This window comes from Pseudomonas sp. GM102, from assembly GCF_000282555.1.
Taxonomy (GTDB): Bacteria; Pseudomonadota; Gammaproteobacteria; order Pseudomonadales; family Pseudomonadaceae; genus Aquipseudomonas.
Genome location: NZ_AKJB01000048.1, coordinates 1 through 56,477, shown reverse-complemented (window position 1 = coordinate 56,477; position 56,477 = coordinate 1). Strand labels below are relative to the sequence as shown.

The 56,477-nt window shown below is 58.9% G+C and carries 55 protein-coding genes, 2 tRNA genes and 1 riboswitch (1 of these 58 running past the window's edge); of the genes, 29 read left to right on the top strand and 28 right to left on the bottom strand.

Annotated elements, in window-relative coordinates; all coding sequences use genetic code 11:
* Positions 1–793, bottom strand: the 5' portion of a protein-coding gene (locus PMI18_RS19475) for a glutamine synthetase family protein (protein ID WP_007898690.1). It extends 590 nt beyond the left edge of the window; only the first 793 of its 1,383 coding nucleotides appear in the window; the start codon lies at positions 791–793; its stop codon lies beyond the left edge, outside the window.
* Between the two features lie 477 nt (positions 794–1,270).
* On the opposite strand from PMI18_RS19475, the gene PMI18_RS19480 reads away from it, so the two are divergent.
* Together PMI18_RS19480 and PMI18_RS19485 are read left to right on the top strand one after the other, a co-directional pair.
* A complete protein-coding gene (locus PMI18_RS19480; RefSeq protein WP_033036223.1) occupies positions 1,271–2,458 on the top strand; it encodes a cyanate transporter in 1,188 nt (395 codons plus the stop codon).
* 56 nt (positions 2,459–2,514) lie between these two features.
* On the top strand, positions 2,515–3,426 hold the full coding sequence (locus PMI18_RS19485; protein WP_007898684.1) for a DMT family transporter: 912 nt from the start codon (positions 2,515–2,517) through the stop codon (positions 3,424–3,426).
* Between the two features lie 6 nt (positions 3,427–3,432).
* Here the strand turns inward: PMI18_RS19485 and PMI18_RS19490 are convergent, their stop codons facing one another.
* Genes PMI18_RS19490 through PMI18_RS19515 form a run of 6 tightly spaced genes read right to left on the bottom strand, consistent with a single transcriptional unit; the run spans position 3,433 to position 10,344 of the window.
* Positions 3,433–4,848, bottom strand: a complete 1,416-nt coding sequence (locus tag PMI18_RS19490) for an amidase (RefSeq protein WP_007898683.1) — start codon at positions 4,846–4,848, stop codon at positions 3,433–3,435.
* 2 nt (positions 4,849–4,850) lie between these two features.
* Positions 4,851–6,191, bottom strand: coding sequence for an aspartate aminotransferase family protein (locus tag PMI18_RS19495; protein WP_007898682.1), 1,341 nt, complete (start codon positions 6,189–6,191; stop codon positions 4,851–4,853).
* Entirely contained in the window at positions 6,169–7,296 is a 1,128-nt protein-coding gene (locus tag PMI18_RS19500; RefSeq protein WP_007898681.1) for an aminotransferase class III-fold pyridoxal phosphate-dependent enzyme, read from the bottom strand. The genes PMI18_RS19495 and PMI18_RS19500 overlap by 23 nt, the downstream gene beginning before the upstream one ends.
* A gap of 9 nt (positions 7,297–7,305) precedes the next feature.
* Positions 7,306–8,187 (bottom strand): TauD/TfdA family dioxygenase, encoded by an 882-nt coding sequence (locus PMI18_RS19505; RefSeq protein ID WP_007898680.1) that lies wholly within the window; start codon positions 8,185–8,187, stop codon positions 7,306–7,308.
* A complete protein-coding gene (locus tag PMI18_RS19510; RefSeq protein ID WP_007898679.1) occupies positions 8,162–9,730 on the bottom strand; it encodes an AMP-binding protein in 1,569 nt (522 codons plus the stop codon). The genes PMI18_RS19505 and PMI18_RS19510 overlap by 26 nt, the downstream gene beginning before the upstream one ends.
* Entirely contained in the window at positions 9,727–10,344 is a 618-nt protein-coding gene (locus PMI18_RS19515; RefSeq protein WP_007898678.1) for a thermostable hemolysin, read from the bottom strand. Before PMI18_RS19515 ends, PMI18_RS19510 begins: the two co-directional genes overlap by 4 nt.
* A 175-nt stretch (positions 10,345–10,519) precedes the next feature.
* Between PMI18_RS19515 and PMI18_RS19520 the strand changes: the two genes are divergently transcribed.
* A complete protein-coding gene (locus PMI18_RS19520) occupies positions 10,520–11,455 on the top strand; it encodes a LysR family transcriptional regulator (protein ID WP_007898677.1) in 936 nt (311 codons plus the stop codon).
* Positions 11,456–11,765: 310 nt separating this feature from the next.
* Positions 11,766–12,680 carry a LysR family transcriptional regulator gene (locus tag PMI18_RS19525; RefSeq protein WP_033036235.1) on the top strand — a complete coding sequence of 305 codons (915 nt, stop codon included), beginning with the start codon at positions 11,766–11,768 and terminating at the stop codon, positions 12,678–12,680.
* Between the two features lie 17 nt (positions 12,681–12,697).
* Here PMI18_RS19525 and PMI18_RS19530 read toward each other — a convergent pair whose 3' ends face one another.
* A complete protein-coding gene (locus PMI18_RS19530) occupies positions 12,698–13,063 on the bottom strand; it encodes a 5-carboxymethyl-2-hydroxymuconate Delta-isomerase (protein WP_007898675.1) in 366 nt (121 codons plus the stop codon).
* 57 nt (positions 13,064–13,120) lie between these two features.
* Positions 13,121–14,047 (bottom strand): LysR family transcriptional regulator, encoded by a 927-nt coding sequence (locus PMI18_RS19535; RefSeq protein ID WP_007898674.1) that lies wholly within the window; start codon positions 14,045–14,047, stop codon positions 13,121–13,123.
* A gap of 239 nt (positions 14,048–14,286) precedes the next feature.
* On the opposite strand from PMI18_RS19535, the gene PMI18_RS19540 reads away from it, so the two are divergent.
* Positions 14,287–14,493 carry a hypothetical protein gene (locus PMI18_RS19540; RefSeq protein WP_007898673.1) on the top strand — a complete coding sequence of 69 codons (207 nt, stop codon included), beginning with the start codon at positions 14,287–14,289 and terminating at the stop codon, positions 14,491–14,493.
* A gap of 55 nt (positions 14,494–14,548) precedes the next feature.
* Here PMI18_RS19540 and PMI18_RS19545 read toward each other — a convergent pair whose 3' ends face one another.
* The 6 genes from PMI18_RS19545 to dapA form a co-directional block, all read right to left on the bottom strand.
* Positions 14,549–14,740 (bottom strand): YegP family protein, encoded by a 192-nt coding sequence (locus PMI18_RS19545; RefSeq protein ID WP_007898672.1) that lies wholly within the window; start codon positions 14,738–14,740, stop codon positions 14,549–14,551.
* 342 nt (positions 14,741–15,082) lie between these two features.
* A tRNA-Ser gene (locus tag PMI18_RS19550) sits at positions 15,083–15,172 on the bottom strand.
* Positions 15,173–15,256: 84 nt separating this feature from the next.
* A complete protein-coding gene (gene purC, locus PMI18_RS19555) occupies positions 15,257–15,970 on the bottom strand; it encodes a phosphoribosylaminoimidazolesuccinocarboxamide synthase (protein WP_007898671.1) in 714 nt (237 codons plus the stop codon).
* 28 nt (positions 15,971–15,998) lie between these two features.
* A complete protein-coding gene (locus tag PMI18_RS19560; RefSeq protein WP_007898669.1) occupies positions 15,999–16,757 on the bottom strand; it encodes an MBL fold metallo-hydrolase in 759 nt (252 codons plus the stop codon).
* A gap of 4 nt (positions 16,758–16,761) precedes the next feature.
* Entirely contained in the window at positions 16,762–17,877 is a 1,116-nt protein-coding gene (bamC, locus tag PMI18_RS19565) for an outer membrane protein assembly factor BamC (protein ID WP_007898666.1), read from the bottom strand.
* A 17-nt stretch (positions 17,878–17,894) separates the two neighbouring features.
* Positions 17,895–18,773 (bottom strand): 4-hydroxy-tetrahydrodipicolinate synthase, encoded by an 879-nt coding sequence (dapA, locus tag PMI18_RS19570; RefSeq protein WP_007898664.1) that lies wholly within the window; start codon positions 18,771–18,773, stop codon positions 17,895–17,897.
* A 326-nt stretch (positions 18,774–19,099) separates the two neighbouring features.
* On the opposite strand from dapA, the gene PMI18_RS19575 reads away from it, so the two are divergent.
* A complete protein-coding gene (locus PMI18_RS19575; RefSeq protein ID WP_007898662.1) occupies positions 19,100–19,660 on the top strand; it encodes a glycine cleavage system protein R in 561 nt (186 codons plus the stop codon).
* 10 nt (positions 19,661–19,670) lie between these two features.
* Positions 19,671–20,144 (top strand): peroxiredoxin, encoded by a 474-nt coding sequence (locus PMI18_RS19580; RefSeq protein WP_007898660.1) that lies wholly within the window; start codon positions 19,671–19,673, stop codon positions 20,142–20,144.
* A gap of 112 nt (positions 20,145–20,256) precedes the next feature.
* Here PMI18_RS19580 and PMI18_RS19585 read toward each other — a convergent pair whose 3' ends face one another.
* Both PMI18_RS19585 and PMI18_RS19590 read right to left on the bottom strand, forming a co-directional pair.
* Complete coding sequence (locus PMI18_RS19585) at positions 20,257–21,327, bottom strand: AI-2E family transporter (protein WP_007898658.1); 1,071 nt, start codon at positions 21,325–21,327, stop codon at positions 20,257–20,259.
* 31 nt (positions 21,328–21,358) lie between these two features.
* Positions 21,359–21,598, bottom strand: coding sequence for a sulfurtransferase TusA family protein (locus tag PMI18_RS19590; protein WP_007898654.1), 240 nt, complete (start codon positions 21,596–21,598; stop codon positions 21,359–21,361).
* A gap of 98 nt (positions 21,599–21,696) precedes the next feature.
* Between PMI18_RS19590 and PMI18_RS19595 the strand changes: the two genes are divergently transcribed.
* A complete protein-coding gene (locus tag PMI18_RS19595; RefSeq protein ID WP_007898653.1) occupies positions 21,697–23,130 on the top strand; it encodes a M48 family metalloprotease in 1,434 nt (477 codons plus the stop codon).
* Positions 23,131–23,207: 77 nt separating this feature from the next.
* Here PMI18_RS19595 and PMI18_RS19600 read toward each other — a convergent pair whose 3' ends face one another.
* From PMI18_RS19600 to rpoE, 4 genes are all read right to left on the bottom strand, one after another.
* On the bottom strand, positions 23,208–24,638 hold the full coding sequence (locus PMI18_RS19600; RefSeq protein ID WP_007898652.1) for a DegQ family serine endoprotease: 1,431 nt from the start codon (positions 24,636–24,638) through the stop codon (positions 23,208–23,210).
* A 247-nt stretch (positions 24,639–24,885) separates the two neighbouring features.
* On the bottom strand, positions 24,886–25,848 hold the full coding sequence (locus PMI18_RS19605) for a MucB/RseB C-terminal domain-containing protein (RefSeq protein WP_007898650.1): 963 nt from the start codon (positions 25,846–25,848) through the stop codon (positions 24,886–24,888).
* A gap of 8 nt (positions 25,849–25,856) precedes the next feature.
* Complete coding sequence (locus tag PMI18_RS19610; RefSeq protein ID WP_007898648.1) at positions 25,857–26,444, bottom strand: sigma-E factor negative regulatory protein; 588 nt, start codon at positions 26,442–26,444, stop codon at positions 25,857–25,859.
* A gap of 30 nt (positions 26,445–26,474) precedes the next feature.
* Complete coding sequence (gene rpoE / locus PMI18_RS19615) at positions 26,475–27,056, bottom strand: RNA polymerase sigma factor RpoE (RefSeq protein ID WP_003172477.1); 582 nt, start codon at positions 27,054–27,056, stop codon at positions 26,475–26,477.
* 557 nt (positions 27,057–27,613) lie between these two features.
* On the opposite strand from rpoE, the gene nadB reads away from it, so the two are divergent.
* Positions 27,614–29,230, top strand: a complete 1,617-nt coding sequence (nadB, locus tag PMI18_RS19620) for an L-aspartate oxidase (RefSeq protein ID WP_007898626.1) — start codon at positions 27,614–27,616, stop codon at positions 29,228–29,230.
* On the opposite strand, the gene PMI18_RS0129460 is transcribed toward nadB, so the two are convergent.
* Both PMI18_RS0129460 and PMI18_RS19625 read right to left on the bottom strand, forming a co-directional pair.
* A complete protein-coding gene (locus PMI18_RS0129460; protein WP_033036219.1) occupies positions 29,199–29,651 on the bottom strand; it encodes a protein YgfX in 453 nt (150 codons plus the stop codon). The two genes, nadB and PMI18_RS0129460, sit on opposite strands and share 32 nt — an antisense overlap.
* Complete coding sequence (locus PMI18_RS19625; RefSeq protein WP_007898624.1) at positions 29,635–29,889, bottom strand: FAD assembly factor SdhE; 255 nt, start codon at positions 29,887–29,889, stop codon at positions 29,635–29,637. The genes PMI18_RS0129460 and PMI18_RS19625 overlap by 17 nt, the downstream gene beginning before the upstream one ends.
* A gap of 148 nt (positions 29,890–30,037) precedes the next feature.
* On the opposite strand from PMI18_RS19625, the gene ygfZ reads away from it, so the two are divergent.
* Together ygfZ and PMI18_RS19635 are read left to right on the top strand one after the other, a co-directional pair.
* Positions 30,038–30,979 (top strand): CAF17-like 4Fe-4S cluster assembly/insertion protein YgfZ, encoded by a 942-nt coding sequence (gene ygfZ, locus PMI18_RS19630; protein ID WP_007898618.1) that lies wholly within the window; start codon positions 30,038–30,040, stop codon positions 30,977–30,979.
* 35 nt (positions 30,980–31,014) lie between these two features.
* Positions 31,015–31,836, top strand: a complete 822-nt coding sequence (locus PMI18_RS19635; protein WP_007898617.1) for an HDOD domain-containing protein — start codon at positions 31,015–31,017, stop codon at positions 31,834–31,836.
* 91 nt (positions 31,837–31,927) lie between these two features.
* On the opposite strand, the gene PMI18_RS19640 is transcribed toward PMI18_RS19635, so the two are convergent.
* Positions 31,928–33,316, bottom strand: coding sequence for a sensor histidine kinase (locus PMI18_RS19640; protein ID WP_007898615.1), 1,389 nt, complete (start codon positions 33,314–33,316; stop codon positions 31,928–31,930).
* Positions 33,309–33,980 (bottom strand): response regulator, encoded by a 672-nt coding sequence (locus tag PMI18_RS19645; protein ID WP_007898613.1) that lies wholly within the window; start codon positions 33,978–33,980, stop codon positions 33,309–33,311. Before PMI18_RS19645 ends, PMI18_RS19640 begins: the two co-directional genes overlap by 8 nt.
* Before the next feature lie 234 nt (positions 33,981–34,214).
* Here PMI18_RS19645 and PMI18_RS19650 point away from each other — a divergent pair, with 234 nt between their 5' ends.
* Genes PMI18_RS19650 through PMI18_RS19670 form a run of 5 tightly spaced genes read left to right on the top strand, consistent with a single transcriptional unit; the run spans position 34,215 to position 39,589 of the window.
* Positions 34,215–35,507 carry an OprD family porin gene (locus PMI18_RS19650; protein WP_007898610.1) on the top strand — a complete coding sequence of 431 codons (1,293 nt, stop codon included), beginning with the start codon at positions 34,215–34,217 and terminating at the stop codon, positions 35,505–35,507.
* A gap of 38 nt (positions 35,508–35,545) precedes the next feature.
* Positions 35,546–36,523, top strand: coding sequence for a Bug family tripartite tricarboxylate transporter substrate binding protein (locus PMI18_RS19655; RefSeq protein WP_007898608.1), 978 nt, complete (start codon positions 35,546–35,548; stop codon positions 36,521–36,523).
* A 58-nt stretch (positions 36,524–36,581) separates the two neighbouring features.
* Positions 36,582–37,040 carry a tripartite tricarboxylate transporter TctB family protein gene (locus PMI18_RS19660; protein ID WP_007898606.1) on the top strand — a complete coding sequence of 153 codons (459 nt, stop codon included), beginning with the start codon at positions 36,582–36,584 and terminating at the stop codon, positions 37,038–37,040.
* A gap of 1 nt (position 37,041) precedes the next feature.
* Positions 37,042–38,556, top strand: coding sequence for a tripartite tricarboxylate transporter permease (locus tag PMI18_RS19665; protein WP_007898604.1), 1,515 nt, complete (start codon positions 37,042–37,044; stop codon positions 38,554–38,556).
* Complete coding sequence (locus PMI18_RS19670) at positions 38,549–39,589, top strand: AbrB family transcriptional regulator (protein ID WP_007898602.1); 1,041 nt, start codon at positions 38,549–38,551, stop codon at positions 39,587–39,589. The genes PMI18_RS19665 and PMI18_RS19670 overlap by 8 nt, the downstream gene beginning before the upstream one ends.
* A gap of 115 nt (positions 39,590–39,704) precedes the next feature.
* On the opposite strand, the gene ung is transcribed toward PMI18_RS19670, so the two are convergent.
* The gene (ung, locus tag PMI18_RS19675; RefSeq protein WP_007898600.1) at positions 39,705–40,397 is read right to left on the bottom strand and encodes a uracil-DNA glycosylase; all 693 of its coding nucleotides are present in this window, start codon (positions 40,395–40,397) and stop codon (positions 39,705–39,707) included.
* Positions 40,398–40,529: 132 nt separating this feature from the next.
* Between ung and PMI18_RS19680 the strand changes: the two genes are divergently transcribed.
* Entirely contained in the window at positions 40,530–41,642 is a 1,113-nt protein-coding gene (locus tag PMI18_RS19680; RefSeq protein WP_007898593.1) for an enoyl-CoA hydratase/isomerase family protein, read from the top strand.
* Between the two features lie 50 nt (positions 41,643–41,692).
* On the opposite strand, the gene PMI18_RS31500 is transcribed toward PMI18_RS19680, so the two are convergent.
* Together PMI18_RS31500 and PMI18_RS19690 are read right to left on the bottom strand one after the other, a co-directional pair.
* A complete protein-coding gene (locus tag PMI18_RS31500; RefSeq protein WP_081235283.1) occupies positions 41,693–42,184 on the bottom strand; it encodes a hypothetical protein in 492 nt (163 codons plus the stop codon).
* A gap of 214 nt (positions 42,185–42,398) precedes the next feature.
* Positions 42,399–42,638, bottom strand: coding sequence for a hypothetical protein (locus tag PMI18_RS19690; protein WP_007898589.1), 240 nt, complete (start codon positions 42,636–42,638; stop codon positions 42,399–42,401).
* 283 nt (positions 42,639–42,921) lie between these two features.
* A riboswitch (guanidine-I (ykkC/yxkD leader) is annotated at positions 42,922–43,022 on the top strand.
* 62 nt (positions 43,023–43,084) lie between these two features.
* Here PMI18_RS19690 and PMI18_RS19695 point away from each other — a divergent pair.
* From PMI18_RS19695 to PMI18_RS19745, 12 genes are all read left to right on the top strand, one after another.
* Positions 43,085–44,152: a putative urea ABC transporter substrate-binding protein gene (locus PMI18_RS19695; RefSeq protein ID WP_007898588.1), complete on the top strand. Its 1,068-nt coding sequence runs from the start codon at positions 43,085–43,087 to the stop codon at positions 44,150–44,152.
* Between the two features lie 17 nt (positions 44,153–44,169).
* Entirely contained in the window at positions 44,170–44,985 is an 816-nt protein-coding gene (locus tag PMI18_RS19700) for an ABC transporter permease (protein WP_007898585.1), read from the top strand.
* The gene (locus PMI18_RS19705) at positions 44,982–45,770 is read left to right on the top strand and encodes an ABC transporter ATP-binding protein (RefSeq protein WP_007898583.1); all 789 of its coding nucleotides are present in this window, start codon (positions 44,982–44,984) and stop codon (positions 45,768–45,770) included. Before PMI18_RS19700 ends, PMI18_RS19705 begins: the two co-directional genes overlap by 4 nt.
* Before the next feature lie 12 nt (positions 45,771–45,782).
* Positions 45,783–46,508: an urea amidolyase associated protein UAAP1 gene (locus PMI18_RS19710; protein WP_007898581.1), complete on the top strand. Its 726-nt coding sequence runs from the start codon at positions 45,783–45,785 to the stop codon at positions 46,506–46,508.
* 11 nt (positions 46,509–46,519) lie between these two features.
* Positions 46,520–47,161, top strand: a complete 642-nt coding sequence (locus PMI18_RS19715) for an urea amidolyase associated protein UAAP2 (protein WP_007898578.1) — start codon at positions 46,520–46,522, stop codon at positions 47,159–47,161.
* A 300-nt stretch (positions 47,162–47,461) separates the two neighbouring features.
* Positions 47,462–51,172, top strand: a complete 3,711-nt coding sequence (uca, locus tag PMI18_RS19720; protein ID WP_007898575.1) for an urea carboxylase — start codon at positions 47,462–47,464, stop codon at positions 51,170–51,172.
* A 15-nt stretch (positions 51,173–51,187) separates the two neighbouring features.
* Positions 51,188–52,966: an allophanate hydrolase gene (gene atzF / locus PMI18_RS19725; protein WP_007898574.1), complete on the top strand. Its 1,779-nt coding sequence runs from the start codon at positions 51,188–51,190 to the stop codon at positions 52,964–52,966.
* A 92-nt stretch (positions 52,967–53,058) separates the two neighbouring features.
* Positions 53,059–53,277, top strand: coding sequence for a cysteine-rich CWC family protein (locus PMI18_RS19730; RefSeq protein ID WP_032836298.1), 219 nt, complete (start codon positions 53,059–53,061; stop codon positions 53,275–53,277).
* 45 nt (positions 53,278–53,322) lie between these two features.
* Positions 53,323–54,015, top strand: coding sequence for a pseudouridine synthase (locus PMI18_RS19735; RefSeq protein WP_007898572.1), 693 nt, complete (start codon positions 53,323–53,325; stop codon positions 54,013–54,015).
* A 314-nt stretch (positions 54,016–54,329) separates the two neighbouring features.
* The gene (locus PMI18_RS19740) at positions 54,330–55,214 is read left to right on the top strand and encodes an alpha/beta fold hydrolase (protein WP_007898567.1); all 885 of its coding nucleotides are present in this window, start codon (positions 54,330–54,332) and stop codon (positions 55,212–55,214) included.
* Positions 55,215–55,375: 161 nt separating this feature from the next.
* Positions 55,376–55,449, top strand: a tRNA-Gly gene (locus PMI18_RS0129455).
* 510 nt (positions 55,450–55,959) lie between these two features.
* Positions 55,960–56,477, top strand: a 518-nt coding sequence (locus tag PMI18_RS19745) for a hypothetical protein (RefSeq protein WP_007898566.1), incomplete at its 3' end; no start/stop codon positions are given.

Below are 56,477 nucleotides of genomic sequence, written 5' to 3'. Positions count from 1 at the left end.
CCAGATCATCGAAAGGCTTGGCCATGAAACAGGCCGCCATCCCATGTTTGTGGGCCACGCCCTTGACCAGCCGTTTGTAGCGCACCGCTTCATCCATCGCCTGCAACGCATCGGTGCGGTGTTCGAGGGTGATTTCCACCTGCCCCGGCGCGTATTCGGAAATCGCCGTGCGCGCTGGAATACCCTGCAGTTTGCAGGCGCTATAGAGATCGGCCAGAAACGGCTCGATTTGCTCCAGTTCACGTAAGCCATAGACCTGCGTGGCGCGTGGTCGCCCGCCATCAACATCCCGCGCCGGCTGCGGCCGACCGTTGCTGTCGCGCTGCTGATCCAGCAAATAGAACTCCAGCTCCGCCGCCATCACCGGGTAATAACCGTCGGCCTGCAAGCCTTCGATGACCTTGGCCAGCAGGTGCCGTGGGTCGGCGATGGTCGCGGGCATGCCCTCTTTTGGATGCATGCTGACCTGCACCGCCGCCGTAGGAATCAATCGCCACGGCATACGCTGCAAACTGCCGCTGATCGGGTAGGCGCGGCAATCGATATCACCGACGTCCCAGACCAGCCCGGAATTTTCCACGTCATCGCCATTGATGGTCAGGCCCAGAATGGTACTCGGCAGCGGCCGCCCGCTTTCGTACACCGCCAGCAATTCATCGCGATGCAGCAACTTGCCCCGTGGCACACCGTTGTTGTCGAGGATGAACAGCTCGAACATCTCGATATCTGGATGATGTTCCAGGAAGGACAGGGCTTCTTCTTTCGTGGCGAAGGATGTCGTGGCACAGCTCATGGGAATTCTCGTCTATCCGCGTCAGGCAAACGCACAGGCGCCGCCGGTTTGATCCCGGCGCACAGCGCGGGACCTGTCAGAACAATCAACGGGACATGCAGGAATCCGGCGGGCGGGCGTGGCGACAGTGCCACAGTGCCCAGAAGGCCAGTTCAGAAGGGAGTGCAGACAGGCTTGGCGCGCTGGCAGGTCTGTATAGACGACGTGGTTGAAGGCTTGAAGCGGCACCAGACGCCCCCTCGTGTTTGATGCCGATCAGCCGGACGTCCATGGAAAAGACCGCAGTAAACAGATGCAAAGCAGCGTCACACGGGCGGATAAGCCGTTAAATCCAGACTTGATGAACCTTGGTTGTAGATTGGCTAAACATTCCTCCCGGCAACCAACCTAATTTCTCGATAGTGCCAGCGACTTTTCAGTTTGCCCCTGCAGGCTTGGAGCGGCCTAATCACAACCTTGTATATTTGGGGTTCCGTTATGGAAAACGTTCGTACTACAAGCTCCTATGCCGGATGGCTGATGGTCAGCGTGGTATTGGTGGCACTGAACCTGAGGCCTTCGATGGCCGCTGTCGGGCCGTTGTTGTCGGCCATTCGCGGGGATGTTCCATTAAGTTTCAGTACCGCATCGCTGCTGACCATGCTGCCTGTAATGGCGATGGGCCTGGCGATGTTCCTGGGAATGCGCATTGCGCAACGGGTTGGCGAACACCGCACCATCATCCTGTCCTTGTTGATCATCGGTGTGGCCACCGTCTCTCGGCTGTACCTGGACAGCACCCTTGAGTTGATCCTGAGCGCGGTATTGGCCGGGCTGGGGATCGCCCTCATTCAGGCGGTGATGCCGGCGCTGATCAAGTCACGCTTCAGCGACAACGTTTCGCTGTTCATGGGTTTGTATGTCACCTCGATCATGGGCGGAGCGGCGATTGCAGCATCGTTCTCGCCTTTCGTCCTGGCGCAAACCGGTAGTTGGCGGATGGGGCTGGCAATCTGGGCGCTACTGACGCTGGTTGCCCTGGCCTTCTGGCTTGCCCAGCGCTCGGCAATCGCGCCATTGCCGGCGGCGCCGATGGGGCGCCAGGAGTCCTTCGTCAGTAACTCACGGGCCTGGTTGCTGGCGATTTTCTTCGGTTTGGGCACGGCCTCCTACACCTGTGTACTGGCCTGGCTAGCCCCGTATTACGTGGAAAAAGGCTGGAGTGAACAGAATGCCGGCTTATTGCTGGGGTTTCTCACGGCCATGGAAGTTGTGTCCGGACTGATAACACCCGCGATTGCCAACCGCAGCCAGGACAAGCGTCTGGTATTGGTCGTTCTGCTGGCCTTGATCATGGCCGGCTTCTGCGGCCTGATCCTCAGCCCGGAACGCTTTAGCCTGCTATGGCCGTGCCTGTTGGGCCTGGGCATTGGCGGTCTGTTCCCGATGAGCCTGATCGTGTCCCTTGATCACCTGGATAACCCGCGTCGTGCCGGCGGCCTGACGGCCTTTGTGCAAGGCATCGGTTACCTGATCGCGGGCCTCTCGCCGCTGATTGCCGGGATGATTCGCGACCAATTGGGTAGCTTCGAATGGGCCTGGTGGTCACTCACAGCGGTGATGGCGATGATGATTGTAATGGTGCTGCGCTTCAACCCAAGGCAATACGCGCAGCATATCCAATAGTCTTCCAAGGTCCTGCTTTTCGTAGGAGGTCCGATCAAACGCAGGGAAAGGAACTCATGAAACAAGTCGGTTTTGCAGAAGCTCACTGGGGCATGCTGATCTGGGCGATGCTGATCGCATCGTCTTTCTTTGCGGCGGCAGAGGTCAGCCAATCGATAGATCCAATACTGTTGACCGGGCTGCGTTTGTTTTTTTCAGCCTTGATGTTCTTGCCACTGCTGTTATTGAAAAACACATCACCGATATCGGCCAGAGGCTTGCTGGCGCATGCAGTTCTTGGGCTGCTGCTGGCAACGTATTTTGGTTCGCTGTTTGAAGCGCTGCGCTATACCACTGCGGTCAATACCGCGACGCTGTACACGCTGGTGCCGCTGATGACGTTGTTCTTTGAGGTAGTCCTGCTGCCGAGTAGGAGTCTGAAGACCCGATTGTTGCCGATGTCGATTGCGGCAATCGGCGCCCTGCTGCTGACGCTCAAAGGGGCGGCTCCGGGCAAACTGCCCGCGTTGTACCCAGTACTGGTCTTCGGCGTCGGCTGCCTGGCGATGGCGCTTTACTCGCCTCTGAGCCAGCGATTCAAGGCCAAGAGTTTGAAGGGACGTGACCCGGTGGCGATGACCTTCTGGAACATGCTTTTCGGTTCGCTGTTTCTGTTTGTGTTCTGTCTGTTTAACGGCGGCTGGCGCAGCGGCGCGCAGTTGTCGTCGAGCGATATGTTCTGGCTTGTATACCTGGCGCTGTTTGGCACCCTCGGGACATTCTGGCTGCTGCATCGGGCAATCGGGGTGATTTCACCGTCAACGGTGGTTTCCTACGTCTACCTGAACACCTTGTTTGTCACATTGTTTCACTGGTTCTGGCTCAGACAGCAACCGGTGCTGATAGAAGTCACCGGTGCCGTGCTGGTGGGTATCGGCATGCTGGCATTGGTGATCACCAGCCGTAACGCCAAAACCGTTACGGCTTGAGATCCTTCAGAGAGTGACTGCGTCCAACGGGGCCACCGGACTCCAGCGCTCCAGTTCGCGTTCAAGGAAATTGGCCACGGCCAGCAGCCGCTCTTCCTGCCAGTGCGGGCCGACTATCTGGATGCCGATCGGCATCCCGCTGACAGGATCATGCCCGGCGCGAATGACCACCGCCGGTGAACCGGAGAGGCTGAACGGAAACACAAAGGAATAGCGATCACGATCCTGCAAAGACTCGCCATGGGCGAACGCCACGTCTGGGAATACCGGGCAAATGAACAGATCGTGCTGATTGAAAAACTTCGCCAGGTGATAGCGAAACGTATCGATCAGAATCCAGTCGCTCTTCATTTCATCCACGCTCAATTCGACCTCTTCGCTCAAGCGAATCAACTCTGTGGTGGCGGGCGTACAGGTCTGTTTGTCCATGGACTGGAACAGACGCTTCCAGCCACGCCCGGCATCCGCGCCCGTGATGAAAATGCGCCAGAGTACGTCGCAGGCCTCGTCGAGCATCTGCGGAGCCGTCGGTGTAACCTGCGCCACCACACTGCTCAGGCAACTCTCGACCCGTTGCAGAACCTGCTTCACCGCCGGGCTCACCCGGGTTCTGGTGGACTCCCAGGACAGTGCGACACGCAATTGGGCCAGCGGCTGGCTGTCGGCGAACGGCACATCGACGGTGTCCGGATCGTGACCGTCAGCGCCGCTGATCAGTTGTCCGAGTAACGCCAGATCGTCGACATAACGCCCCATCACGCCAAACGCCGACGTCAGATGAAACAGCCCGGAGCGATCATAGGGAAACTGGCCGGTCAACGGCACGCGCCCCTGAGTCAGTTTCATGCCGCAGATACCGTTGAAATGCGCAGGAATCCGCACACTGCCGCAAGCATCCGAAGCCAGCCCGGCCGGCGAGCAACCGGCCGCGATGGCCGCCGCTTCCCCGCCACTGCTGCCACCGGCCGAACGCTGCCCGTCATAGGGATTGAGCGTGCGGCCGTACAGCAGATTGTCGGTTTCAAACGCCATGCACAACTCGGGAACATTGGTGATCCCAAGGATGATCGCACCCGCCTGGCGAAGCCGGGCAACGACCGTGGCATCCTCCTGACTGGCCTCGCCCAGCAACTCCTTCAGGCCTCGCGACATTCGGAAGCCGCGCACATGGCAGACGTCCTTGATGGTCATGGGGATGCCGTGTAAAGGGCCACGGATCTTTCCGATGCGGGCCATATCATCGGCCTCCCGGGCCTGTCGACGCAGTTCGTCGACAGACTCCAGTTGAATCAGGGCGTTGATCTGCGGATTGCGTTCATCGATACGCTGCAGGTAGAACTCCAGCAAGTTGAGACTGGTCAGCACACCGCGGCGCAGCAGACCGGCCATTTCGCGCAGGGTCAGAGTATCGGGATTGAACATACTCAGCGCTTCCCTTTGCTGCGCAGTAGCTTGTTGGGGATGTGGTACATGTTTCTGACCACCAGCGAAAACGCCTTGACCGCCAGCTTCGGACGCTGGGCGATCGCCTCAAGGGCTTCCTCGGTCATCGTCAGGACATGCCGAAGCGCTTCGGGTGTGATGTTCAGCGGCGGGTAAAACCGCAGAACCGGGTGCGCGGCTTTTTCATTCATGGAATGCCCGGCATGCACGCCACGCTTGCCCAACTCCATGCTCATCAGCGCTTCGTAGACCGAACCGCGCAAGCGCAGGCCGGTCATCAGGCCGACACCGGGCACATCCTCGACAATCTGCGGATAACGCTGAGCCAGCCGTTGCAGGCCATGGCGCAGTAAACCGCCATTGATCCGTGATTGCTCGACCAGGTTGTGCTGCTCGATGTAATCGATAGCGGCCAGCGCCGAGGCGCACGCCACCGGATGCCCGCCATTGGTCCGCTGATCAGGCTCGATCTCGCTCAGCGGGTATTGCGTGGTCAGTCGCCAGCTGTACATGGCGCAGGCAAACGAGGTGTAACCGCCCGTCAGGCCTTTAGAGAGAATCATGATGTCCGGCACGATGTCGTCATACTGCACGGCGAACCACTTGCCACAGCGACCGAAACCGGTCTGGATTTCGTCGGCCACCAGCAAGGTCTCAGTGGCATCGCACAGGGCGCGGATGTTCGCCATGTAACCCACAGGCGGAACCTGTAAGTGGGCGCCCCCCAGAATCGGCTCGACGTACACCGCACGCACACCCTCGCCTACCGCTCTCTGCAAAGCGGCGAAGTCACCGTACGGCACATAAGTCACTTCCGAGGCCGCGGTGCCGTAGCTGCGATGGTGCTGTTTCTGCCCAAGAATGCTCATCGCCGCCAGCGTCTTACCGTGATAGGAATCACTCATTACCACGATTCCACGCCGGTGCGGCTTCACCTTGAGCACATAACGCATGCTCTGTTCGATGGCTTCGGCACCCGAGACCATAAACTGCACATCCCCCCAATTCCCCGGTACCAGATTCCGAAGGCGCTCGGACAATGCGCCTTGCAGCGGATGCACCCGCCCCTCCGGAATCCAGGCCATCTGGTTCAACTGGGTCTGCACCTGTTCACGCACCATCGGATTACGATGGCCGACGATGAACACCCCATAGCTGCATGCGCAATCGATAAAGCGCTTGCCGGCATGGTCGGTGACATAGATGCCATCGGCGTCCTTTTCGACGCTGGTTTTACCCAGACGATAGAGCTTGGCCGCCGAGGCACTCCAATGCTGCTGGCAATCATCCAGCAGTTGTTCATGCGATAGGGTTAAGGACATGGCTTAAAGTCTCCTTGAGGATCCGGGATGCGCGCTGGATGTGTTCGGCTCGTGCGGTGATCGGGCAACGCAGAATCAACTCGCGGCCACGGGGAGCACTGACATAAATGCCACGCTGATAAAGCTCCTCGCACAATTCGGCGGGTTTGAGGTCGGCTGGCAGCGGTAGGCTGACCCAGGCACCGCAGGCGACAGCGCCGAATGAGGCGAGCGCTTGCGCCAGTATCTGGCCGTTATTGAGGCATTCCCTGGGCAAGTCGTGTGCCTGCACGTAATTCAGTGCTGCCATTGCGGCCACGCAGGCCATCGGATTGCCGGCCGTGGTGCTGCCATGTTTCGCCGGGCTGCTGCGACCATAGACTTGATAGGCCATCTGCTCGCTGCAGGTATAGGTGCCGACAGGAATCGCACTGCCGCCCAGTGGGCCGCCCAACACCACAATGTCCGGGGTATTGCGATAACGCTGAAAACCAAACAGCGTGCCCAGGCTCCCCAGACAACTCTGCACGTCGACCGCGATGACCGGCACCGACGCATTGGCTGCCGCGACATACAAGTGATCGAGTAGCACCTGCTCTATCAGGCGCAAGCGACCGTCTCCATCAATCACGGTGCTGGTGTGGCAAACCGCGAAGCAATCGTTCCAGTCCACTTTATCCAGGTCGCGGACATGCCTGATCGCCACGAGCTCGAAGCCCAGGAAACGCTGCATCTGCAGATAGTTTTGCGGCGTGCTCAGGCAACGTCCGTAACTCAGCGAGCCATAGTCACCGCCCTGGACAACAACAATGGTGTTGCCCTTGGGCTTGAGGCCTTTGCACAGTTTCAAGGCGCCTTCGAATGCTTCATCGCCGGAGCTGCACACATAGGAGCTGACCAGCGGCTGCGGTAGCAGCTCGGCCAAGCGCCGGCACAAAGCGATCAGTGGGTCGGACATCAGCACTCGATTCGACAGCCCCATGCTTTGCGCCTGAAGGCTGACCGCGTCGATTACCGCCGGCACCTGAAAGCCAAACCCGCCGGCCAGATCGATTATCTGGCGACCGTCACCGTCGATATACGTCTCGTACTGGCCTGAAATGATCTGATTGTTATTGGTGTTCATGAATAGGTCTCAGCGGTAGCTCAGGGCGTTGAAGATACGGCGGCGCTCGTCAACGATGGCCTCACGACCATGCATTACCCGACGGTTGTCGATCATCACCAAGTCATGGTCACACCAGCCGACCGGGTAGGTGTATTGCGCGGAAACCTCGGCAATTTCGTGCAGGAATTCGCCGGGAATGGGCAGCCCGGACGATGTATCGATCACTGGCACTTCATAGTTGAAGGACGGCCCGAGAATACTGTTGGCAAACGCCGGACGCTGGCTGAATTCGGAGACCAGAATCGCCGGGGTACTGAAGGCGTAATGAATCGAATCATCAAACGGATCGAAGGAGATCTGTGTCTGCGGATCGTCGCCGATGATCTGCATCAGATCTTCGATCCTGACCGCCGCCGGGTCCGAGAGCGCCGGCGAATAATGGCAAACCAGCCGACGCCATTTGTCGCCGGCAACGGTGCGGCTGTAGCGAATCGGGTTGTCCTCGAAAAATGTGCGGCAGGCGGATGACAGCTTCGCCAGTACTTTCTCACCGTCGCACAAGGTGGTTTGCGAACCGGTGCGCGGCGCTTCCTGGCAATAGAACCAGGTGATGTCCGGCCAGAACGGTGAGTTACCATTTTCGCAATGCAGACCGATCGCCTGGCGGCCCGCATCCACCAACTGCGCGGCTCCACCGACCATGACGCGAGCCGGGTCGAGGCTCAGTCGCGAGCTGTTCTGCTTCACATAGGCGCTGAAATCCTCGGGGTTGTGGATGCAGTTACGTAACAGGACGACGCCGTAATGCCCCAGCAAGTCGTACAGCTCGGCCTTGCCCAGGCTTGCAAAATGGCGCGGCTCAATAATGGATACATCGGGGCTTTCACAATGATAGGCAGGCGTGTTCATCAGATGCATTCCCTTGCAGATTGGCGAAAACAGTAGCGATATCGGCGCGTTTTGGACGGCCGGTGACGGTGTAGAGTTGCTCGAGCAATGGATCGTCCTTGGTCAGCAACCACAGGCGGCTCGGTCGCTCGATATCGGAAAAGCGCCGGGCTGACCAGCTGGCCAGGTCATCGCGATCCGGTACCGACTCAACACACAACAGCGCCACCAACCCATGGGTTTCATCGAAAAACACAGCAGCATCGCGCACACCGGGATATTCGCGGTATTCCAGCTCGACCTGTTCCGGGCTGACGTTGCGGCCATTGGGCAGGCAGATCACATTTTTCTTGCGGCCGCGAACATAGAGAAAGCCATCAGCATCCAGCTCCCCCAGATCCCCGGTGTCCATCCAGCCATCGTCGGACATCGAACAAGCGCTCGGATCTTTGCCCGAGTAGCCGCTGAACAACGAACTGCTCTTGACCTCAATGGTCTGATCGACGCCGATGCGCACCTGAACATGCGGCAACGGCCTGCCCACACTGCCCAGACGTTGGTGCTGCAAGGTATTCATACTGACGACCGAGGCGTTCTCGGAGAGCCCGTAACCCTGGAACACCGCAATACCATCCTCGGCGAGGGCATGCAGGATATCGATGCTGACGGCCGCGCCGCCGCACGTGATATGCACCCCCGAATGCAGGTAACGTGACAGGCGCTCACCCTGCACGCCGCCTTCGGTCAATAGCTCGTGAAAGCGATTGAGCATCACCGGCGGTACCGTCAAGGCCGTCGGTTCGACCCGCAGGATCCACTCGATCAAACGCTGCGGTGACGTTCCCGGCTCACCTAGCAGCGCCTCGCCTTCAGGCAGGAAATGCACGATCCCACCGGCCAGCAGCGGTAAATACGCGGCGGTCACTTGTTCCAGCAGCAGGCTCAATGGCACCAGTGACAGATAGCTGCGATGGGCATCGACCGGCATCCACTGGCGCAGGGAAGTCAACACTGCCCCCACCGCCGCCGTGCTCAGGCGCACGCCTTTGGGCCGGCTGGTAGTCCCTGAGGTGTGAATGATTTTGCAGATCCATGCGCTATCGCCGTCCGGTTCTCGCAACAACGGCTGCTCCAGGGCAGGTTCGTCGATACGTCTGAGGCGGCTGTCGGGAAAATCCAGCCTCCACCGCTCAGCCAGTGTTCGCTCACCTGCGGCATCCACCAGAAACCCGTCACAACGCTCGGCAAGGTGCTCGGCCTGGGACTGACTGAACGCCAGCGGCAAAGGCAATGCGGTAATTCCGGCAAACAGGCAAGCCAGATCGGCAATCAACCAGTCACTGCTGTTACGCGTCGCAATCCCCAGCACAACGTGATCGCCATGAGCCGCCGTGTCGAAACGCCGCTGCAGTTCTGCCGCCAGATTCAGCGCCCGGGACTCCAGCTCGCCATAGGTCATGACAGCGGCGTGTTCCAGGCCGGTCGGAGCACAATCGATAGCGCAGACCTTCTGACGATTGATCTGTAATGCCAGCCGCAGGTCCGCAATGAAACGACCGCTCATGACTGCGCCCTCGTCGGCAAATTGTTCGGCAACTGGGTGAACAAAGTACCGAGGGTCATAGCGGCGAATCGCGAACGTTTCGGGTCCACGCGGATAAAACCGGTGACAGGTAATTTCGAGTAGTAGGTACCCCAGTTCTTGCCACCATCGTCGGCCAGACGCTGAGGGTCGGCCGTGAGTAGTGGTTCGAAATCGATCTGGCAGCTTTCCATCATTTTCCGGACCCGGGGCGTAACGGTGCAGAGCAAATATTGAGCCCCCATGCACCAGGCCAACAACGGAACCATGTTGACCATGATCATTCCGGCCGTCAGATGATGAGAAATCAAACTGCCTATTTCAGCAATAACTGACCGATCAATCATCTTTTCAAAACGCTGGGACAGAATCGTTTCTATCGGTTGCGACAGGTATTGCTCCGAGAAAAGTGTGCGGTCATCCGCAAAAGTTATACCGGCGCAAGAAAGAATCCGTTCCTCACTGTCCTGGGTGACCGCAAAATACTGCGGGCTCGGTTCTACGGATGCCTTATAAGAGCTGCGGAACTTTTCTTTCACAACTTCAGTCGCCTGCATCCATAACGGCGTTTGGCTTTCCGTGACTCGTACCAACACTTCGCCCTCCTATCCCTGCTCAGGGTTCTCTCTAAAGTGGAACGAGAATATATTGAGGAAATTTCCGACAGACTATTTAAAAAACCAATTGCTTCCACTAATATATAAATAAACAACCTTGTCACAAAACACGACGTAACGTGACACACATGGATTTTCACCGAGATGGACCTTTATGCTTAATAGCAATCTGCTAAGAAAACTGGATATGCAAGACCTTATGGTTTTCGTGGCTGTGTATGAACAAAGAAGCGTCACCGAGGTCTCCGAAACCCTTTGCGTCAGCCAGTCCACGGTGAGTTACTGCTTGAAAAAACTGCGTACGAGTTTCGACGACGAGCTCTTCATCAATACCCGCAATGGCATGTGGCCAACACACAAAGCCGCCACGATGTACAGCCATGTTCTCAAGATCCTGAAGAGCATAAACATATGCCACTCCGGACTACACTCATTCGACCCAGCGCAAAAAGAGATCACTTTTAATATTTGCGCACCTGAATACTTTGAACTTCTTATACTTCCAAACTTATTGAAACGCTTTATCGGCAGTAGTTTTCCGGTCATTGTAAATATCCAGAAATTCCACAGAGACATCCCTAACGATGAACTTATGGATGGCCGTTTCGATCTGGTAATTTGTTTCGGCCCCAATTTCCATTGCAGTGCTAAAAACTTGAAATCACAAGTACTGCTGGAAGATGACCTGGTCTGCGTCGTCGATAAAGACTTTGCGCCTCCAGAGGGCGAGTTCAGCCTGGACACCTTTGTCGCACGCCAGCATATCTTCCCGACTCCATGGACTTCAGACACCAACATGGTGGATGGCTGGCTCAGCAAATGGGACTACACCCGCCAAATTGTCGCACGAGCTAATAGTTACGTTGCTGCACTCAACATGATCCCCGGAACCGATTTTGTTCTCACTCTGCCTCGGCGCATCCAGATGCTGATCAGTAATGAAGCCAGGTTCAGCCATTGCAAACCACCGACGGGTTTACCAAACTTCACACTGGACATGTTGTGGAACGAGAAGCCAGGTCAAGACAGCGCCAATAACTGGTTTCGCGAACAAATTGTCAGTGTGTGCGCGCAAGACGGATTGCTGTAATAAGACTTCACTTTACTGACCGACCGCAGCCAAGTGTCTGGGCGTAACTTCAGCGCTTGGCCGGTGGGATATTCAGCGCCTGGCACTCGATACAGATCACCTTCAAGCAGTCCGCGCTGATCCAGAAAATCCCGGAAAGCCCCCCCTTCAGGCCAGCGATTGAATGTGTAGGTCGTGTTACCTACACGCTGTGTCCCACATCTGACAATGAAGCTTCCTACAAGGTATTCTCCTAGCACTATCGTTCCGTTATCCTTTTATCGATAGATCGCGTTCAAAACAGAACAGGGAGTTCATCGGGATGGGGCAGATGCTTAACAGCAATTTACTTAGAAAACTTGATATGCAGGACCTCATGGTGTTCGTCGCCGTGTATGAACAAAGCAGCGTCACCGCCGTCTCCGAAACCCTCGGGGTCAGCCAGTCCACCGTCAGCTATTCGCTGAAAAAACTGCGCACCGGCTTCGAAGATGATTTGTTCATCAACACCCGATCAGGAATGCGTCCAACCTACAAAGCCACCACCATGCACGAGCATGTGCTGAAGATTCTGGAAGGCATCAACTTCTGCCATTCCGGAGCTCAAGCCTTTGATCCGACTCTAAAAGCCGTCACCTTCAACATTGGCGCGTCGGAATACTTCGAACTGATGGTACTGCCGCGGCTGTTGAGGAACTTCGACTTCGCCAACCTGCCAGTGATCGTCAATGTGCAAAAACTCGATACCGCCCTGCCCGCCGATGAACTGCGCGATGGCAGTCTCGATCTGGTGATCTGCTTCGGTCACGACTTTCAACACAGCCATACTGGCTTAAAATCCCGGAGGCTGGTTGAAGACGAACTGGTTTACGTCTTCGATAAACGCGCAACCCCGCCGCAATTACGCCCAAGTTTGCGATCGTTCATTGAACATCGTCACGTGCTCTCTCCACACAAGACCTTCGACACCCACAGGGTCGATCACAAACGACAGCTTATCGCGCGATCCAATAGCTACAGGGCAGCCCTCAAGATGATCACCGGCACCGACCTCATCCTGACGCTACCGCGGCGCATTCAAACGCTGCTGACCAATGACGCGGTATTCAGTCATTGCGAAGCACCAAAGGGCTTGCCAGGATTTACCCTCGACATGCAATGGAGCGAAGCCAGCGACCAGGACTGCGCCAATACCTGGCTTCGCGAGCAAGTGGTCAAAGCCTGCGCAGAACAGGGTTTGCTCTGAACCCAAGACCTGGGCTGTCAGAGGCCGATGGCAGTCTTGGTGTAGGACTCGCGATCAATATCCAGAATTTCCGCACACAACTGCACTTCTACGTTGGCCGGCCATTCGCACAAGTCCTGCAACACTGCCAACAGGCTTTGCGACAACTGCTTCTTGATCTCCGCCGAACGCCCGCTCAACAGCGCCAGCTTCACATGCACGAACGCCCGCTCGCCCAGTGCCGTGCCCACCCTGAAAGTCTCGACCTTCACTGCACGAGACTTGATATCGAACTCAGCACCGAACTGGCCGGACGCGACCAACGCGTTGTTGAGCCGCATCAACGCCAGATCGGCATTCAACTCGGGCAAGTTGGCGGTGTATTCCATGTGCAGGTGGGGCATAACGGGGCTCCTGAAGATTGGCAGAAAGGTCGTACATATAACACAGAGCCGCCCTACTCACTGGGGCGGCGCAAGAGTCGCACGCTCACTCATGAACGCTTCCAGACGCGAGCGCAGCCAGCGCTCGGCCGGATCGCTGTCGACATGACTGAGCCAGACCATGGACAGGTCCAGGGTCGGCGTCTTGAACGGAAACGGCTCCTTGAACAGTTGGCCGGACGCGGCCATCGCTTCAGCCGTGTAATCCGGCAGGCTGGCGATCAGATCGGTGCCGGCGAGCAAGGCCGGCAACGAGCTGTACTGCGGAACGGACAGCACTACCTGGCGTGTACGACCGATCTCCGCCAGCCATTCATCGGCGTAGCCACTGACATTCGCGGTATGGGACACCAGCACGTGCGGCCGCGAGCAATATTCATCAAGGGTCAGCGGTGTGTCCGAGGCGTCTGCGCGCAAAATACTGGGCTGGATGTGTCGCAGCAATTTGCGCTTGGCGTTGGCTGGCAGGCCGCGGGTCTGGCTGATACCAACGGTGATATCACCAGACGCCAGTAGGTCGGGAATGCGCCAGTAGTCGACATGCTGAACCACGAACACCACCTTCGGTGCTTCCTGGCGCAAAGCACGCAGCAGCGGCGGTAACAGGCCGAACTCGACATCGTCCGACAGCCCGATGCGAAACGTCATAGTGCTGCTGAGCGGATCAAAATCATGGGTCAGGCTCAAGGCCACCGAGAGGGAATCCAGCGCCGGTGACAAGTGCAGAATAATTTCCTCGGCCCGCGCCGTCGGCTCCATGCGATGGCCGACCCGAATGAACAGCGGATCGTTGAACATCGTCCGCAAGCGGTTCAGCGCCGCACTGATGGTCGGCTGACCGAGGAACAGCTTCTCCGCCACCCGTGTGACGTTGCGTTCGAGCATCAATGTCTCGAACACCACCATCAGATTGATGTCGGCCTTGCGCAGTTCGTTGCGATTCATCCATTGCCCCCCGATCCCCAAGACTTGGATGACAGTTTAGGGAGGTGTCGTAATCGGCGTCTATGCGACTCAAGCAGTTTGCGTTTAATCCAAAAATGCAGACAGCGGCTTCGTCCTACAGCCCCTTCCTGATTTCGTCGTTCGTCTGGCAGGAAGCGATTGCGCCCCTAAGCTCAGCAACGTTTGGGGCAAAACGACCCTGACCACCGAAAACCATTTGAACTCAAAGGAGCCTCGCAATGGCTAGAGATAAAGCAAAAGACGACAAACACTTCAACTGCACCCAGGTTCATGAAGCCGACTACGTCGCAGGCCTTTACCCTCACGCAAAGGAAGAGGTTAAAACGTTCCTGGCCTTGGCTTGCAAGAACAACGCCCTGAACAACTCCACCCACAAGGAAGTCTACGACCTGATAAAAAGAAAACTGGGCCATTCACAGCCGTAAGACCGCCCGGTTAAAACGAAGCTGCTCCCATTGAGCAGCTTCGTCGCCCTCGAGCTTATATTTCCCTGACCGGGGTCTGATCGTGAGTCCCTTTGATCAGACTGATGGCATGCACGCAATCAGACTTGTTGACGTAAGCCTCCCCACTGGCAATCGTTTCATGATTTCCCGCCCGCAAACGCCAGCGCCATTGGCCCTTGCCGGTTTGTGCGATACCACGGGTTTGCCTGTAAATCTCAAAATACATTGATCGCTCCTTGCGACTGCTGATTACGACAGATCAGTGACCTGCGAAACCAGAGTAGATGAGGAATTTTTGAGGCAATGTCTTTCAATGTCAGGGGATGTTTCGAAGGTAGACCCTTGATTCACGAAGCGATCAACAAATACAGGGGGTGGTAATTAAAGCGACTCGCTGAAGTCAGTTTTCCCGTAAATATGCATATTTTTCTTACGTTGCTGTGCTGATTCATCCGACACCAAAAACCTGGGCAAAAGTAGGGACGAACCCGAAAGTGGCCGGTCGGAAAAATCTGCACAAACGAAAAAGCCCCGTAGCTTATTCAGCTACGGGGCTTTTTCTATGTAATGGCGGAGAGATAGGGATTCGAACCCTAGGTACCGGTGAAGGTACAACGGATTTCGAATCCGTCCCATTCGGCCACTCTGGCATCTCTCCAACGGCGCGCATCATAACAACACTTTTGCCGGAAGCGAACCCCCCTAAGCGAAATTTTTCCGTGCTATCAGATGCTTGCGTCGATTAAAGCGGTACGCCCAGACGATTGGCGACTTCTTCGTAAGCTTCGATGACGTCACCGAGGCCCTGACGGAAGCGGTCCTTGTCCATTTTCTTGCCGGTGGCCTTGTCCCACAGACGGCAGCCGTCCGGGCTGAACTCGTCGCCCAGGACGATGGAGCCGTCGGAGAAAACGCCGAACTCAAGCTTGAAGTCGACCAGCAGCAGGCCGGCGTCGTCGAACAGTTTGCTCAGGACTTCGTTGACCTTGAGCGACAGTTCTTTCATGCGAACCAGTTGCTCGGCGGTGCCCCAACCGAATGCCACGACGTGGGATTCGTTGATGAACGGGTCGCCCTTGGCGTCGTCCTTCAGGAACAGTTCGAAGGTGTAAGGGTTGAGCTTCATACCTTCTTCGACGCCCAGACGCTTGACCAGGCTGCCGGCGGCGTAGTTACGCACGACGCACTCGACCGGGATCATGTCGAGCTTCTTCACCAGGCATTCGTTGTCGCCCAGCAGTTTGTCGAATTGGGTCGGCACGCCGGCTGCTTCGAGTTTCTGCATGATGAAGGCGTTGAACTTGTTGTTCACCATGCCTTTGCGGTCGAGCTGCTCGATGCGCTTGCCGTCGAACGCCGAAGTGTCGTTGCGAAACAGCAGGATCAAGCGGTCAGCGTCATCGGTCTTGTAAACCGATTTGGCTTTGCCGCGGTAGAGTTCTTCACGTTTTTCCATGATGGGCTCCGCTTGCTAAGTAGGTGGGCTAGGCGATGTGTCGCCAGTCGAGCCCTGAATCTTGATCGGCCAGTTGCAGCCAGTCCGGGTCGCACCCGAGGGTGTCGACAAAACATTGCCGGGCCAGCTGCGGCAGGTTGTTCTTGCTGCTCAGATGGGCCAGGACCAGGTGTTGCAGGCCTTGCCAGCCCAACTCGGCCACCAGGAATGCCGCCTGATGGTTGTTCAAATGTCCCAATTCACCGCCCACCCGCTGCTTGAGAAAGTACGGGTAGTGACCGCGAGCCAGCATGTCACGGCAATGGTTGGACTCGATCATCAATGCATCGAGGTCCCGATAGCCGTCCAGCACCTTGTTGCAATACGAGCCCAGGTCGGTCAACAGGCCGAAACGCCGCTGACCGTCGCTGAAGACATACTGCGTCGGCTCCTGTGCATCATGGGCCACGGCAATGACGCCGATGCTCAGGTTACCGATTTGCAGTTGCTCGCCGCCAGCCAGAAAGCCTGCGGGTTCAATCGGTTTGCGCATCCCGCGCAGGGTCCCGCGACTGAGGTAGACAGGCAGATTGTAACGCCGAGACAGCAAACCCACGCCATGCACGTGGTCGGCATGTTCGTGGGTCACGAGTATCGCGCTCAGCTGCGAAGGGTTCACACCCAGTCGCAGCAGGCGTTTTTCGGTTTCTCGCAGGGAGAAACCACAATCCACCAGTACATACGTGTCATCGCTGGCTATCAGCGTGCCGTTCCCTTGGCTACCGCTGCCGAGAACGGCAAAACGCATGTGATCAGCCCAGGTTGTCCTGAATCACGGTCAACACTTTACGCGCCACGTCTGCTGGCGCCACGGTGTTGATGTTTTTCTCGACGGTGACTTGCACGTTCTCGCCAACCTTGCTCAGGCGAACCTGATAACGCTCGGCGCGGGCTTCAACTTCTTCCTTGTCCGGCTTGCTGCCGAACAGACTGCCGAAGAAACCTGGCTTCTCGTCCTTTTTCTCGGCTTTTTCGGCGAGGTTGATGTAGTACAGGCCCAGGCTGCGGTTGATGTCTTCAACACGCCATTCGCCCTGTTCCAGCGCACGACCGACACTCGACCAGGCACGATCCAGATCGGAACCGACGTTGAGCACCGGGTTGCCGCTGCCATCTTCGGTCAGGCTGACACGACTTGGCGTATCGAAATCACGAGAGGCCAGCATGGAGACCGAACCGCCCTTCTCCGAGGTGCGGCTCATGCTTGCCAGCATGTCGTCGACCAGTGCTGCGTCCAGGCCGGTGTTAACCGAACGATTGGTGAAATCCACATTGGCGGTGCTGCCGGCAGGACGCTCGGCGCTGACCACATAGACTTCACTGGTGTTGCGCTGAACGCCTGGTTCGATACGCACCCGCACACGGCTTTCACTGTCGGCGCCGACACCGGCTGCGCTCAGGCGCTTGGCCATTGCTGCGGACAGTTCATCGGAACGCTGCCAGGTGGTGGTGAATTCGCCAGTTTGTGGGCGTTGCTCGTCCAGACGGAAACCGTTGTCCTGGAAGAACTGCACGGCCACGGGCCAGACTTCGGCCGGTGGGTGCTGGGCCATGACCCAACGCGAATCGCCGCTCTTCTGCAGGGTGTAGTCGCTGGCATCAGCCGCTGCCGACAACGGCTGCGGACGAGGCACGATGTATTCGCCCTTGGCGGTGTCGTCGGCCACGTTGCGCGGGATCGGCAACAGCGGATCCAGACGCTTGGCGGTGCTGACGTCCGGTGGCAGTTGCATCGGTGCAGTCTGTTGCGCTTCCAGGTAGTCGCTACCACGGTCACGGAAATAACCTTCCGGGCCCCAGATCCATCCGCAGCCACTGGTGCTGGAGATAATCAAGGCAAGTGCGGAAAGTCCGGCCAATCGCTTCATGCGTAGTACTTCCTCAATTAAACCAGGACGCCGGACTGGCGCATGGCCTGCCGCAGCGGTTCGTGACAGGCAGCACTGAGCCAGGTGAGCGGCAGACGGATACCGTCCGGCATCAAGCCCATTTCATGCAGTGCCCATTTCACGGGGATAGGGTTGGATTCGATAAACAGGGTTTTATTGAGCGGCATCAGCTTTTCGTGGATAGCCCGGGCTTTGACGGCATCACCAGCCATGGCCGCGGCACACAACTCGCTCATGGCGCGCGGTGCGACGTTGGCGGTCACCGAAATATTGCCCTTGCCGCCGAGCAGCATCAGCTCGACCGCGGTCGCGTCGTCACCGGAATACACCAGGAAGTCGCTGCTCACGCCGGCCAGGATGTCCTTGGCGCGCTGCAGGTCGCCCGTGGCTTCCTTGATGCCGATGATGTTCTTCACGGTCGACAGGCGGATCACCGTCTCGGCCTGCATGTCGCATGCGGTACGGCCCGGCACGTTGTAAAGGATCTGCGGGATGTCGACGGCTTCGGCGATGGCCTTGAAGTGCTGGTACAGGCCTTCTTGCGTCGGCTTGTTGTAATAAGGAGTTACCAGCAGGCACGCGTCGGCGCCGGCGTTCTTCGCGTTGGTGGTCAGTTCGATCGCTTCGCGCGTCGAATTGGCGCCCGTACCGGCGATCACCGGAATACGCCCTGCAACCTGGGCAACCACGCGACGAATCACTTCGATGTGCTCGTTCACGTCAAGCGTGGCCGACTCACCTGTAGTGCCGACCGCCACGATGGCGTTGGTGCCCTCTTGCAGGTGGAAGTCCACCAGTTTGCTCAGGCTGTCCCAGTCGAGACGACCCTGTGCATCCATGGGTGTGACCAGTGCCACCATACTGCCCGCAATCATGCAACCGCTCCTGCCGGAAAAAGAGAGCGGTAATGGTACTGGCGCCAAGATGCTTGTACAAGCGAAGTACTGCGCTGCTGCCATTCCCCTTGGCGCTGCTTTTCGCTACCCTTCAGACTTTGATCGGTACTGATAAGCTCGTACGCCGCGTTCCAGCCTCCATTTTCGGCATCACAAGCCCCGATCCAGCGTTGCCACCCCTCGCTCTTGCCATACTGGAGCACGTTGCAACCTTCGGCCGGGTTTTCTGAATTCGCATCCGCAGGCTCGTCCCGGTAAAAAAAGCCTATAAAAGTATCGACCGCTCATCGCTTTAGGAATGCTGCATGTCCACCCCCACAGTTCGCGAACAATTCCTTGTCATCAGTGCCCTCGGCGCCAACCCCATGGAGCTGACTAACGTCCTGTGCCGCGCCAGCCATGAAAACCGCTGCGCCGTGGTCACCTCTCGCCTGACGCGTCATGGCGAATGCAGTGCGTTGATCCTTGAAATCTCAGGCAGCTGGGACGCCCTGGCGCGCCTCGAAGGCAGCCTGCCAGTGCTGGCCAAACGGCACGCCTTCACCGTTAACGTGGTCCGCAGCGCTGCCCTGGAGAACCGTCCCCAGGCACTGCCCTACGTTGCCTACGTCAGCTCGGCCTACCGTCCGGACATCATCAACGAGCTGTGCCAGTTCTTCATGGATCACAACGTCGAGCTGGAGAACTTGACCTGCGACACCTATCAGGCCCCGCAGACAGGCGGCACCATGCTTAACGCCACGTTTACCGTGACCTTGCCGGCCGGCACCCAGATCAGCTGGTTGCGTGACCAGTTCCTGGATTTCGCCGACGCCATGAACCTGGACGCACTGATTGAACCGTGGCGCCCACAAAACCCAATGTAAGGAAGCTTTCATGGCCGTAGCCATCGACCAACCGGTTGCCGACTTCGAAGCACCCGCCACCAGCGGGCAATCCGTCAGCCTCGCGGGCCTCAAAGGCAAGCAGGTGGTGATTTACTTCTATCCGAAGGACAGCACACCGGGCTGCACCACCCAGGGTCAGGGTTTTCGTGATCAGCTTGACGCCTTTAAAGCCGCCAATACCGAAGTTTTCGGCGTGTCTCGCGACAGCCTGAAATCCCATGAAAACTTCAAGGCCAAGCAGGCGTTCACTTTCGAGCTGATCAGTGACAAAGAAGAAGCGCTGTGCCAGCTGTTCGACGTGATCAAGCTGAAAAAGCTCTACGGCAAAGAATATATGGGCGTTGATCGCAGCACGTTCCTGATCGACAAGAACGGCGTACTGCGTCAGGAATGGCGCGGCGTGAAGGTGCCGGGGCATGTGGATGCGGTTTTGGCTGCTGCTCAGGCGCTGAACAAGGCCTGATTATTTGGGCGCCTGTCCGGACGCCTTCGCGGGCAAGCCTCGCTCCTACAAGATTTCAAACCCTGGATGTAGGAGCGAGGCTTGCCCGCGAAGAGGCCCTCGAGGCTGACAATTAAAGCAGCGGTGCCACCACCGGTTCTTTGCGCGGCCAGGCATCCAGCACGGCCTTGAACAGCGTCGCCAGGGGAATCGCAAAGAATACGCCCCAAAAGCCCCACAACCCGCCAAACAACAGCACCGCACAAATGATCGCCACCGGGTGCAGGTTGACCGCTTCCGAGAACAGCAGCGGCACCAGCACGTTGCCGTCCAGTGTCTGGATGATCCCGTAGACCGCCATCAAATAGATGAACTGGTCGCTCCAGCCCCACTGGAACAGTGCAATCAGCAGCACTGGCACGGTCACCACCACCGCCCCGACGTAAGGCACCACCACCGACACACCCACCAGCAACGCCAACAGCGCCGAATAGTTGAGCCCCAGCGCCACGAACGCGATGTAAGTCACGCCACCGCAAATGAAGATTTCGATGACCTTGCCGCGAATGTAATTGGCGATCTGCCGGTTCATTTCCTGGGCGACCCGGGTGATCAGCGCCCGCTCGCGCGGCAGATAACCGCGCACCCACTGGCCGATCATCTCCCGGTCCTTGAGAAAGAAGAACACCAGGATTGGCACCAGCACCAGGTAGATCATGATGTTCACCAGCAGCGGCAGACTCGACAGCGAGAATGTCAGCGCCCACTGGCCGAACTTGCCGATCTCGCCCCGTGCCACTTCGATCGCCTGCAGCACTTGCTCATCCGACACCAGGTGCGGGTAGCGCTCAGGCAGCAGCAACAGCAGCGACTGCCACTTGGCGAGCATCCCGGGCAATTCGTTGAACAGCGTGATCAATTGGTGCCAGAGCAGTGGTACCACGACGATGATAAAGACCAGCAACAACCCCATGAACAACGCGAAAACCAGCCCCACCGCCACGCCACCCGGCACGCGCAGGCGTTCGAGGGTCACCACCAGCCCCTGCATCAGATACGCCAGCACCATACCGGCCAATACGGGCGCGAGCATTCCACCCAAGGTAAGCACCGCGGTAAATGCCAGAAACAGCAGCACCGCCAGCACCACGGCTTCTTCATCCGAGAAATAGCGCTGAATCCAGTCGCGTAACACCTTGAACATCAATAATCCTTAAAAACGAACGCAGCAGGTTTCAGGCTTTTTTCAACCAATAGCGGTAAACGCCCGCCTCATCTTCTTCACGAAGCAGCGTATGACCGGCCAATCGGGCAAAGGTGCGAAAGTCGCGCTGGGAACCTGCATCGGTGGCGATCACCTTGAGTACCGCACCGCTGGCCAGTCGGTTGAGCTCCAGTTTGGCTTTGAGCAACGGCAACGGACAATTCAGACCGCTGGCGTCCAGTTCGGCGTCGTGGGTTACAGCGTCAGTCATCGAATCACTCCGGGGCAGGGGGTTAAGCAGCTTAGAATATCTGGTCCCAAGCGTAGTGTCCGGCTACAGTAAGGTCTTTGTCGACTAAGGCTTTGTGCATGACTTTTTTGCGCCCTACCCTGCTGACGCTCGCTTGCCTGCTCGCCTCACCGGGCTTCGCCGACGACTTGCCGTCACTTGGTGACGCCAGTTCTGCCATCGTCTCGCCGCAACAGGAACACCAATTGGGCCGTGCCTGGCTGGCGCTGTTGCGCAGTCAGGTGTCGCAGCTCAACGATCCGCAGCTCAAGGATTACGTCGAATCCAGCGTCTACCGTTTGGTAGAAACCAGCCAGGTCAATGACCGGCGCCTGGAGTTCATCCTGATCAACAGCCCGCAGCTCAACGCTTTTGCCGCGCCGGGCGGAATCGTCGGCGTCAACGGTGGCTTGTTCCTCAATGCCCAGACCGAGGGTGAATATGCTTCGGTAATGGCCCACGAACTGGCTCACTTGTCGCAGCGTCACTTCGCCCGCGGTGTCGAAGCGTCGCAACGCATGCAAGTGCCCATGATGGCTGCGCTGCTGGCTGGCATCGTGATTGCCGCGGCCGGTGCAGGCGATGCAGGGATCGCGGCCATTGCCGGTACTCAGGCAGCGGCGATTCAGGAACAACGACGCTTCTCGCGCCAGAATGAACAGGAAGCCGACCGTATCGGCATCATGAATCTGGAAAAGGCCGGTTACGATCCGCGCTCGATGCCGACCATGTTCGAACGGCTGATGCGCCAGTACCGCTTCGACGCCAAGCCACCAGAATTCCTGCTGACTCACCCGGTAACCGAATCGCGGATCGCCGACACCCGCAACCGCGCCGAACAGGCCAAACCGGGCGGTATCGAAGACAGCATGCGTTATCAGCTGATTCGGGCGCGCGTGCAACTGATCTATGAAGAAACCCCAGGCTTGGGCGCCAAGCGCTTTCGGGCCCAACTCGATGAAAACCCGAAAAACGATGTCGCGCGCTATGGCTTGGCAATCGCCCAGATCAAGGGTGGCCAGTTAAATGAGGCTCGGGAGAACCTCAAGCTGCTGCTGGCCAAATCGCCGAACGAGATCATCTACAACCTGGCGCAGGTCGATCTGGACATCACCAATAATCGTCTGCCCGATGCTCAATCTCGGGTCGACCGAATGCTCACTCAATACCCCGGCAACTACCCGCTGAATCAGGTGCGCGTCGACCTGTTGCTCAAGCAGAATCGAGCGGCCGAAGCGGAAAAAGCACTGGAGACCCTGCTCAAGAGCCGACCCGATGATCCGGACGTCTGGTACATGGTGGCCGAGACTCGTGGCCTGTCGGGCAACATCATCGGCCTGCATCAAGCTCGCGCAGAGTACTTTGCGCTGGTCGGCGACTATCGCCAGGCAATCCAGCAACTGGACTTCGCCAAGCGCAAGGCTGGCAGCAACTTCCCGCTGTCATCGCGGATCGACGCACGGCAACGTGAGTTGATGGAGCAGGAACGCATGGTCAAGGACATGATGGGCTGACCGCTTCAGAAACAAAAAATCCAGGTACAAAAAAACCGCCTCTTTCGAGGCGGTTTTTTATTCAGCCGACAACCGGTTTATTCAGCCAGTTTGAAGGTGATGAAGCTGGCGCGTCCTTGACGCAGAACCCGCATCGACACCGAGCGGTTTTTCGGCAGCGCCTTGGCAATGTCCGTGAACTCCTTGGAGGAGCCAATCGCCTGGTTGTTCAGGTGAGTGATCACGTCGCCCGGCTGCAAGCCGATCAGGGCAGCAGGGCCATCCTGAACTTCCTTGATAACCACACCACCCTTGAGGTCGAGGGTTTTCTTCTGCTCTTCGGTCAACTCAACCACGGAAACACCCAGGCGATTGCTGCTGCGCTCGACGCTGGATTTAGGCAGGGCTTCCAGCTCTTTGCCTTCCTCAGGGATAGCGCCGACGGTCAGCTCGACGTTCTTGCGTTTGCCTTCGCGGATCACTTCAAGATCGGCTTTCGAGCCAGCCTTCAGCGCGCCCACCAAGTGCGGCAGATCGGCGGACATGACGATCGGTTGACCGTTCATGCTGAGGATCACGTCGCCCACTTGCAGGCCGCCCTTGGCAGCCGGACCGTCATCCTGGATCTGAGCCACCAGCGCACCGGCCGGCTTCTCGAGACCGAACGACTCGGCCAGATCCTTGTTCACTTCCTGGATGACTACGCCCAACCAGCCACGGCTGACTTTACCGCCGCTTTTCAGCTGATTGGAAACGTCCATCGCCACATCGATAGGGATCGCGAACGACACGCCCATGAAGCCGCCGGAACGGGTGTAGATCTGCGAGTTGATGCCGACCACTTCACCGGCCAGGTTGAACAGCGGACCACCGGAGTTGCCCGGGTTGATCGGCACGTCGGTCTGGATGAACGGCACATAGTTTTCGTTCGGCAGGCTACGGCCGATGGCGCTGACGATACCTTGGGTCACCGTGTGATCAAAGCCGAACGGCGAACCGATGGCCACGACCCACTGACCGGCTTTCAGGTCCTGCGACTTGCCAAGCTTCAGAACCGGTAGGTCCTTGCCTTCGATTTTCAGCAAAGCGACGTCAGAGCGCGGATCGGTACCGATCAGCTTGGCCTTCAATTCACTGCGATCGGCGAGGCGCACGAGAATTTCGTCGGCATCGGCAATCACATGGTTGTTGGTCAGGATGTAACCGTCGGACGAAATGATAAAGCCCGAGCCCAGGGACTGGGCTTCACGCTGACGATCGCCACGGGGGGAACGCGGCTGCTGCGGCATGCCTCGTTCAAAGAACTCGCGCAGCATCGGCGGCAAGCCTTCAAGGTCAGGCATTTGCTCGCTGGACACCTTACGGTCCGGCAGCTTCTGGGTAGTACTGATGTTAACCACCGCGGGCGAGGCTTGCTCGACCAACTGCGTGAAGTCAGGCAACTCGACCGCTTGCGCAGCGACCGCCTGACCGAGCACTAGCACGGTGGCAAAAATGGAGAGATAAGACTTCAAGCGTGGTATCGACATACGGCTCCCGTTACGACGAGCATGGTTAAGCGATATGGAGCAAGGAACACCGGAAACGATACGCCGGTATTTTTGTTCCGGGAACAACAAACAAGGCCAGAGCCGAGGGGGCTCTGACCTATAAAAAATTTTCGGGATATTTGCAAATGAAAATGCTCGGCAAAACATTTCGAGACATTAATGGCGCGACAGCCATTACCGATCCCTGCTCCAACCAGCCCCTGATGGGCGAGCATGGCTGATCAGCTCACTGCTTGCTGGTAGCCGCGGCATCGTTGCGCATGGACAGCGCAATCCGTTCGGCGGTGCCAATCGGTATTTCACCGACCACGGTCACCATCATCTCGCCTTGCGGTGTAGTCAATCGCCGGGAGACAGCGACGGTTGGCCCCAGCTGGGTGCGCGTGTCAGTGACTGTTGCGCCATTCAACGGCTCAAGGAACACCGAGAATCGGGCCAGACCGTCGTCGAACATCAGACTGTTGACCTGGGCTTTGGTCTCCGGGTCCTTGTGAGAGGTACTGCTGGTCAGCTCGAAACCTGGCGGTAACCAGTCCGAATGCCAGACCTGCGCAGTTTTGACGGCGGAAGCCTTGTCACTGTCGAGGGTAATGGTTTTGCAATCAGAACCTGCCTGCAAATCGCTGTCGGAAGGCACCTCGGCAGTATCCAGTCGGGTGAACTGGAACCGCTCCAGCAGTTGCCCTTTGTCATTGAGCAACAATGACTTCAACGGCAAACCGGTTTCCTTGTCCAGATGCAGCTCAAAACCGTAGCGATGCTGATCGCGAGGCTTTAACGACACGATCACTGCCGAACGCCCGGCCACACGCGACTTGCCGATGACGGCAAGGTCATACCAATTCTTTAGCTTTTGTGGATCGAGTGCACGAGCGGTGGAGTTGGGTGAGTCCCCCAGCCCTGCTATCAGTGTGCCGCTAACGCATTGAGTATGCCCATCAATGCGCACGACTTCCTGTGCCGAGCCGTCGAGCTGGAGTAAACGCTCGCGGACCTTGCCATCCTGGACGCGATGCCAGATGTTATGGGTAGAGAAACTACCGTTACGCTCGTAGACGAAAGTACCGTGAAAGCTCTGCGTTTGCTCCGCCTGTCCCAGACGCTTCAGCCAGTCCTGGGCTTCATCGGCGTGGGCTGGAACAACAAACCAGCCACTGAGCAGAAGCGTAAGTAGAGGTATGGCGCGCATGATCCTCCTTAACGGTTTTCCAGGCTTGCTGCACGAGCGTAAGGCAGAGCGCTCTCAGTACCTTTCAATGCAGCCTGTTGAGCATGTTGGCGCAAGTAACCTGGCAGACGCTGATCGTGCCAGCCTGGTTGACCTTGCAATACGCCGTTGGCCATAGGGCCAGTGGCTTCCGAACTCTCATTGTAGCCTGCCAATACAGCGGGGCCCTTGACCTGAGGAGCGGTCAGACCCGGTTGACTGGATTGCTGGGCCAACTCGACACCGGCGATCTCGTCCTGGTTGTACAGACGAACACCCGCCAGCACGGCAACGGTCACCGAAGCAGCGACTGCCAGACGACCCAGGCTGCGCCATGGACCGCGAGAAGCTTTTGCCGGTACGGCTTCGTCAGCCAGCGCAGCAGAAACTGCCGCAGCGATGTCCAGACGAGGAAGCAACAAATCCTTGTGCATAACTGCCCGAGCGATCTGGTAACGAGCCCAGGTATCGCGGGTTTCAACATCGTCGAAGGCATTCAACACCCGACGCAATTCCAATTCGTCCGCTTCGTTATCCATCACTGCGGACAGCGATTCCTGCAGGGCTTCACGACTCATGGCGTTCCTCTCTTGGCTGTCGCCGCTGTCTCAGTTTTCCTGCAACAACGGCTGCAGGGCTTTATCGATGGCCTCCCGGGCGCGGAAAATCCGGGAGCGCACGGTACCCACCGGACACTGCATGACGCTGGCAATGTCCTCGTAACTCAGACCATCGAATTCACGTAAAGTTAAAGCCGTACGCAAATCTTCTGGCAGTTGCTGAATGGTTCGATGGACGGTGCCTTCGATCTCATCCCGCAGCAATGCACGTTCTGGCGACTCGAGATCCTTGAGGCCATGATCGCCATCGTAGAACTCTGCATCCTCGGAACTGACATCGCTATCCGGCGGCCGACGGCCGCGTGAAACCAGATAGTTTTTCGCCGTGTTGATGGCGATGCGGTAAAGCCACGTATAAAACGCGCTGTCTCCGCGAAAATTACCAAGTGCACGGTATGCCTTGATAAAGGCTTCCTGTGCGACATCCTGGGCTTCATGGGTGTCGTGCACGAAACGCACGATCAACCCGAGAATTTTGTGCTGGTATTTCAGCACTAGCAGATCGAAAGCTCGCTTGTCGCCGCGTTGAACGCGCTCGACCAGCTGCTGATCCTCTTCCTGGGTTAGCATGAACACTCCTCGATAAGCTCGAAGGAGGCTTGCATTACTGAACGACCAGACTTGCAAACATAGACTCGGGCTTTTCGCAAAAGTTCTCCCCCTTCAAGCAAGTTTCCGGCGCGCTCTGATTTGGCACGCACGAAAAGCGCAGCGCGGGATAACCCGGCTGCGCGAATAATCTTGTCATCGGATTCGTCAGCAAGGACCCAACCGCAAGTCCCGCACCGAAGCCGACACTGTCCCTTGTTTCAGGCAACCGTCTATTGATCTTGGGCCTTTGGCAAAAGTTCCATATTTATAGCTGCCCGAAACCGGCATTGTGCAACTGTGAAGAGAAAAAGACTGTTAAATCCACGATACAGTTGCCTTGTCGCCGAAGCCGTCAAAAAAACTTCCGACGAAGCGTCCAGCCTTTTCCGTCACAGTAGTTTCACAATGCCATGTGAGCCCGGCTATTGTGCCGCTCCCCCCCTCTATATACTAGTGGGCTGTATGGCTGTCTTGACTCGCCGATCCAGCTGTCTTGCGCCAACCCCGTCCCGGGTCGCTTTGAGCGGAATCCTGAAATGAGCCAACAGTTTCAACACGATGTTCTGGTAATTGGCAGCGGTGCTGCCGGCTTGAGCCTTGCGCTGACCTTGCCCGGTCATTTGCGCATCGCCGTATTGAGCAAAGGCGACCTCGCCAATGGCTCAACTTTCTGGGCCCAGGGCGGTGTCGCTGCCGTTCTGGATGACACTGACACTGTCGAATCCCATGTCGATGACACCCTCAACGCCGGCGGTGGCCTGTGCCATGAAGACGCTGTGCGCTTTACTGTCGAGCACAGCAGAGAGGCGATTCAATGGCTGATCGACCAAGGCGTGCCTTTTACCCGCGATGAACAGTCCGGCACCGAAGACGGTGGTTTCGAGTTTCACCTGACCCGCGAAGGCGGTCACAGCCATCGGCGCATCATCCACGCTGCCGATGCGACGGGCGCGGCGATCTTCAGAACCCTGCTCGATCAGGCCAAGCAGCGCCCCAACATCGAACTGCTGGAGCAGCGGGTCGCGGTCGACCTGATCACCGAAAAGCGCCTGGGCCTTGAAGGCGATCGTTGCCTCGGCGCCTATGTGCTCAACCGCGGTACCGGTGAAGTCGATACCTACGGCGCACGCTTCGTGATCCTTGCCTCGGGCGGCGCGGCAAAGGTTTACCTCTATACCAGCAACCCCGACGGGGCTTGTGGTGATGGCATCGCCATGGCCTGGCGTTCGGGCTGCCGGGTGGCGAACCTGGAGTTCAACCAGTTCCATCCCACCTGCCTTTATCACCCACAAGCCAAGAGTTTCCTGATCACCGAAGCCCTGCGCGGCGAAGGTGGCCACCTGAAGCTGCCCAATGGTGAACGCTTCATGCAGCGTTTCGACCCACGGGCCGAGCTGGCACCACGGGACATCGTTGCCCGCGCCATCGACCATGAGATGAAGCGCCTGGGTATCGACTGCGTCTACCTGGACATCAGCCACAAGCCTGAAGACTTCATCAAGACGCACTTCCCGACGGTCTATGAGCGCTGCCTGGAATTCTCCATCGATATCACCAAGCAACCGATTCCGGTGGTACCCGCAGCGCACTACACCTGCGGCGGCGTGATGGTCGATCAGCGGGGACGCACCGATGTGCCGGGCCTGTATGCGATTGGCGAAACCAGCTTCACCGGCCTGCATGGCGCCAACCGCATGGCCAGCAACTCCTTGCTGGAATGTTTCGTTTACGCCCGTTCGGCTGCTGCGGACATTCTTGAACAGTTGCCAGAAGTGTCGATTCCGACCGCCCTGCCCGTTTGGGATGCGAGCCAGGTTACCGATTCGGACGAAGACGTAATCATTGCGCACAACTGGGACGAACTGCGGCGATTCATGTGGGACTATGTCGGCATCGTGCGGACCAACAAACGTCTGCAACGAGCTCAGCACCGAGTGCGTCTGTTGCTGGACGAAATCGACGAGTTCTACAGCAACTACAAGGTCAGCCGGGATTTGATCGAGTTGCGTAACCTTGCTCAGGTTGCCGAACTGATGATCCAGTCAGCCATGGAGCGCAAGGAAAGTCGCGGCCTGCATTACACCCTCGACTACCCGAACATGCTGCCGGTCGCCCTGGACACTATTCTGGTGCCGCCCACCTACGCCGACTGAACTTGAGCCGAACCCGCAGGCGTCGGTGCACATCCGCCGCCTGCGAATCCCGCGGCACACAGATCGCCCTGACCCGTCGCTCATCGCGCAGACGAAAACGCAGTACCACAATCAATGGCAACGCCAGACTGTCCGGCCGCAGCTGCACGGGCTGCCATCCCATCGCCTCATTCCACAATTGCCAGCCATCGGCATCGCGACGCAAGCCGCGAAACGCCTGCGGGTGTGTCAACAAAATCTGACGCGGCAATGCCCAAGCGCCATGAGTCAGGCAGCAAAACGCGCCGAGCAAACTGGCCCAGACCGGTAGGGAAAGAAGAAACAACGAACCCAGCGCGAAAAGCTGGGCCAGAAGATACGCCGCCAGCAAATGCCGTGAGGCATGCCAGCGGCATTCGAACGCGTTACTTGGGCTGGACACGATCCAGGATCATGCGAACCATGCGCTGAAGCTCCGGGTCTTCCGATTCGGCACGTTCCATGAACCAGCCGAACATGTCCTGATCTTCGCATTCGAGCAGCCTGACGTAGCATGCGCGATCGACCTCGTTGAGGTGCGGGTAAACCTCTTTCACAAACGGCACCAGCAACACGTCAAGCTCAAGCATGCCGCGGCGGCTGTGCCAGTAGAGGCGATTCAGTTCAACATCTTCGACCATGGAGCGCTCCTCAAATAGGCGGCAAGTATACAGCCCCGGGCCCGCTCGAACAGTCGGCTTTGGTCGCCCCCATCGATCCTTTGTGAACTACCCATTTCATGGGCGCCCCCTTATGATGTCCCTCGGACTCTTTACCCTGCGATGACCCATGGCCGATTCTGCTTTTTTCTGCACCCTGTCTCACGAAGGCGTTCTCGCGGTACGCGGCGCGGATGCCGGCAAATTCCTGCAAGGCCAATTGACTTGCAACCTTAATTACCTGAGTGACACCCAGGCCAGCCTTGGCGCGCGCTGCACGCAGAAAGGCCGGATGCAGTCGAGTTTCCGCATTCTGCTGGAAGGCGACGGTGTGCTCATGGCGATGGCCAGCGAGCTGATCGAGCCGCAACTGGCGGACCTGAAAAAGTACGCGGTGTTCTCCAAATCGAAACTGACCGATGAAAGTGCCTGCTGGGTTCGCTTTGGCCTTGAGCATGGCGATGCGGCACTGACCAGCCTGGGCCTGGAACTACCGGCAGAAACCGACAGCGTGGTGCGCAATGACGGCCTTATCGCCCTTCGCGTCTCGCCGGATCGCGCTGAACTCTGGGTTCGTGCCGATCAAGCCGACACCATCAAGGGCAAGCTGTCCGCTCTGTTGGCCGAAGGTGAATTGAATCAATGGCTGCTGGGCCAGATCCGCGCCGGAATCGGGCAGGTCATGCCGAGCACCCGCGAGCTGTTCATTCCGCAGATGCTCAATCTGCAAGCCGTCGGTGGCGTGAGTTTCAAGAAAGGTTGCTACACCGGCCAGGAAATCGTCGCGCGCATGCAATACCTGGGCAAGCTCAAGCGCCGTCTGTATCGCCTGCAGCTGGAAGCCAGCGAATTACCGGAGCCCGGTACCCAACTGTTCTCCCCGACCCACAGCAGTTCGATCGGTGAAGTGGTGCTGGCCGCCCGCGCCGGGCAAAACATTGAACTCCTGGCCGTGCTGCAAGCCGAAGCTGCAGAAGATGGCAACCTGCACCTTGGCGCACTCGAAGGTCCGGGCCTGCATCTGCTCGACCTGCCTTACCAACTGGATCGTGATCGCGAAATCCAGCGTTAACAGCAGCACTTGTCGCAATACCCTAGAGAAAAGAAATGAGCGAGCTGGCGGATAAGGTCCAACAGGATTTGGTTGAGGCCATCGATAACGATGACCTGGTTCTGCCAACGTTACCGGAAGTGGCCCTGCAGATTCGCAAGGCCGCCGAAGACCCGGAAATCAGTGTCAGCACACTGAGCAAAGTGATTGGCCGCGATACCGCGCTGTCGGCGCGCCTGATCAAAGTGGTCAACAGCCCGTTGCTGCGCGCGACCCAGGAAGTGACTGATCTGCACACGGCCATCACCCGGCTGGGCGTCAATTACAGCAGCAACCTGGCCATCGGCCTGGTGATGGAACAGATTTTCAACGCCCGTTCCGAAGTGGTGGAACAGAAAATGCGCGAAGTCTGGCGCAAGAGCCTGGAAATCGCCGGCGTCAGCTATTCGTTGTGCCGCAATTACACACAGCTCAAGCCTGATCAGGCCGCGCTCGGCGGGCTCGTGCATCAGATTGGTGTACTGCCGATCCTGACCTACGCCGAAGATCACTATGAATTGCTGTCTGACCCGGTCAGCCTCAACCATGTGATCGACCGGATTCACCCACTGCTCGGCGATAAATTGCTCAGGGTCTGGGAGTTTCCGGAGATGCTGGTGCAACTGCCGGGGCTGTATCTGGATTTCAAGCGGCAATCGGAACGGGTCGATTATGTCGATCTGGTGCAAGTGGCTAGCCTGTATTGCCACAAGGACACCGATCATCCACTGGCCCGTATTGATCCATTCAGCGTACCGGCCTTCAAGAAGCTGGGGATCGATCCGGAGAACAAGGCGATGTGCAAGGATCTGGAAGAATCGCGGTCGATGTTTTACTAAGAGCTTCGCGGGCAAGCCTCGCTCCTACAAAAGCATCGTATATATTTTGTAGGAGCGAGGCTTGCCCGCGAAGAGGCCATAACAAACACCATCACTCCCCCGCAATAAAACTCACCCGCACCTTCAACCCCGCCCGCTCGCCATCATGCAGGCTGATCTGCGCCAGGTGGGCGCGGCAGATCTCGCCGACGATGGCCAAGCCCAACCCCGATCCAGCCACCTGTTCGTTACGCCGATAAAAACGCTCGAACACCCGATCCCGTTCTTCAAGGGGAATTCCCGGACCATCGTCCTCGACCTCCAGCACCGCTGGCGCCATGACCCGCAAGATCACATTGCCGCCCGGCGGCGTGTGGGCCAGCGCGTTGTCCACCAGGTTGCTCAACAGTTCATTCAACAACGTCGGCTCGCCGCGCAGCCACACCGGCTCATCGGCTTCCAGCGCCAGCGCCACGCCACGTGCATGGGCCAACGGCGCCATGGCCATGCCCAGTTCACGGGCCAACTGACTGAGGTCGAGCAATTGCGCACCGCCCTCGGCAATGGCCCGGGCGCCATTCTCGACCCGTGCCAGCGAAAGCAATTGATTGGCCAGATGGGTCAGGCGATCCGTGCCTTGGGCGGCGGTTTCCAGGGTGCTGCGCCAGGTTTCGGGTTCGTTCGACCGCATACCCAGTTCGAGCCGTGCCTTGAGCGCCGCTAACGGAGTACGCAATTCGTGGGCGGCGTCGGCGATGAACTGCGCCTGGCGCTCGAACTGTCCGCGCAAACGCTCGGTAAAGTGATTGAGCGCACGCACCAGCGGCCCCAACTCGTGCTGCACTTCCACCAAGGGCAATGGCCGCAAGTCATCGGGCTGACGTTCTTCCACCGCCGTGCGCAAGCGCTCCAGCGGACGCAGTGCCGCACTGACCGCAAACCACACCAGCAGCAATGCACCGATCGCCAGCATGCCCAGACGCAACAACGTGTCGGCCATCAGGCTACGAGCCATGCGGACCCGTGCCTCATCGGTTTCCGCCACGCGGATTTCCGCCATGCCGTTCATGTTCGGCTCGCTGACCGCTTTGAGCAGGCTGACCACTCGCACGTTCTGCCCTTGATAAGTGGCGTTATAGAAACGCGCCAGCGCCGGATAATCATCGGTACGCGGCGTTCCCGGCGGCGGTGCCGGCAGGTTTTCATAGCCCGAGATCAGCTTCTGGTTGATGTCGTTGACCAGGTAAAAAATTCGCCCGGCGCTGTCGTAGGCGAATGTATCGAGGGCCACGTAAGGCACGTTGGCGCTGAGGCTGCCGTCGCGCTGGGACAGGCCGGCGGCGATGGTCCGCGCCGAGGCCAGCAAGGTCCGGTCATAAGCGGTGTCAGCGGCTTCGCGACCGTTCCAGTACGCGCTCAAACCACTGGCGAGCATCAACACCACCAACAACAGCGCGAGGTTCCACAGCAACCGCCAACGCAGGCTGCTGAGCTTATGCATCGCGACTTTCCAGCAGATAGCCAAGGCCGCGGAAGGTCACGATAGCTACCGGTTGGCCGTCGAGTTTCTTGCGCAAGCGGTGAACGTAGATTTCGATGGCATCGGGACTGGCCTCCTCGTCCAGACCGAAGACCTGGGCGGCCAGTTGCTCCTTGCTCATCACCCGACCGGGACGGGCGATCAGGGCCTCGAGCACCGCCTGTTCACGGGAGGTCAGAGTCAGCAATTCTTCGCCAAGGGTGAAGCGCCGGGTGTCCAGATCATAGGCCAGCACGCCACAACGCTGCTGGCGTTCACCGCCGAGCACGCTGCGGCGCAGCAAGGCTTTGACCCGGGCTTCGAGCTCTGTCAGTTCGAAGGGTTTGGCCAGGTAATCGTCGGCCCCAAGGTTCAGGCCATGGACCCGATCCTTGACGTCGCTGCGAGCGGTGAGCATCAGCACCGGCAGGTTCTTGCCCCGGGCCCGAAGGCGCGCCAGCACTTCGAAGCCATCCATGCGCGGCAGGCCGACATCGAGGATCGCCACCGCGTATTCCTCGCTGCTCAAGGCCAGGTCGGCTGCCACACCGTCGTGCAACACATCCACGGTCAGCCCGGTGCTCTTGAGCGCCTGAGCGACACTTTCGGCAAGCTGCAGATGGTCTTCAACGAGCAGAACACGCATGGATCTTTACCTCATTCAGGGATGGTCGACGCCATTCTTTGGCGCGGAGTTTACAGCCGCATCCGTCGCTGTGAAGCCCGAAAACCGTGAAAGTCAGCTGAAAGGTTAGCGAAAGGTTGGCCGGTTAGAGTCCAGCCACGGACAGTTTCGACTGCCGTTGCTAGTGCCCATAGCAGTACGAAAAACGCCTCGAAGCGTTTTCGCCAATAAGAACAATAAACGGAGTACGTCACCATGCTGTCCATGCAGCTCCAGGCTTGCCCGCCTGCTCGTTTTTCCCGCCTCAGCCACACCGCCCTTGCCAGTGCCGCCGCCCTCGCCGGCTTTTCGCCGTTGAGCCAGGCTGCCTTCTTCGAAGACAGTACGGCAACCTTCGAAACCCGCAACATGTATTTCAACCGCGACTTTCGCGACGGTACCAGCGCCCAGCAATCCAAGCGGGACGAATGGGCCCAGGGGTTCATGCTCAATCTGCAATCGGGTTACACCGACGGCACCGTGGGGTTCGGTGTCGATGCGCTGGGCATGCTGGGGGTAAAACTCGATTCAAGTCCGGACCGCACCGGCACCGGCCTGTTGCCGACCCATGACGACGGGCGCGCGGCGGATGAATATTCCAAGCTCGGCCTGACCGGCAAAATGAAAATCTCCGCCACGGAACTGAAAATCGGCAGCCTGATTCCGGAATTGCCGATTCTCAAAGCCAACGACGGGCGCATTCTGCCGCAGACCTTTGAAGGCGGCCTGCTGACCTCCAAAGAAATCAAGAACCTGACCTTCACCGGCGGGCGTCTGGAGAAAGCCAAGGACCGCGACAGCACCGACTTCGAGGACATCGCCCTCAACAACAAGAACAGCCGTTTCGCCGGCACCGTGGCCGGCAAGCACTTTGATTTTGGCGGCGTGGATTACAAGTTCACCGACAAGATCACCGGCAGCTACCACTTCGCCCAACTCGATGAAATCTACAACCAGCACTTCCTTGGCGTGGTCGCCTCGCAACCGTTCGGCCCCGGCACGTTCGGCACCGACCTGCGATTGGCCATCAGTGACGACGAGGGCGCAGCCCGGGGTGGCAAGATCGACAACCAATCCCTGAACGGGCTGGTGAGCTATGCCTTGAGCGGGCATAAATTCAGCGCCGGTTATCAGCACATGTCCGGTGACAGCGCCTTCCCTTACGTCGACGGCAGTGATCCGTACCTGGTCAACTTCGTGCAGATCAACGACTTTGCCGGCGCCGAAGAACGCTCCTGGCAAGCGCGTTACGACTATGACTTCTCCAAACTCGGTATTCCGGGCCTGAGCTTCATGAGCCGTTACCTGAGCGGTGACAACATCAAGCTCAAGAACGGTGATGAAGGCAAAGAGTGGGAACGCAACACCGAGATCAAATACGTCGTACAAAGTGGCGCCCTGAAAGATGTCGCCGTACGCCTGCGCAATGCCACCTACCGTTCCAACTACTCCGCTCGCGATGCCGATGAAGTGCGTCTGCTGGTGAGCTATAGCGTTGCACTTTGGTAATTCAGTACGTCCATAACAAAAATCCCAAGGAGACTTGAATGAACCTCTCACTGCGTAAAGTTGCTCTGGCCGCCGGCGTCATGCTGTTCGCCGGCCAATTGATGGCCGAACCGAAACGTCCGGAATGCATCGCCCCGGCCTCGCCAGGCGGCGGTTTCGACCTGACCTGCAAACTGGCGCAAAGCGCGCTGGTGAATGAAAAACTGCTGACCAAACCGATGCGCGTGACCTACATGCCCGGCGGTGTCGGCGCGGTGGCGTACAACGCGGTGGTCGCCCAGCGTCCAGCCGATGCCGGCACGCTGGTGGCGTGGTCCAGCGGTTCGCTGCTGAACCTGGCACAAGGCAAGTTCGGTCGTTTCGATGAAACCAACGTTCGTTGGCTGGCCGCCGTCGGCACCAGCTATGGCGCCATCGCGGTGAAAAGCGATTCGCCTTACAAGACCCTGGACGATCTGGTTCAGGCGCTGAAGAAAGATCCGAGCAAAGTGGTGATCGGTTCCGGCGGCACCGTCGGCAGCCAGGACTGGATGCAAACCGCACTGATCGCCAAGGCGGCCGGGATCAACCCGCGCGACCTGCGTTATGTCGCCCTCGAAGGCGGCGGTGAAATCGCCACCGCCTTGCTCGGTGGCCACATCCAGGTCGGCAGCACCGACATCTCCGACTCCATGCCACACATCCAGAGCGGCGACATGCGTCTGCTCGCGGTGTTCTCCGAGAAGCGTCTGGACGAGCCGGAAATGAAGAACATTCCGACGGCTAAAGAGCAAGGCTACGACATCGTCTGGCCCGTGGTTCGCGGCTTCTACCTCGGGCCAAAAGTCAGCGACGAAGACTACGCCTGGTGGAAAGACGCCTTCGACAAACTGCTGGCCTCCGAGGACTTCGCCAAGCTGCGCGATCAGCGTGAACTGTTCCCGTTCGCCATGACCGGCCCGGAGCTCGACACCTACGTGAAGAAGCAGGTCGCGGACTACAAAGTGCTGGCCAAAGAGTTCGGCCTGATCCAGTGATCGCCTCTGTCTAGCGGCTACGACCCTGGTTCTCGGGGTCGTGGCCCAGGAGTTCCTCATGCTCATACAACGCATTTTTGCTTCGGTGCTGTTGCTGGCCTGTCTGTGCCTGATACTGATGGCCTGGCCCTATCAGGCTCCGTTTTCCTATGAACCCATCGGTCCCCGCGCCTTCCCGTTATTGATGTTGGGCCTGATGGGGCTGGGGCTGGTTTACATGGTATTTCGCCCGTCGCCGATCATCCACACGACTGACGATCCACCGATGGATCGCGAGACCCTGCACAAGATTGGCCTTTGCGTGCTGTTGTTGCTGATCTTCGCCGGTCTGTTCGAACCCTTGGGCTTCATCCTCAGCAGCCTGTTGATCGGCATTCCAATGGCGCGCCTGTACGGCGGACGCTGGTTGCCGAGCGCGGTGATCATCAGCCTGATGAGTATCGGCCTGTACCTGCTGTTCGACAAAGTCATGGACGTCCCGCTGCCTTTGGGCCTGCTTGACGTTTTGGAGAACTGATATGGATACGCTTGGTTATTTGAGTCACGGCTTCGGTGTCGCATTAACGCCATACAACCTGGTGACCGCACTCAGTGGCACACTGATCGGCACCGTCGTCGGCCTGCTGCCGGGCCTGGGGCCGATCAACGGCGTGGCGCTATTGATCCCCATCGCGTTCGCCCTGGGCCTGCCACCGGAGTCGGCGTTGATCCTGCTGGCAGCGGTCTATCTGGGTTGTGAATACGGCGGCCGGATCAGCTCGATCCTGCTGAACATCCCGGGGGAAGCGTCTACCGTGATGACCACCCTCGACGGCTACCCGATGGCGCGTCAAGGCATGGCGGGGGTTGCACTGTCGCTGTCGGCCTGGAGCTCGTTCATCGGCGCCTTCATCGCGACCTGCGGGATGGTGGTGTTTGCACCGATTCTGGCGAAATGGGCGATTGCCTTCGGTCCGGCGGAATACTTCGTCCTGATGGTGTTCGCGATTGTCTGCCTCGGCGGCATGGCCGGCGACCGACCACTGAAGACCTTTATCGCCGCGCTGATCGGCCTGTTCCTGTCGACCGTCGGCATTGATGCCAACAGCGGTGTGTACCGATTCACCGGGGACAACATTCATCTCACCGATGGCATTCAGTTTGTGGTGCTGGTACTGGGCCTGTTCTCCATCAGTGAAATTCTCCTGCTGCTGGAAAAAACCCACCGCGGTCAGGAAGCGTTCAAAGCCACCGGTCGCATGATGTTCAACTTCAAGGAAGCCGCCTCGGTGTTCTGGGTGAACATGCGTTGCGGTGTGCTCGGTTTCATCATGGGCGTGCTGCCTGGTGCCGGCGCGACGCTGGCCAGCGCCGTGGCTTACATGACCGAAAAACGCATCGCGGGCCCAAGCGGCAAATTCGGGCAGGGCGACAAACGTGGTCTCGCCGCCCCGGAAACCGCTATCGGCGCTGAAGCTTGCGGCGCGCTGGTGCCGATGTTGACGCTGGGTGTGCCAGGTTCGGGCACGACTGCGGTGATGATCGGCGCACTGTCGCTGTACAACATCACGCCGGGCCCGCTGCTGTTCCAACAGCAACCGGACATCGTCTGGGGCCTGATTGCCTCGTTGTTTATTGCCAACATAATGCTGGTGATCCTCAACATTCCGATGATCCGTATCTTCACCCGCATCCTCGCCGTGCCGAACTGGGCGCTGGTACCGATGATCGCGATCATCACCGCCATCGGCGTCTTCGCGGTACATGCGACCACCTTCGACCTATTCCTGATGATCGGTATCGGCATCTTCGGTTACATCCTGCGCAAGCTAGACTTCCCGTTGTCGCCCGTGCTGCTGGGTTTCATTCTCGGTGGGTTGATGGAACAGAATCTGCGTCGCGCCTTGTCGATCTCCAACGGTTCACTGGAAATTCTCTGGTCCAGCGGGATCACCATGGGTGTCTGGGCGCTGATCGTCGTAATGCTGCTGGTGCCGATCCTGCGTATCTGGCGCAAACGTTCGGTCGCCCGGCGTGCTATCGCCGATGTCTGATCGCACCCCGTTCAAAAGCTGGTGGGGAACACCGCTGGTCGGTCTGCTGGGCGGTTACCTCGCCAGCCAGATCGGCTGGCCGCTACCGTGGATGGTCGGCTCGTTGCTGGCGATCATCCTGGTGCGCTGCCTGACTCCCTGGCAATTGGCGGAAATCCCTGGCGGGCGCAAGTGCGGCCAGTGGATCGTCGGTATCGGCATCGGCCTGCACTTCACCCCGGTGGTGATGGAGCAGGTGTTGAGCCACTTCGGTCTGATCTTCTTCGGTGCGTTGGTCACCAGCCTGTCCGCGGTGGTCGGGGTCTGGTTGATGCGGCGTACCGGGGAAGATCGCGCCACCGCATTCTTTTCCAGCATGCCCGGTGGCTCCGGGGAGATGGTCAACCTCGGCGCGCGCAACGGCGCGGTGCTCAGCCGTGTCGCGGCGGGGCAGAGTTTGCGGGTGCTGGTGGTGGTGCTGTGTGTGCCGGCGGCCTTCAAATATCTATTGGGCGACGGTGCACCGATCGCCCATGCCGGCAGCGTCGACTGGCGCTGGCTGGCGATTCTGTTCCCGGCGGGCGCTCTTGCCGCCTGGATCTGGCAACGTCTGCGCCAGCCCAATCCGTGGCTATTCGGACCGTTACTGGTGAGTGCGGCGGTGAGCATTGGTTGGGACCTGCACATCGGACTGCCCAACGGCGGCAGTCAGATCGGCCAGTGGCTGATCGGCAGTGGATTGGGTTGCCACTTCAATCGGCAGTTCTTCCGGCGGGCACCGTCCTTCATGGGCCGAACCCTGCTCGGCACGGTGTTGACCATGTTGATCGCAACCCTGGCGGCATTGGGTTTGAGTGCCCTGACTCAGCTGGATCTGCGTTCGCTGACCTTGGGCATGATGCCCGGCGGGATTGCCGAGATGAGTTTGACGGCAGAAACCCTGCAATTGTCGGTACCGTTGGTGACGGCGATGCAGGTGATGCGGTTGTTGTTTGTATTGTTTCTGGCGGAGCCGTTGTTTCGGTATTGGAACCGGGAGCCGGATTCTCCCTGATAGACCGAGTCGCCTTCTTCGCGGGCAAGCCTCGCTCCTACAGGATTTCGGCTAGTCGCGGGTTTGCGTCCGGCACAAAATCTGTAGGAGCGAGGCTTGCCCGCGAAGGCAATCTTCAGACCGACGGCAACCGCCACTCGATCGGCGTCTCGCCATTCTGCTCCAGAAACTTGTTCGCCCGGCTGAAGTGCCCGCAGCCGAGGAAGCCGCGATAAGCGGACAGCGGCGATGGATGGACTGAGGTCAACACCAGGTGTTTGGTGGCATCGATGAGTTTCTGCTTACTCTGCGCATGCGCGCCCCATAGCAGGAACACCAGATGTGGCTGGTGCTCGCTGACCACTTCGATAATCCGGTCGGTAAAATATTGCCAGCCCTTGCCCGCATGGGCGTTGGCATTCGCGCGCTCCACGGTCATGGTGGTGTTGAGCATCAACACGCCCTGCTCTGCCCAACTCTGCAGGTAGCCATGGTTGGGAATGTCGATGTTCAGGTCGCGCTTCAACTCTTTGTAAATGTTCACCAGCGATGGCGGCGCCGGTACGCCCGGTTGTACCGAGAAGCACAACCCATGGGCCTGACCCGGGCCGTGGTAAGGGTCTTGACCGAGAATGACCACTTTGACCTTGTCCAGCGGCGTGGAATTGAGCGCGTTGAAAATCATCGGTCCGGGTGGATAGATCTCTTTGCCCGCCGCGCGTTCCTGTTGCAGGAATGAGCGCAACTCTGCCATGTAAGGCTGGTCGAATTCAGCACGCAGTGCCTCCTTCCAGCTCGGTTCGAGTTTGATACGGTCGTCAGCAGTCATGGTTACATCCGGTAAAAACAATGGGGCGAACCCTAGGAAAGCCCATCACGCTTGTCAATTGATCTGACGCAGATCCGGCACTTTCCTATAGAGCGATCATACTAAACGCTCAATTTACCGATCGAGGTCACGATGAATCTGCACTTCGAAGAACTCACCGGCACCGACGGCGCACGCATCGGCATTGCCAGCCTGGATGCCGAAAAGTCCCTCAACGCCCTCTCCTTACCGATGATCAACGCCCTGCGCGATCAACTGGACGCCTGGGCCAAGGAGCCACAGATCGTTTGCGTGCTGCTGCGCGGCAATGGCGCCAAGGCTTTTTGCGCCGGCGGTGAAGTACGCAGCCTGGTGGAGGCGTGTCGTGCCCTTCCCGGCGAAGTGCCGCCCTTGGCTGCACACTTCTTTGCGGCAGAATATCGCCTCGACTTCAACCTGCACACCTACCCGAAACCGCTGATCTGTTGGGGGCATGGTTACGTGCTGGGCGGTGGCATGGGGCTGCTGCAAGGGGCGAGCATTCGGATCGTCACGCCAAGCAGCCGGCTGGCGATGCCGGAGATCGGCATCGGCTTGTACCCGGACGTCGGCGCCAGTTGGTTTCTGTCGCGGTTGCCCGGCAAGCTCGGATTGTTTCTCGGCCTAACCGGCGCTCAGATGAACGGTCGTGATGCAATCGATCTGGACCTCGCCGACCGCTTCCTGCGTGATGATCAACAACATGAGCTGCTCGAAGGTTTGCTGCAATTGAACTGGCAGGAACAGACAGCCATGCAGCTCAATAGCCTGCTCAAGGCCTTGCAGCAGGAAGCGCTCGCGCAGATGCCCGAAGCGCAGTGGTTGCCTCGACGCGAGCTGATCGACGAACTGTTGGATGTCAGCGACGTTCGTTGCGCCTGGAAGGCCATCAGTGCGCTGCGCGATCATTCCGACCCGCTGCTCGGTCGTGCCGCCAAAACCATGGCTGAAGGCTCGCCCCTGACCGCTCATCTGGTGTGGGAACAGATCGTTCGCGCCCGGCACCTGTCACTGGCTCAAGTCTTTCAGATGGAATACACCATAAGCCTCAACTGCTGCCGTCATCCTGAGTTCAGCGAGGGCGTTCGCGCGCGGTTGATCGACAAGGACCAGAAACCTCACTGGCACTGGCCGGACATCAACAATGTGCCGGAAGCTGCGGTGGAGGCGCATTTTCGCAAGGTATGGGAAGGTCGGCACCCTCTGGCCGATCTGTCTGAGTACTGAAATCCAGGCACAAAAAAACGGCGCTTCATGCGCCGTTTTTAATTGAATGGTTAACGGTGGCCGTCTCGGCCATCGTGATCGCCCCGACCGCGGTGATCGCCTCTTCCATCACGGTGATCCCTGTGGCCTCGATAGCCATCGCCCCGGCCGCCTCGGTTCCGGCCGTCCCAATCGCCCCGGTTACGACCGTCCCAACCGCCGCGGTCATGACGGTCCCATCCACGGTTCTGGTAGACGCGGTAGTCAGCTCGTGGCGCCGGCTGGTAATAGCGCGGTGCCGGTTGATAAACCCGCGGCTGGTAGTAATAACGCGGCGATGGCTGGTAATACCGTGCAGGCGGCGAGTAATACCTGCGCGGGGCCGAGTAGTAACGGCCATCAGAGTAGTAAGACCCGCCACCGGAGTAGTACGGCGCTGGGGATGTGTAGACCTCGGAACGGTAGTAGCTGGATCCTCCATCGGAATAGGGCACGCATGCACCAAGAGACAATCCCGATAAAACAATCAGCAGAATTTGGCGGAGCTTTTTTTGACAGAGCATAGCGGCCTCCTGGACCGCGAGTGAGCCATGCCAGCGACGCTGGCAGGCGACAGTCAATGGTTCGGCGACTGTCGAAATATCAGACAGTGAATTCGGAATCTGGTGCGTTCCTGCAACACGTTGAAACAAGTAGCCGATGAAAGGTTTTTCATCTTTCCCATAAGAAAAACGGCGCGTCGGGGAAGCCGGATGCGCCGTTGCATTCATGAGCTGATCAGCGGTGCCCGCGATAGTGTCCGCCGCGATGGTGATGACGGGGACCACTGAAATAATAGTAACGATAGCCGCCGTAAAAACGCGGGCCGCCGTAGTAGTAAGGTGAGTAGTAATAGCCAGGATAGTAATAGGGTGTCGGATAAATATCGGCGCCACCTGCATAGTAGTAACAGCCGGACAGGCCCAAACCAAAACACACGCTGAGGAATATTTGGCGGAGCTTTTTTTGACAGAACATGGAGGCCTCCTGAAAGACCTGCAACAGCAGTCGACTGACAACTGTTTTGACTTTCAAACCTGCACCGAGTGCCAGACGGTATCGGCCTTCAGATCAGCGGCCAGCCCGTCCATCTACGGTGCACGGTTGCGCGCCAACGCACCATGACAAGGCAAGGCGCACGCCCCCTTTATCCGCCCTCCTTCCTGCATGCCCCCACCCAGAGGGTTCAAGCCGACTTGGCACGGCTCTCGCTTAACCAAAGGCGTGCAGGAGTCATCACAGGTTCGCGGCACCACAATTTGCAATGGCTGACTAGGGTTCCGGCTCGCTATCGCGAGTGGCTGGTCCGAGAGTTGGCGACCTCCAGTTGAGGTTACACGGCGGGACAAAAGCCCGGGAGACAAGCCACCGTTCGCGGTGCCGCTGCCTTCCTGTCCGCCCTTGATCAACTGGAGAACCACACCATGTCCCGACTTCGTTTACCCACCCTGCTCGCCGCTGCTTTTGCAGCCCTCGTGAGCGTCTCGTCCCAGGCCGCACAAAAAGACCATTTCAGCGTCTGCTGGACTATTTATGCCGGCTGGATGCCCTGGGAATATGCCGGCAGCCAAGGCATCGTCGACAAATGGGCGAAAAAGTACGGCATCAAGATCGATGTGGTGCAGCTCAACGATTACGTCGAATCCATCAACCAATACACCGCCGGCCAGTTCGACGGTTGCACCATGACCAACATGGATGCGCTGACCATTCCGGCGGCCGGTGGCGTCGACAGCACAGCGCTGATCGTCAGCGACTTCTCCAACGGCAACGACGGCATCGTGCTCAAAGGCGAAGGCAAGAAAGTCGCCGACCTCAAGGGCATGGACGTCAACCTGGTTGAACTCTCGGTGTCCCACTATCTATTGGCCCGGGCACTCGATTCGGTGGACCTCACCGAGAAAGACCTGAAAGTGGTCAACACTTCCGACGCCGACATCTCGGCCGCCTTCAACACCGATCAAGTCAACGCCGTCACCACCTGGAACCCGATGCTTTCGGACATCAAGGCCAAGCCCGGCGTGACCGAAGTCTTCAACTCCAGCCAGGTTCCCGGCGAAATCATGGACATGATGGTGGTCAACAGCGCCACCCTCAAAGACAACCCGGCCCTGGGCAAAGCCCTGACCGGCGCCTGGTTCGAAGTGGTGGCATTGATGAACGCCAAAAACGCCGCCAGCAAAGCCGCCCTCGAACACATGGCCAAAGCCTCGGGCACCGACCTGGCCGGTTTCCAGGCGCAACTCGACACCACCAAATTGTTTGCCACACCAAAAGAAGCGTTGGAATTCGCCACCAGCAAGCAACTGCCCGACACCATGCGCAAGGTCGCCGAGTTCTCCTTTCAGCACGGCTTGCTGGGTGAAGGCGCCAAGGACACCAGCGCCATCGGCATGGCCTTCGCCAATGGCGTGACCAGCGGCGACAAGACCAACCTCAAGCTGCGCTTCGACCCGAGCTACGTGCAGATGGCTGCCGACTCCACGTTGTAACAACGGAGGACTAGGCCATGCGCCTGATCAATCGCCACCCGGATCGCCCGAGTCGCCTGCTGTTGGTGATCCTGCCGTTCGCCCTGGTGTTGTTCGCCTACTTCATGGGATCGGCCGATCGGCTGATGGACAACCCCAACGACAAACTGCTGCCCAGTGCCGTGCAGATGACCGACGCGGTGAAACGCCTGGCCTTCACCGCCGACACCCGCACCGGTGAATACCTGCTCTGGCAAGACAGCGCCGCCAGCCTGCGACGGCTGGCCATCGGCCTCGGCATCAGTGCATTGGCCGGGCTGTGCCTGGGCATCGCCGCCGGAACCCTGCCGCTGTTCGGCGCACCTTTGTCGCCGGTACTCACCGTGCTGTCGATGGTGCCGCCACTGGCGATCCTGCCGATTCTGTTCATCGTGTTCGGGCTGGGGGAGTTGTCGAAAGTGATGCTGATCGTGATCGGTATCACCCCGTGCCTGGCCCGGGATCTGGAACAGCGCGCCCGGGAAATTCCCGTCGAGTTGCTGATCAAGGCTCAGACACTTGGCGCTTCGACCTGGACCTTGATGCTGCGCGTGGTGCTGCCGCAATTGTTGCCGCGTCTGCTGATCTCGCTGCGACTGATGCTGGGTTCGGCGTGGTTGTTCCTGATCGCTGCCGAAGCCATCGCCTCCACCGATGGTCTCGGCTATCGGATTTTCCTGGTGCGCCGCTACCTGGCGATGGACGTGATTTTGCCCTACGTGGTCTGGATCACCCTGCTCGCCTGGTTGATGGACTGGGGCCTGAAACGCCTGACTCAGCGTGCTTTTCCTTGGTATGAAGGAGCGCGGGCATGAGCTTCATTACGGTAAAAAACGTCTGGCAGCAATATGCCGATCAGGTGGTACTCGAAGGGCTGAACCTGAGCGTCAACGAGGGTGAGTTCTGCACCTTGGTCGGCGCGTCGGGTTGCGGCAAGTCGACTTTCCTGCGGCTATTACTGGGTCAGGAACGCGCTAGTCGCGGCGAGATTCTGTTGGACGGCCAGGCACTGGCTGGCGAACCGGATTCGAGCCGCGGCGTGGTGTTCCAGCGCTACTCGGTGTTCCCGCACTTGACCGTGCTGGATAACGTCGCCCTGGGCCTGGAACTGCCACGCTCGCCACTACTTGGGCGGTTGTTCGGCAGCGCTAAAAAAGACGCACGCGAACAAGCCTCAGTGTTGCTGCACAAAGTCGGCCTCGGTCACTCGCTGGACAAGTACCCGGCGCAGCTCTCCGGCGGTATGCAACAGCGGCTGGCGATCGCCCAAGCGCTGATCATGAAGCCGCGCGTGCTGCTGCTCGACGAACCCTTCGGCGCGCTCGATCCGGGCATCCGCAAGGACATGCACGGCTTGCTGCTGGAACTGTGGCGCGAGACCCAGCTGACAGTGTTCATGGTCACCCATGACCTTTCCGAAGGTTTCAGCCTCGGCACCCGTTTGCTGGTGTTCGACAAGGTCCGCATCGACCCGCACGCCCCCGGCGCCTATGGCGCACGCATCACCTACGACATCCCTTTGAACAGCGACCGCCGCGCCAATCGCGCCGCCGTCGACGCCCTGCCGGCTCAGTTGGCAGGTTCGCTTCGCATCGCTTAGAGGAATTTACACATGACTGATTCGACCCAACTATTTCCGCCCTTCGCCGAAGAAATGCTCCCCGGCGGCGGCCATCGCTCCTTCGTCCTGAAACGCGGCCAATTGCTGCGCCTGACCGACCTGCGCGGCGGTGCCAACGTCAGCCTGACGCTACTCAACGCCAACGAAAAAACCGAACGCCTGAACCTGCCCGACAGCCTCAAATGCCAACACACCGCCAAGCTCACCACTGGCCATTGCCTGTACTCGGACATGGGCCGCGTGCTCGCCGCCATTACCGCCGACACCTGTGGCTGGAGCGACAGTCTCGGTGGTGTTCTCTGCGCTGAAGAAGTCGCGCAAAAATACGGCGCGGGCCGCTATCAGGAACTGCGCAACGGCTTCTTCCGCAACGGCACCGACAACCTGTTGGTGGAACTGGGCAAGTGGGGTTTGAGCCTGTCCGATCTGTTGATGACCCTGAACCTGTTCAGCCGCGTGAACGTCGATGAGGCCGGGCATTTCCACTTCGTCGAAGGCCATTCCAAGGCCGGTGATTACATCGAATTGTATGCGCCGATGGACACTCTGGTGGTGCTCACCGCGCTGCAACACCCGATGGATCCATCCCCCGAATACGCGCCGAAACCGCTGAAGCTCAGCTGGATGAACGCCGATGCGAGTGTCGCCGAACACTGCCGCACCTCGCGCCCGGAAAACGAGCGCGGCTTCATCAACACCGACCGTCTGTTCGCCTGAGGATCGCTGCCATGTCACTCGCTATCGCCACTGCTCAACAGCTACCTGAAACCGCGGTGTACCGCGCCACCATCCCCGCCGGCGAACCCTGGCTGATTGAGGTCAAGGCCGGCCAGACCTTGCGCATCCTCGACCTGGAAGGCAATCAGGCCGTCGACACGTTGTTCTACAGCCTCGCCAATCCCAAGGAGCGCTATGACGTACAGCGCACGTTGCGTCGGCAGAACAGCGTCTACCTGAACACCGGCAGCGTGCTCTATTCCAACCTCGGCAAACCGATGCTGACCATCGTCGCCGACACCTGCGGGCGTCACGACACCCTCGGCGGTGCCTGCGCCCAAGAGAGCAATACCGTGCGTTACGCACTGGAGAAACGCTACATGCACAGCTGCCGCGACAACTACCTGCGCGCCTGTGCCCACGATGGTCGGCTGGGCAAGGGAGACATCGGGCCGAACATCAACTTCTTCATGAACGTGCCGGTGACGGCCGACGGCGGGCTGACGTTCGAAGACGGGATTTCGGCGCCGGGCAAATACGTCGACCTGCGGGCCGAGATGGACGTGATCGTGCTGATCTCCAACTGCCCGCAACTGAACAATCCGTGCAACGCCTACAACCCGACGCCTGCGGAGCTGCTGGTATGGAACTGAAATTTTCGCGTTTGCGGCGGTGGTTGTTTGCCTTGTGTCAGGCCCGTTCCGGCCAGTGCCTGCAACAGCGGGAGCACCGCTAAACCTTGTGGCGAGGGAGCTTGCTCCCGCTCGGCTGCGTAGCAGTCGCTAGTGTTGGCGGGTTTGGGGCCGCTTCGCGACCCAGCGGGAGCAAGCTCCCTCGCCACAAAAAGCGCGAATTTTGTACATCCGGGACGGCCCGGGTGCATCTCGAAAAACTGCGGGACGGCCCGCATCCCAAGTCGAGGCTGATGCGTTATCGCCTCCGGGGGTTATGCCATGTTCGAAAAAATCCTCATTGCCAACCGCGGCGCCATTGCCTGTCGCATCTTGCGTACCTTGGGTGAATTACAGGTCAAGGGCGTTGCCGTTTACTCCGAAGCCGACGCCGCCAGCCTGCATATCCTGCAAGCCGATGAAGCTCACAGCCTGGGCGAAGGCGCGGCGGCTGGCACTTATCTGGCGGTCGACAAAATCCTCGCCATCGCCAAAGCCAGCGGCGCCACTGCGATTCATCCCGGCTACGGTTTTCTCTCGGAAAACGCCGCATTCGCCCAAGCCTGCGAAGCGGCCGACATCGCCTTCATCGGCCCCACACCGGAGCACCTGCGGGTGTTCGGCCTCAAGCACACCGCCCGTGCGCTGGCCAAGCAACACGGCGTGCCAATGCTCGAAGGTACCGAGCTGCTCGATAGCCTCGATGCAGCGTTGATAGCGGGCGAACAGGTCGGCTACCCGGTGATGCTCAAAAGCACCGCCGGCGGGGGCGGGATCGGTATGCGCGTGTGCCGCAGCGCTGCTGAACTGAGCGAGTCCTTCGAAGCCGTCAAACGCCTCGGTCAGAACAATTTCAGCGACGCCGGCGTGTTCATCGAGAAGTACATCCAGCGTGCCCGGCATCTGGAAGTGCAGGTCTTCGGCGACGGCCAGGGCGAGGTGCTTGCCCTCGGCGTACGCGACTGTTCGGTGCAGCGACGCAACCAGAAAGTCCTCGAAGAAACCCCGGCGCCGAACCTGCCCGAGGGCATGGCCGAGGAACTCTGTGCAGCGGCCATCAAACTGGCCAAAGCGGTGAATTACCGTAGCGCGGGCACTGTTGAGTTCGTCTTCGACAGCGATGCCCAGCGTTTCTATTTTCTTGAAGTGAATACCCGTTTGCAGGTGGAGCACGGCGTCACCGAACAAGTGTGGGGCGTGGATCTGGTGCGCTGGATGGTGGAACTGGCGGCCGGTGATTTGCCGCCGCTGCGCGAGTTGAGCCAGGGATTGAAAGCCGACGGTCATGCGATTCAGGCACGACTCTATGCCGAAGATCCCGGTCGGGATTTCCAGCCGAGTCCCGGTCTGCTCACTGCCGTCAATTTCCCGGTTACCGATGGCAAACACCTGCGCATCGACACTTGGGTCGAGGCCGGTTGCGAGATCCCGCCGTACTTCGATCCGATGATCGCCAAGGTCATCAGTTGGGCACCGACTCGCGAAGCAGCACGCGCCGATCTGCATCAGGCTCTGGGCGACAGCCTGCTGTACGGCGTGGAAACCAACCGCGATTACTTGCGGCAGATTCTGCTCGATATACCCTTTGCCAGCGGCCAGCCGTGGACCCGTTGCCTGGAAAGCCTGGTCTATCAAGCCAACACTTTTGAAGTGCTCAGCGCCGGGACGCAGACCAGCGTTCAGGACTATCCGGGACGCCTCGGTTACTGGGCGGTGGGCGTGCCTCCGTCGGGGCCGATGGACAGCCGCGCACTGCTTCTGGGCAATCGCTTGCTGGGTAACGATGAAGGTGCAGCAGCGCTGGAAATCACCATGACCGGGCCGCTGCTGCGCTTCAATTGTGAGGCAGTGGTGGCCGTTACGGGTGCGGTGATTGCGTTGATGCTGAACGGTGAAGCGGTGCCGATGAATACCGCACTGTTGATTCCCTCCGGTGCCACTTTGAGCCTCGGCACCATTGGCGGTGCAGGCGCGCGCAGCTATCTGTGCCTGCGCGGCGGCGTGCAAGTGCCGGATTATCTGGGTAGCAAAAGTACCTTCACCCTCGGCCAGTTTGGTGGCCATGCCGGTCGTGCATTGCGCACTGGGGACGTATTGCATATTCCGGCCTTGAGCGACCACAGCGCCGGGCAAAACCTGGCGATCCAGAACATTATCGAGTTGCCCGCCGTGCGGCAGATTCGGGTGATCTACGGCCCCCACGGCGCGCCGGAATACTTCACCGAAAACTACATCGGCACCTTCTTCGCCACGCAGTGGGAAGTGCACTTCAACTCCAGCCGCACCGGAGTGCGGCTGATTGGGCCGAAGCCTGAATGGGTGCGGGCCGACGGTGGCGAGGCAGGGCTGCATCCGTCGAACATTCACGACAATCCGTACGCGATTGGCGCGGTGGATTTCACCGGTGACATGCCGGTGATTCTGGGACCGGATGGCCCGAGCTTGGGCGGGTTTGTCTGCCCGGTGACGGTGATCGAGGCGGACCTTTGGCAACTGGGGCAGCTCAAGGCTGGGGACAAGGTGCAGTTTTTGCCGGTTGATCTGAAAACCGCTCGCTCTCTGGCAATACAGCCCCCTTGTGGCGAGGGGGCTTGCCCCCGTTCGGCTGCGGAGCAGTCGCCGATCGGTGAACTCGATACATCTGGTACTACGCGGTTGCAGGTATTGGGGCCGCTTCGCGACCCAACGGGGGCAAGCCCCCTCGCCACAGGTAATGTGCTCCCACAGGGGATTGTGTCGCCTGTTGTGCTGGATATCGGGCAGGACAATACCCGGCTGGTGGCGAGATTGTCGGGCGACACACATTTGTTATTGGAAATCGGTGCCCCCGAGCTGGACCTGGTCCTGCGCTTCCGAGCCCACGCGCTGATGCAGGCATTGGAAAGCAAACACCTGCACGGCGTGATCGACCTGACACCGGGCATCCGCTCGCTGCAAGTGCACTACCAACCGGAGCAACTGCCGCTGGCCGATCTGCTGGGGATTGTCGCCGGAGAATGGGACGCGGTGTGTGCCGCCAAGGACCTGCAGGTGCCCTCGCGCATCGTCCATCTGCCACTGTCCTGGGATGACCCGGCCTGCCAGTTGGCGATCGAGAAATACGTGACCACCGTACGCAAGGACGCACCCTGGTGCCCGAGCAATCTGGAGTTCATCCGCCGCATCAACGACCTGCCGAACCTCGACGAAGTGCAACGCACAGTGTTCGACGCCAGTTATCTGGTGATGGGCCTGGGCGATGTTTACCTTGGCGCACCGGTCGCCACCCCGCTCGATCCGCGGCATCGCCTAGTGACTACCAAGTACAACCCGGCCCGCACCTGGACCGCGGAAAACTCAGTAGGCATCGGCGGCGCCTACATGTGCGTGTACGGCATGGAAGGCCCCGGTGGTTATCAGTTCGTCGGCCGCACCTTGCAGATGTGGAACCGCTACCGTGAGGTTGCAGCGTTCGACGGCAAACCGTGGCTGCTGCGCTTCTTTGATCAGATCCGCTTCTACCCGGTGAGCGCCGATGAACTGCTGCGCATTCGTCGGGATTTCCCGCTTGGGCGTTTTGATCTGAACATCGAACACAGTCAGCTGAATCTGGCGGATTACCAGGCGTTTTTGGCGAAAGAAGCCCAGGGCATCGCGGCATTTCGGGATCAGCAAAAAAGCGCGTTCAACGCCGAGCGCGAACGCTGGATCGCCAGCGGCCAAGCGCATTTCGACAGCGAAGAGCTGGCCCCGGAAGTGACCGAAGATGCACCGCTGGCCGACGGTCAGCAGAGCATCGACAGCCACATCGCCGGCAACCTCTGGCAGGTTCAGGTGCAGGCTGGCAGCCGGGTCGCTGCGGGGGATGTGCTGGTGATTCTGGAGTCGATGAAGATGGAAATCCCGCTGCTCGCGCCCATGGCGGGCGTGGTGCGCGAGATTCGCGTGCAACCGGGTTCGCCGGTGCGCGCCGGGCAGCGTGTGGTGGTGCTGGAACTCGACTCAAGCCATTGAAAAAGGATTAACGCCATGAACATCAATCTGCAACTCGACGCCCTGCGCAACGCTTACCGTGACGGCAGCACTACGCCTCGGCAACTGCTGTTGAACCTGCGGGAAAAAGCCGCGGCACTGAACCCGGACTATCACCTGTTCATCCATTTGCTCAGTGCCCTGGAACTGGAACCGTACCTCGCCGCACTCGACGGTCGTGACCCCGGCAGCCTGCCGCTGTACGGCGTGCCGTTCGCGATCAAGGACAACATCGACCTGGCGGGCATTCCCACCACCGCAGCGTGCCCGGCGTTTGCCTATGTACCGGAACGCTCGGCAACCGTCGTCGAGCAACTGCTGGCGCTGGGTGCGATTCCGTTGGGCAAGACCAATCTCGATCAGTTCGCTACCGGCCTCAATGGCAGCCGATCGCCGTATGGCGCTTGCCCGAACAGCGTGTTGCCGGAGTATCCGTCGGGCGGTTCCAGCGCCGGATCTTCATTGGCGGTGGCACTCGGCGTGGCGAGTTTTTCCCTGGGCACAGACACGGCAGGTTCCGGTCGCGTGCCGGCGGCATTGAATAATCTGGTCGGTTTGAAAGCCAGCAAAGGGCTGATCTCCACGGCCGGTGTGATTCCAGCCTGTCGAACGCTCGATTGCGTCACGACCTTCACAGCTACCGCCCGGGAAGCCAGTCAGTTGCTCGCGCTCACCGCTCATCTCGATCCACGGGACGAATACAGCCGCAGTAATCCGCTGTGGAATGACGGTTCGGCCTTCGGGACTCTGTCACCCTTCCGTTTTGGCGTGCCCCGTGCGCAGGATCTGGCGTTCTTCGGCTGTCCTGAAGGCCCGTTGCTCTTCGGTGACGCCATCGACCAGCTCAAAGCCTTGGGCGGCGAAGCGGTCGAGCTGGATTTGTCGCCGTTTCTCGAAGCCGCTCGGTTGCTCTATGAAGGGCCGTGGGTGGCGGAGCGTTACAGCGTGGCCGGCGAGTTGATGGAGCAACATCCTCAAGCCGTGCTGCCGGTGATTCGCGCCGTATTGGCCAAGGCGCCAGCGGTGACCGGCGTGCAAACCTTCCGTGCCCAATACCGTCTGCAGGCTTTGAAAGCACTGTGCGACAAAGCTCTGGAAGGCCTTGATTGCGTGGTCACGCCAACCATCGGCCGCCCGGTGACACGGGCGGAGCTTGCGGCCGAACCGGTGCTGCGCAACTCGGAACTGGGCTACTACACCAACTTCATGAACCTGCTCGATTACGCCGCCGTCGCCGTGCCCAGCGGGTTCATGGGCAATGGTTTGCCATGGGGCGTGACGTTGTTCGGACGGGCGTTTACCGATCAGTATCTGTTGAGCGTGGCGGATGCCTTGCAACGTCAGCAAGGCTTGGCAGCGCCTGCGCCGACAAATATTGCGCGCAATGATCGCGCACGGCTGGTGGTCTGCGGAGCACATCTGGATGGGCTGGCGCTGAACTGGCAACTCCAGCTGCGTGGAGCCCGTTTGCTCGAAGCCACTCACAGTTCCCCCGACTATCAGCTGTATGCCCTGGCCGGTGGCCCACCCTATCGCCCTGGCATGGTCCGAGTGAAAGAAGGTGGCGCAGCGATTGCGGTGGAAGTATGGGAGTTGCCAAGCAGCGAGTTGGGTTCGTTCCTGACCGCCATTCCTGCGCCGCTGGGGTTGGGCAAGGTACAACTGGCGGATGGGCGGTGGGAGAGCGGGTTTATCTGTGAGCCCTATGGGCTGGAGGGGGCGGTGGATATCAGTCATTTGGGCGGTTGGCGTGCGTATCTGCAAGACCGGCGTTGATTTCCAGGATCGCCGGCTTGCGCAGGAGTGCTCGCCGGTCGATCATGCGCGGTCTCGGGCCAGGCAAACCGGCCGTAATCGAATGCTCCTTCATGAATAAACCTGACCTCTGCCCGGCTTGCGGCGCCTCCAATGACTGCAGCCTGGCTGACCCGCGAACCGTCGATCGTGCCTGCTGGTGCTACGGCGTCAGCATCGATCCAGCGGTGCTCCAGGCGTTGCCCGCCGAGCTGCGCGACAAGTCCTGCCTGTGCCCGGCCTGCGCCCAGGTCGAGATGCAGCTGCAAGCAGCCGCTGAGCCGATCACGTAAGATGCGCGGCGCTCTCCCACAGAATCCTCCCACCGAACCCTAGCCATGCGCGTTGACCGCTTCCTCAGCAACCTGCCCCGCTTCAACCGTAAGCAGGTACGCCTGTTGCTGGTGGAAAAACGCGTCAGGGTCGACGGAGAAGTCGTTAGCGATCCCCACGCCGAGGTACTCGAATTCAGCCGCGTGGAAGTCGACGACGAGGTGCTGCAAGTTGGCAAGCCGGCCCGCTACTTCATGCTGCACAAACCACCCGGCTGCGTCAGTGCCACCCGCGACCCGCAACACCCGACGGTGCTCGACCTGATCGACGAACCGGACAAGGAAGACCTGCACATCGCCGGTCGCCTGGACTTCAACACCACCGGCCTGATGCTGATCACCAACGATGGCAGCTGGTCGCGACGCCTGACCCAACCGCAGACCAAACTGCCCAAGGTCTACTACGTCGAGACCGAGCAGGACATCACTGCCGAATATGCGATCACCTTCGCCAAAGGGCTGTATTTCGCCTTCGAAGACCTCACCACACAACCGGCCGAACTGGTCGTACTCGGGCCAAAATCTGCGCGCCTGAGCATCGTCGAGGGCCGCTATCATCAGGTTAAAAGGATGTTCGGCCACTTCGACAACAAGGTGATACGCCTGCACCGCGAGCGCATGGGGCCACTGGCGCTCGACGCTGTGTTGAAGCCCGGCGAATACCGGCCGTTGAGCAGCGATGAGATCCGAATGATCTAAGCAGGCGACCGCTCAGCAGAAGCCGCTGAAAATTTTACGAAAGATACTTGCGCGATGACGTGACCCCTGCTTGAATCAGGACGTCGGCGCGAAACGTGACCGACGAGTCACAAAACTACTCTAAGAAACTTTTTGCCGGCAGAGAACCCTCAGGTTCCGCCTTCCCCCGGCAAACTGCCCGCTTATAACAATACCCGTCGACCAGCCAGCAATGGATCGACATGGGCCTTCAAAATTCCAGGCGTATGCCTACCTGTCACAAAGCTCGTGCAATCTGATTTGCGCGCATACCCGCTTGCCAGGAGTCTTATGACATGAGGCCAGAAATCGCTGTGCTGGATATACAGGGTCAGTACCGGGTTTACACGGAGTTCTATCGCGCAGACGCCGCAGAGAAGACCATTATTCTGGTCAACGGCTCGATGTCCACGACTGCGTCGTTTGCCCAAACCGTGAAGAACCTTTATCCGCAGTTCAATGTGGTGTGCTACGACCAGCCCTACGCGGGCAAGTCCAAGGCTCACAACCTGCATGAGAAAATGCTGACCAAGGAAATCGAAGGGCAGATCCTCCTTGAGCTGATCGACCACTTCGCCGCCGAACACGTGCTGTCGTTTTCCTTTGGTGGCGCCGCCACGCTCGTCGCCCTGGCCCAACGGCCACGGCGCATCGAAAAGGCCGTGATCAGCTCGTTCTCGCCGGTGGTCAACGAGCACATGCTCGACTACCTTGAGCGCGGTGTCGATTATCTCGGCAGCCGGGACGGTAACCGGGTCGGTGACTTGGTGAACAGCACCATCGGCAAACACCTGCCCTCGCTGTTCAAGCGTTTCAACTACCGTCACGTCAGTTCGTTGGCCGAACATGAATACGGGCAGATGCACTTTCACATCAGCGACGTGCTCAACAGTGATCGCAACTGCTATCTGAACGCGGCAAAGAAAATCAACGTGCCGGTGCTGTTCATGAACGGCGAATGGGACGAGTACACCGCCGCCGCCGATGCCAGGCTGTTCGCCGGCCACGTGCAGCACAGCACCTTCAGCACCCTTCAGGCCACCGGCCACTTTCTCGACATGGAGCACAAAGCCGCCTGCCGAGACAGCCGCAACGCACTGCTGGGCTTCCTGAAACCGGCGCAACACGAAAGCCGACCGCGTTACCACTACGTCCAGGACCAGCATGCATTGGCAATCTGAAACAGAGTCATCGCGAGCAAGCCCCATCCTGTAGGAGCGAGGCTTGCCCGCGAATGACCGCAATGCGGTCTCTGCTTTCGTTTCCCCCGTGCTAAAGCCATCGCGCGCAAAGAAAAACTTCATTTTCACGCCCACATCTGGTACAAAGTCAGCCGCTCTGAGCGGGTGTCGTATAATGGCATTACTCCAGCTTCCCAAGCTGATAACGAGGGTTCGATTCCCTTCACCCGCTCCAATCGAATTTTTGTCTCACGTCAGTTTTTTGGCGGGGGATGCAGGAACACAAAAAACCGGCCTTGATGGCCGGTTTTTTTGTGTCTGGGGTTTGGTGGAATCGGGCTCTGAAACATCCCGCAATTTTCGTCCATTATCCGCTGATCGATGAGCGCGGCTACCCAAGTCTGTTAGCGTTTTTTTCGAAAAGTACGGATTTATTATCAAATTTCATCAAACGTTAATGTTTTCATATCTACGGAAATAAGCGTTTTGGATTCCTCTACGAATGGCTGACAGGAGAACGCCTGGATGTGGCGCTGCAATGCAGAACTCGTCGGCGCATGCCAAGCCCCAATGCCGCCTTCCAGGTCTTGACGCTTCCTGCCCCGCAAACTAGCGAATGCTATACTTCCTACGAATTGCATCAAGTGTGCAGCGTTCCCCACGTGCACAGACATCGACTGCAAATCTCAGTTAACGGCTGCAGGACAAAGGAGGTCTACAGCCAACACGAGATGGGAGGTGTGGCATGAATCGGCACTATTACATCAGTGACAATCTCGACGATCTCGAGGCCGTTGAAAATGAACTGGAAGCCAACGGCATCAATACCGAACAAATTCATGTGCTCAGTGAACAAGTTGCTGATGTTGAAGAACATCACCTCCACGAGGTTAACTCGTTGATGAAACAGGATGTTGTTCACTCTGGCGAGATTGGTGCGTTGGTCGGCGTGCCCCTCGCGGCACTGGTCCTTGGCGGCGCCTATTGGATGGGCTGGACCGAATCCGCCGCAGGCTGGGTGCCTTTTATCTTCCTTGCCATCGTTATATTTGGCTTCTGCATCTGGGAAGGCGGCTTTTTTGGTATCCAGGTGCCGAATGCTCACTTCCGCAATTTCAAACAGATGGTAGAAGAGGGAAAACATATCTTCTTCGTGGATGTTGAACCGAATCAGGAACCGATTTTGGACCGGGTCATCGAACATCATCCAACGCTGACGATTGCCGGCACGGGAACGGCAGCCCCCCACTGGACAGTGGCCTG

Coding starts and splice junctions, on each gene's coding strand:
- PMI18_RS19705 (WP_007898583.1), top strand. CDS start 44,982: ATGAGCTTCATTACGGTAAAAAACGTCTGGCAGCAATATGCCGATCAG.
- PMI18_RS19490 (WP_007898683.1), bottom strand. CDS start 4,848: ATGTTCAATCCCGATACTCTGACCCTGCGCGAAATGGCCGGTCTGCTG.
- uca (WP_007898575.1), top strand. CDS start 47,462: ATGTTCGAAAAAATCCTCATTGCCAACCGCGGCGCCATTGCCTGTCGC.
- PMI18_RS19590 (WP_007898654.1), bottom strand. CDS start 21,598: ATGACTGACGCTGTAACCCACGACGCCGAACTGGACGCCAGCGGTCTG.
- PMI18_RS19480 (WP_033036223.1), top strand. CDS start 1,271: ATGGAAAACGTTCGTACTACAAGCTCCTATGCCGGATGGCTGATGGTC.
- ung (WP_007898600.1), bottom strand. CDS start 40,397: ATGACTGCTGACGACCGTATCAAACTCGAACCGAGCTGGAAGGAGGCA.
- PMI18_RS19660 (WP_007898606.1), top strand. CDS start 36,582: ATGCTCATACAACGCATTTTTGCTTCGGTGCTGTTGCTGGCCTGTCTG.
- PMI18_RS19645 (WP_007898613.1), bottom strand. CDS start 33,980: ATGCGTGTTCTGCTCGTTGAAGACCATCTGCAGCTTGCCGAAAGTGTC.
- PMI18_RS19560 (WP_007898669.1), bottom strand. CDS start 16,757: ATGCGTTTTGCCGTTCTCGGCAGCGGTAGCCAAGGGAACGGCACGCTG.
- PMI18_RS19535 (WP_007898674.1), bottom strand. CDS start 14,047: ATGAATCGCAACGAACTGCGCAAGGCCGACATCAATCTGATGGTGGTG.
- PMI18_RS31500 (WP_081235283.1), bottom strand. CDS start 42,184: ATGCTCTGTCAAAAAAAGCTCCGCCAAATTCTGCTGATTGTTTTATCG.
- PMI18_RS19505 (WP_007898680.1), bottom strand. CDS start 8,187: ATGAACACGCCTGCCTATCATTGTGAAAGCCCCGATGTATCCATTATT.
- PMI18_RS19500 (WP_007898681.1), bottom strand. CDS start 7,296: ATGAACACCAATAACAATCAGATCATTTCAGGCCAGTACGAGACGTAT.
- PMI18_RS19655 (WP_007898608.1), top strand. CDS start 35,546: ATGAACCTCTCACTGCGTAAAGTTGCTCTGGCCGCCGGCGTCATGCTG.
- PMI18_RS19510 (WP_007898679.1), bottom strand. CDS start 9,730: ATGAGCGGTCGTTTCATTGCGGACCTGCGGCTGGCATTACAGATCAAT.
- PMI18_RS19690 (WP_007898589.1), bottom strand. CDS start 42,638: ATGTTCTGTCAAAAAAAGCTCCGCCAAATATTCCTCAGCGTGTGTTTT.
- dapA (WP_007898664.1), bottom strand. CDS start 18,773: ATGATTGCGGGCAGTATGGTGGCACTGGTCACACCCATGGATGCACAG.
- PMI18_RS19600 (WP_007898652.1), bottom strand. CDS start 24,638: ATGTCGATACCACGCTTGAAGTCTTATCTCTCCATTTTTGCCACCGTG.
- PMI18_RS19700 (WP_007898585.1), top strand. CDS start 44,170: ATGCGCCTGATCAATCGCCACCCGGATCGCCCGAGTCGCCTGCTGTTG.
- PMI18_RS19525 (WP_033036235.1), top strand. CDS start 11,766: ATGCTTAACAGCAATTTACTTAGAAAACTTGATATGCAGGACCTCATG.
- ygfZ (WP_007898618.1), top strand. CDS start 30,038: ATGGCCGATTCTGCTTTTTTCTGCACCCTGTCTCACGAAGGCGTTCTC.
- PMI18_RS19625 (WP_007898624.1), bottom strand. CDS start 29,889: ATGGTCGAAGATGTTGAACTGAATCGCCTCTACTGGCACAGCCGCCGC.
- PMI18_RS19715 (WP_007898578.1), top strand. CDS start 46,520: ATGTCACTCGCTATCGCCACTGCTCAACAGCTACCTGAAACCGCGGTG.
- PMI18_RS19730 (WP_032836298.1), top strand. CDS start 53,059: ATGAATAAACCTGACCTCTGCCCGGCTTGCGGCGCCTCCAATGACTGC.
- nadB (WP_007898626.1), top strand. CDS start 27,614: ATGAGCCAACAGTTTCAACACGATGTTCTGGTAATTGGCAGCGGTGCT.
- PMI18_RS19540 (WP_007898673.1), top strand. CDS start 14,287: ATGGCTAGAGATAAAGCAAAAGACGACAAACACTTCAACTGCACCCAG.
- PMI18_RS19485 (WP_007898684.1), top strand. CDS start 2,515: ATGAAACAAGTCGGTTTTGCAGAAGCTCACTGGGGCATGCTGATCTGG.
- PMI18_RS19640 (WP_007898615.1), bottom strand. CDS start 33,316: ATGCATAAGCTCAGCAGCCTGCGTTGGCGGTTGCTGTGGAACCTCGCG.
- PMI18_RS19695 (WP_007898588.1), top strand. CDS start 43,085: ATGTCCCGACTTCGTTTACCCACCCTGCTCGCCGCTGCTTTTGCAGCC.
- PMI18_RS19680 (WP_007898593.1), top strand. CDS start 40,530: ATGAATCTGCACTTCGAAGAACTCACCGGCACCGACGGCGCACGCATC.
- PMI18_RS19575 (WP_007898662.1), top strand. CDS start 19,100: ATGTCCACCCCCACAGTTCGCGAACAATTCCTTGTCATCAGTGCCCTC.
- PMI18_RS19595 (WP_007898653.1), top strand. CDS start 21,697: ATGACTTTTTTGCGCCCTACCCTGCTGACGCTCGCTTGCCTGCTCGCC.
- PMI18_RS19495 (WP_007898682.1), bottom strand. CDS start 6,191: ATGTCCTTAACCCTATCGCATGAACAACTGCTGGATGATTGCCAGCAG.
- bamC (WP_007898666.1), bottom strand. CDS start 17,877: ATGAAGCGATTGGCCGGACTTTCCGCACTTGCCTTGATTATCTCCAGC.
- PMI18_RS19605 (WP_007898650.1), bottom strand. CDS start 25,848: ATGCGCGCCATACCTCTACTTACGCTTCTGCTCAGTGGCTGGTTTGTT.
- rpoE (WP_003172477.1), bottom strand. CDS start 27,056: ATGCTAACCCAGGAAGAGGATCAGCAGCTGGTCGAGCGCGTTCAACGC.
- PMI18_RS19530 (WP_007898675.1), bottom strand. CDS start 13,063: ATGCCCCACCTGCACATGGAATACACCGCCAACTTGCCCGAGTTGAAT.
- PMI18_RS19670 (WP_007898602.1), top strand. CDS start 38,549: ATGTCTGATCGCACCCCGTTCAAAAGCTGGTGGGGAACACCGCTGGTC.
- PMI18_RS19520 (WP_007898677.1), top strand. CDS start 10,520: ATGCTTAATAGCAATCTGCTAAGAAAACTGGATATGCAAGACCTTATG.
- PMI18_RS19665 (WP_007898604.1), top strand. CDS start 37,042: ATGGATACGCTTGGTTATTTGAGTCACGGCTTCGGTGTCGCATTAACG.
- PMI18_RS19735 (WP_007898572.1), top strand. CDS start 53,323: ATGCGCGTTGACCGCTTCCTCAGCAACCTGCCCCGCTTCAACCGTAAG.
- PMI18_RS19635 (WP_007898617.1), top strand. CDS start 31,015: ATGAGCGAGCTGGCGGATAAGGTCCAACAGGATTTGGTTGAGGCCATC.
- PMI18_RS19710 (WP_007898581.1), top strand. CDS start 45,783: ATGACTGATTCGACCCAACTATTTCCGCCCTTCGCCGAAGAAATGCTC.
- PMI18_RS19650 (WP_007898610.1), top strand. CDS start 34,215: ATGCTGTCCATGCAGCTCCAGGCTTGCCCGCCTGCTCGTTTTTCCCGC.
- PMI18_RS19610 (WP_007898648.1), bottom strand. CDS start 26,444: ATGAGTCGTGAAGCCCTGCAGGAATCGCTGTCCGCAGTGATGGATAAC.
- atzF (WP_007898574.1), top strand. CDS start 51,188: ATGAACATCAATCTGCAACTCGACGCCCTGCGCAACGCTTACCGTGAC.
- PMI18_RS19740 (WP_007898567.1), top strand. CDS start 54,330: ATGAGGCCAGAAATCGCTGTGCTGGATATACAGGGTCAGTACCGGGTT.
- PMI18_RS19545 (WP_007898672.1), bottom strand. CDS start 14,740: ATGTATTTTGAGATTTACAGGCAAACCCGTGGTATCGCACAAACCGGC.
- PMI18_RS19585 (WP_007898658.1), bottom strand. CDS start 21,327: ATGTTCAAGGTGTTACGCGACTGGATTCAGCGCTATTTCTCGGATGAA.
- purC (WP_007898671.1), bottom strand. CDS start 15,970: ATGGAAAAACGTGAAGAACTCTACCGCGGCAAAGCCAAATCGGTTTAC.
- PMI18_RS19580 (WP_007898660.1), top strand. CDS start 19,671: ATGGCCGTAGCCATCGACCAACCGGTTGCCGACTTCGAAGCACCCGCC.